The sequence below is a fragment of the Priestia aryabhattai genome (assembly GCF_023715685.1).
Classification (GTDB): Bacteria; Bacillota; Bacilli; order Bacillales; family Bacillaceae_H; genus Priestia; species Priestia aryabhattai_B.
The window spans coordinates 1-57,671 of sequence record NZ_JAMBOQ010000011.1 but is presented as its reverse complement, the minus strand read 5'-3'; the positions used below and the strand labels follow the sequence as shown (position 1 = coordinate 57,671).

Below are 57,671 nucleotides of genomic sequence, written 5' to 3'. Positions count from 1 at the left end.
GGTCTCCAAAACCGTCAGTGTGGGTTCAATTCCTACTGCCCCTGCCAATTTAGATACGTCTGGCGATTGTGGCGAAGTGGTTAACGCACCGGATTGTGGTTCCGGCATTCGTGGGTTCGATTCCCATCAGTCGCCCCATCTTAAGTAATGCGGGTGTAGTTTAGTGGTAAAACCTCAGCCTTCCAAGCTGATGTCGTGAGTTCGATTCTCATCACCCGCTCCAAATGAAGGGCCTATAGCTCAGCTGGTTAGAGCGCACGCCTGATAAGCGTGAGGTCGGTGGTTCGAGTCCACTTAGGCCCACCATATTCCACAGTAGCTCAGTGGTAGAGCTATCGGCTGTTAACCGATCGGTCGTAGGTTCGAGTCCTACCTGTGGAGCCATACTGGCCCGTTGGTCAAGCGGTTAAGACACCGCCCTTTCACGGCGGTAACACGGGTTCGAATCCCGTACGGGTCATCAAAAGAGCAGTTTGCATATGCAAACTGCTCTTTTATTTATGGTAGATAATTAACTGATTTTAATGGAATAAGGTATGGAGTTTTAATAGGAAAACTTTAAAATAATTGCAGCTGATTTTCTAATGTTGAACTTACTAATACTACTAATCTAAAAATGAAACTAACATCCCATGCTATAATAGATAAAAACTAAATACTAGGGGCAATGAATGATGGAAGAATTAAAACAAGAAGACCAATATGCAGGTAAACTGTATGAGAAAGGGTTTAAGTGGATGCGTTTTGTAAGCTTTTTTATGGTTGTTAACCTCATTTTCACCGTAGCTTCAGTAGCAGTTGCCTTAGTAGCCCCTCAAATTCAAGAAACTTTTCAATGGGTAGTATTTGGTGTATATGGGTTTACAGTACTTTATCTCATCTTTATGCGAGAAGTAGCCTTTAGAAAGACATATGGATCTTTGGTAGTTTGGATGCGAATGGTATGGGGGTTTAGCTTTATTGCTAGCGCATTTGGGGCAGTCACTATGTTCGTGGTTAATACTCACTGGACTTTATTTTAAAGGGATACCTGGTTATGTTGAAAGTAAAAATAAAGGAGGAATACATATGAATCCATACGAACAATTCCAATTAAATAAAGAACTCCAAGATAGAATCATCGAATTAGAAGAAGAAAGCCAAAAACTTAAGAAGAAGATTGAAGCTTTACAGGCTAACTTTTAAGCATTGGTATGCTCCCTTTACAGTAGACCAGTAAAAGAAAGCAACCTATTCCTACACAAAGGAATAGGTTCAATGAAGTAAGATGATATAGGTGTATATAACCATCTGAAATCAAATGCATTTCTATTATAATCTATATTGGAAAATAAAGCACTTACATTTTATGAAAAACATGAAAAAGTCCGTAACCACGAAGGGTAACGGACTCGTTGGAAGTTGATTTTAAGAACCAATATGCATCTATTAGTTTACCATATTATTCATCTTAATGAAAGCGATTACAAAAAACGTATACTAGGCACGGACTTATCTGCATAATTGTTGATATATGTAAGGTTTTGTAGATAACTAAGTTGCTCCCACATATTGAATATTTATCCTATATCGAGTACAATAAGTTGAATATAAGTTCAACTTAAAAAATGAGGTGTTTATAAATGAGAATTTCACGTTTTAATAAAGATTGCGGTAACTCTGTTGATATGAACATTATGGATGGATATCTATTTGATTTTCCAACTAATGTAGTTGAACTTCAAAAAGAAGCTGCAGACTCCTTTTTTACAGATGCTGTTACAGCTCCAGAAGAATTTAAGAAGCGCATTTTACTTTCTACAACCATTGAGGGGGAAGAGAAAGAGCATTATTTCTTAGTAGGTGAAATTGCAGCTAGTCAATTGCTTGCCAATAATCACATTAATAAATTACATAATAAAATTACAAGTCATATTCCATACATCACCTTTTTAGCTGCGATTGCGTATTATCATGCGTTGCATGCGAAAGATAAAAAAGACAATACAATTGAAATTGACTATTTTTCTACCATGTTACCAATCTGGCTACTTAAGAAAGAGAGCACATTTGGGGCAGCTCAAAAAGCCATGGCCAATCGCTTCTTAGGTGACCATACGTTTACCGTGCATACACCTGGTTTTGAAAATACTTTAAAGGTATTAGTAGAAGAAAGTGCCTGCTTAAAAGAGGGAGAAAGTGCACGTTTTGCGTTAAAAAAAGACTTAACGCTTCAAGATCGTGAAGATGCGAATGAGTATGTTGAATGTGAAACAGTCATGGTGGACATAGGCGGTGGTTCCATTGATGTGGTTATTCTACCCGAAGGGTTGAAAGCTGCTAATAGTCGTGAATCGTTCCAAAGCATTGAGGGTATTCCTTATTTAGCTCATATTGATAAATTGCGCAAAGAGAAATTTCTAGAATTATTTACAGACTTACGTGCCTTTGATCAATTTATTCTCGATAACTACAGCAAGCAAAAGTTTGTATTAAAAAACGAGAATACAGGTGAATCTATTGATTTAACAAGTACAATCAAATCTTCACTACGAGAATATGTGGAAATCTTATTGGCTAAATTAAATGATGTCGCACCACCACCAGCGAATAAACTACGTAAGTATGTATACTGCGGTGGAGTAGCTCCTACTTTAGAAGTAGCTATCATGAATAGTATGCGTGAAAAAATTGGAGAAGAACGTACGGAGAAGTATCATAAGGTTCCCCAAGATAGCCGCCATTTAAATTTATTTGGCTTAGAGATTCGTAGTATTGGTTACATTCAAAAGAAGCAAGCAGCAGAGAAGAAAGCCGTTAAATCCTAACAACGTAGGTGATAGGGATGTCAGATCGTCAAAATGCGTTTACCATTAAGACAAATCAATTGAGTGATGAAGTTTATAATAAACTAGCTAAATATGCTAAATCGCGTAAGTTAGGGGATTATATTTCCTCCTTAATTCTACGTGATCTAGATGATTCATCTACCGAAAGAAAAGCAATTGAAGACAAAAAAACCTACGAAATGCTTGAACATATAAAGAATGAATTAGCTGATTTAAAAACATTAGCAAAAACAACAGGTTTTGTAGGAAACGATTCCTTCAAAGAAGAAGAGCCTTCTTCAAAGGTTCTACAACTAAAAGAAGGAAAGATTGCAGATTTAGAAAATATATCTGGCTCATTAGACGATGACGACTTAGAAGAATATAACGATTTTTAAAAAGTAAAACCACTAGAATCCATCCTAGTGGTTTTTTCGGTTTTACATATCACTACTCATAAGGTGGTAATTCATTCATCTTAGGTAGTTTGCTCAATTAAGATATAAACCATCTATATAAATATTTCTCTAGCTATGAAACATTTATGTAGCAACAGGCTTAAACCTGCTACTACTTTGGCGAGTTCCTTTATTTATCACAAATAATTATAGAATATTTATCAGTCGGAAAATAGATCACTTTACTTATCATAGGAAGTAGTACTTTCTTGTGATGAAGAGAATAAATCCTTTAAGTCAATGTTTTCTATGTCAGTCACATAAGCTACAATCAAAAAAATAAAAATAATCCAGTATATGATTTTTTTCAATCCCCCCAACTCCTTCACTAAAAACAGTATTATGAGAAACGCTCAGAATTGCAATATATGGACATTTAACTGCGAAATAAAGGATATTTTTTTCTGGTAGCCTCTCAGTAACAACATTTCAACACTTTTGCACCAGAATCCCCTTAACTGTGTATAGTTAATTTATGATTGAAATTGTCCAATATAGATAGTCCCAAAAGGTACATCTATTTAGACGTTTAGAGGCAATAATATTTTACGTGACAAACGAAGAGTACAGATACAGTGATAAGGCTATTACAAGGAAGTAACGCCCTTATTCCTTTTCATTTTGTTGAACATGCTAGCAAAATAAGTGATATTTTCCAATTGAGTTTTATTAACTACAGTTAATAAATTAAAGGTTAAAAACTTTCTAAAAAAGCCACTCTTTTAGAGTGGCTTAACTGAATTTTTATAGAATGTGCAAAGGTACGGGTTTTTCAATACAACGGGCATAATTTAGTGTTATATCACGGATATGACATCTTGTGTTTTTGTTAGTTTTAAAAGATAGCGTACTGCATAAGCAAATCCATCTTCATCATTTGTTTTGGTTATTAAATCAGCTTTTTGTTGAATGTCTAGAGGAGCATTTCCCATAGCAACTGAAGTAGTTGCTACTTCGAATTGGGCAAGATCGTTGCCTCCATCTCCGAAAGCAAAAATCTCTTCAAAATTCAGATTCATCATCTGTTGGTAACGCAATATAGCCTTTCCTTTATGAGCTTCGCTTGAAGTGATTTCTACATTATTAGGAAAAGAAGAAGCCATCGAAATATCAAATTGATTAGCTAATGCCCTTTTTACTTCTTCAATTTTTTCTAATTGCTCGTACTGTACCAAAGCAATTAGTTTATAGATTTTAAGGTTGTCTTTGTTTAGAAGTTCATCGTAATTATATTCTTGAAAAAGAGTAGCGAGCTCTTCCTTACTTTTATTATGTAATGGAGGCAAAGTTGAAGGAAAGCCACCATAATTAGTGTATACAAGAATCCCTACACCAATTTCATTTAGAATGGAAAATATTTTTTTATATGTAGAAACAGATATAGTTGCCTCATACAGCAACTCTCTTGTTTTCGAGTATAAAACAGAACCATTGATACAAAAAATAGGAACTTCCATATTTTGTACCGCCTTCAGTTTAATTACGTCTGCATAGGCTCGGCCTGTATTCAAAATAATGCTATGTCCTTGCTCGTGCAATTCTTTTAAGGTTTTTACATTTTCCTCAGATATTTCATGTTGAGAGTTTAATAACGTACCATCTAAATCAATTGAAATACATTTCATCGTTTGATCTTAATTCCTTCCTCTCTTTAGTCCCTTGTAGGAACTAAAGTTACCTTATTTTTATTATTATCTAGGATAGCTCTATTAAATCATACCTTCTCTAATTATGAAAATTCGGCGTAAAACGTTTAATCCCTGCTTCGGGATCTGATACAAATGAATGAGGATATGTACATTGGTATCTTCGTTATCTTAATAGGTCTTTTCTTATTTTTATTACCGCAGAGAAATTATAAAAAACAACAGAAACAAGCTATCTAGAATTAGATAGCTTGTTTTACTTATCTTGTAGTCAAGATAATTCTGTTAGTTAATATAAGGCTTCTATTACTGTATAAAGTATTTCTATAATCTATCTCATAAAATAAAACCTAAAATTAAGAAAAAGAATCCATTTACAGAAAGCGTTTTACTTTATAATCGTGGTAATTTTAGATAGAATAAAAGAGGCTCGTCAGCTATCTTGAAGCTTGGGAAAGTATAGATTTCATACATATAACTCTATTGTAAAGAAAAAATACATTTTGATTTTCAAACTATTGGAGGAAAGAAATCATGAAATTTTTTATTGATACTGCAAACCTTGAAGACATTAAGAAAGCATACAAAGTGGGAGTTTTATCTGGTGTTACAACCAATCCATCTCTAGTAGCAAAAGAAGGCGTAAGATTTGAAGATCGTATTGAAGAAATTCTTCAAATGGTGCCAGAAGTTGAATCTGTTTCAGCAGAGGTAACACCTGATGCAATTACAGCTGAAGATATGATTGCTCAAGCTGAAGAATTAATTAAAATTAATGATGGCGATAAAAATATTACGATTAAACTTCCTATGACATTAGCTGGATTAGAAGCCACTCGTTATCTTTCTAAAAAAGGTGTAAAAACAAATGTAACACTTATTTTCACAGTGAATCAAGCTCTCTTAGCTGCTCGTGCTGGTGCAACCTACGTTTCTCCTTTTTTAGGGCGATTAGATGATATCTCTGAGGATGGTGTACACTTAGTATCCAGAATTGCAGAACTATTCCGTGTTCAAAATATCGATTCTCAAATCATTGCTGCATCTGTAAGGCATCCAGATCATGTAACTCGTGTAGCAATGGCAGGTGCTCATATTGCAACAATTCCTTACTCTGTTATTGAGCAATTAGTAAAACATCCTTTAACTGAACAAGGAATTGAAAAATTTGCAACTGATTGGGAAAAAGCTGTTAAAAACTAAAACAATTTGAATTTTAACATCAAGTGTAAAAGCTGATTAAGTTTAATGTTGTAGATATATTTTATTTTTTGTCATATGGATGCCTGCGGGCATCCTTTTTTATTTCTCTTTTCTTGCCCAGAGTAGAACAATAATATGAATTTTCTCGATATATCTAATTAGGAATTTCTTTAAAACAACTATAGTGAAAATAGTAGTAGTTGATATAACTTAATTAATAAATATTTTTTATGAAGAATAGAATTAACATTATTACTAATCCAATAAAGAACAGATAAATTTACATCATAAATTAAGGTATTTGATAAAACGTTTTTGTTAAAATTATTTTAACTATTACTCTTTTTGTAGAAAAATGATCCATTTTTCGCTTCTTTATATCTTCCTCAAGTATTTGCCCTAGAACCTAGAAACATTTGATCGGAACATAGATGCTTAAAAGGTTGCCATATCGTAAACTTATATATAAATTAATTATAAAAAAGCAGCTTGGAAAGTAATAAGCTTATACCTTAAATAAGTCACCTTTGACTCGATGGAGTAAAAAATCAGAAAAAAGAAGCTATGTAATCTATTATTCACGTTCATTCTAATATTAAAAACCTTCCTAACCATTAGGAAAAAGTATAGGTTTGGTAAATGTAAAGCGTTTACATTAATATAAAAGTGAGGAGGAAATACTAATGAAAAAACGTTACATTAAAATATTAGAATATTTAGAACAATCGGATAACGATTTTGTGAATGGAAGAGAGCTTGCTAGTCTATTTAATGTAACGACTAGAACAATTAGAAATGACATTAGGGAAATAAATGAAAGTTATTTAGAAAAATTGTTAATTATTGGTAATAATCAAAAAGGATATAAATTAGTTGGGGATTTATCAAATATTCATCAAAATGAAGATGATTACGAAGAACGAGCTTTTCACATAATAAAAACACTTTTATCTGAAACTGATTTTATAACTTATGATGAATTGGCAAAAAAACTTTATTTTTCCACTCAAACAATTAGGAAAGACGTACAAAAATTATTTCAAATAATAAAAGCCGAAAAACGGAATATTGAGATGGAAGCAATTATTTTCCAAGGGATAAGGCTTAAGGGAAGTGAAGTAGAAAAACGGCTATTACTAAAAAAATTAGTAACAACAAATTGTTTAAAGAGAATGTCTCTTGATGAAGCGCTGCAATACTATTTCGATGATTGGTTTAGTCAGTCCTCAATTCAGTTAGTATGTTCTTGTATTGAAGAAGAAGTCACTAAGTATAATTTATTACTAAGCTCTCAAGAACTATTCTCAATATGTGTGAACATAATTATTAGTTTAAAACGAGTAGGCCTTAATCAAAAAATTGCTGAAAAAGACATGAGGTTAGATAATACTAGCTTTGAAGAATTAAAAATAGCGAAGTTAATCCTTACTCGTTTAGCTAGGGAAATGAATGTACAGTTTGATGAGTATGAATATCAGTATTTATGCTACTTATTAATTGTTTTGCAAATATTACCAAAGAAAAATGAAATAATTGAGCAAGAAAACTCAGATGAAATAAAGGAAAAAGTAAAATCGGTTATAGAAAAAGTTTGGGTCCGATATGGTTTTTCAAATCGAAAAAATAAAAAGTTATTTAATGGCTTATTGGTACATATTACAAAGTCATTATATCCATTAAAATATTACTTTCCTGTAGAGAATCCATTTATTTCTCAAATAAAGTCGGAATACATGAATGCTTATAATATTGCAGTGGTTTTAGCTAAAGAATTACAATTTTGCTTAAATATAAAGATACCAGAAAATGAAATTGGTTACTTAACACTACATATCATGAATATTATCGAAAATTCGCAAGAAACAAGGAAAAGAATTGCAATAATTTATGGGAAAAATCCTTTAGTAGGTAAGCTATTAGAAAGAAAAATAAATTTATACTTTCCAAATATTAAGATTGATGGTTTATTTGCAAATTATGAAATCCATTTACTTCCTGAAGGGATAGAAACTATAGTAACTACTAGTGAAATCTTTGATGAGCAGCACCTAAACGTGAAAAATTGTATTCGTGTTAGTGAAATGATTACAAACGAAGATATGAAGACTATTTCTATTCAATTAAATCGTGGTTTACTGAAATACTATTTATCACCGGATGATCTTTATTTCTTAGATGAAGAGACTCAAAAAGGTTTATTAAAAACACTTACAAATAATGGAGGGATTCAACATCTGTATACAAGCATTAATGAAAGAGAAAAGATGTCGAGTACTAATATTGGAAATTTAGTTGCGATGCCGCATCCATTTGATTGTGGAAATAACGAAAAATTACGAGTGTTAGTAGCAATAAATAAACAAAAAATTTTGTGGGGAGATAAGATGGCTCAAATTATCTTTCTATTTATCCCTCCAAAAAATCAAAGGGTAAATAATACAAAGTTCTTTGAAGAGATTCATGATGTATTTAAACAAACAAATATGACAGAAAAATTATTGAATGTTGCTAATTATGATGAATTTTTGGAAGTTTGGTCTTCCAAATAATATTAGGAGGAATAGAAATGTTAGTTAATATGAGAGATTTACTTCAAGTAGCTTACGAGAATAAATTTGCAGTTGGATCATTTAATGTGGCAAATAGCGAATTTGTAAAAGTTGTAGTAAGTGCTGCAGAGGAGCAAAAATCCCCAGCTATACTTCAAATTCACCCGAATGAAATTAATCTAGTAACGGATGAATTTGTGGCATATGTACGAGAGGCTGCGTCAAAGTCTAAAGTTCCTTTTGTAATTCATTTGGATCACGGGGCAACAATTGAAGATATTACTCGATCTATTAGAAATGGCTATACGTCTGTGATGATGGATGCGTCACATTTACCGTTTGAAGAAAATATGACATTAACAAAAAAAGCAGTAGAACTTGCTCATATAGTAGGTGTGTCTGTAGAAGGTGAACTAGGTACTATTGGAAGTAATGAGGGTAGTTCAGAAGGCGGAACAGACGAGATTTTATATACGGATCCTGATGAAGCAGCTATTTTCGTTGAAAAAACAGGAATTGATACCCTTGCTGTTGCTGTTGGAACTTCACATGGCTTATATCCAAAAACGAAGGATCACTCTATTAAAATTGATCGATTAATGAAGATTCATGAAAGAGTAAAGATTCCTTTAGTTCTTCACGGTGGATCCGACAACCCAGATGAGGAAATAAGAGAAGCTGTGAAACATGGGATTGCTAAAATTAATTTATCAACGGATATGAAGAGAGCTTTTTATAACCAATTAAGAGCTACTCTGTATGAAAATCCCGATGCTTATGAACCAGATCTATTAATGCCTGAAGCAACGAAGGCAACTATTGAATTAGTAAAGAAAAAAATGGATCTATTTGGTTCAACTGGTAAAGCATCACTCTATAAATTAGGAGAAATTTAAAAGGAGGGATTATATATGAAGACTTCTAGTGTCTTAAGGCCAGAAAACATAATATTAGATCTAGTTGCTGAAACGAAAGAGGACTTAATTAATGAGCTTGCAGAAAAATTAAATAAAAACGGTTATTTACATGATCTTAAACAATTTAAACAGGATATTTGGGCTCGTGAAGATCAGGTTCCAACAGAAGTAGGGTTTGGTATTGCTATTCCACATGCAAAATCTGCTGGGGTTAAATCGCCTGCAATTATTATGGGAAGGTCCTTAAGTGGAATTAAGTATAGTTCAGAAAAATGTAATTTATTTTTCATGATAGCAGCCAGTAAAGATTCTTCAACTGAGCACTTAAAGACCTTATCTAAAATCTCCACTTTTCTAATGGAAGAAACTTTTAGAGCTAAGCTTATTCTTGCCAAAAATAGTCATGAAGTTGTCCAACTATTTGCAAATGCTGAAGAAAAAATGATTCAAGTAGATACGAATAATAAGAAGTATTTTGGCAAGAAATTGGTCGGAGTTACTGGATGTCCTACTGGAATAGCGCATACATTTATGGCTGCAGAAGCATTAAAAAATGCTGCTGAGGAGCTTGGTGTTCAAATAAAAGTTCAAACCAATGGATCGACGGGTATGCAGAACAGATTAAATCAGGAAGATATTGATGAAGCAGATGGCATAATTGTTGCTGCAGATGTTAAAGTGGATATGGATGTCTTCGGTAATCGAAAGGTTATAAAAACGTCTGTTAAAAATGGGATACATCATGCAAAGGATTTAATTGAAGATGCTATTTCTGGAAAAGGGACGGCTTTAAATCAGGGAGACACCAATTTAAAGGAAGCAAAAGAAAAAACACGATTAAAACAACCTAAAATATACAGCCATATAATGAATGGAGTATCTTTTATGATTCCGTTTGTTGTCGCTGGCGGTATATTAATAGCAATCTCCTTTATGTTTGGCATTCATGCTTCTGACCCGAAAAGCTCTGAATATAATGCATTTGCTGCTTTTCTAGGTACAGCAGGTGGTAGTGCGGCCTTCGCGCTAATGGTTCCAGTACTAGCAGGATATATTGCATATAGCGTTGCGGATCGTCCAGGTTTAGCACCAGGTATGATTGGTGGTATGATGGCAACCCTTGGTGGTTCAGGATTTTTAGGTGGTATGATTGCTGGTTTTATTGCTGGTTATACAATCTTAGGATTGAAAAAATTATCAAAAGGCATTCCAGATTCATTACAAAGTCTTTCACCGGTACTTATACTTCCTCTATTAGGTACGTTTGCAACAGCCTTTATTATGCACTTTGTAATTAATAGTCCTATGGCGTGGATTAATGAGTCTTTACAAGGTTGGTTAAATGGTTTAACTGGTTCGAATGCAATTTTATTAGGGGCGCTTTTGGCAGGAATGATGGCGTCTGATATGGGCGGACCTATCAATAAGACAGCATCAGCGTTTGGCTTAGCAATGTTTGCAAATCATATTTACGAACCATCTGCTGCACTAATGGTTGGAGGGATGGTCCCTCCATTAGGGATTGCATTAGCAACAACACTATTTAAAAATAAATTCTCACTTGAAGAACGTAACGCAGGAAAAGCAGCTTATATTATGGGGGCATCTTTTATTACTGAAGCAGCAATTCCGTTTGCTGCAAGTGATCCATTAAGAATAATTCCAGCAAATATTGTTGGTTCAGCGATTGGTGGAGGGATTTGTATGGCATTAGGAATTTCTTTACAGGCTCCCCATGGTGGAATCTTTGTAATTCCTATTGCTGCAAGCAGTCCATTGCTATACATTGCATGTATTTTAATTGGTTCGATTATTACAGCTTGTATAATTGGAGTGTTAAAAAAACCAGTTTACAGAACACAAGGTAATACTAGCGAGAAGTCAGGAAATAAAACAGTAGCAATTGAAGCAGTATAATTTATACGAGCGAAATATGAAATCGGTACTATACGGAGCTACTGAAAAGTCCCTACACAAAACTAATGGTAGATCCCTTGAAAATTCTCAAGGGATACTACCTTATTTTGTTATACAGGGGGGGATAACAGCTGACTAGAGAGTATTATAACAGCCGCAACTACTCGCTTGATGTGATACGCATCTGACTTATTTCCAGTATCAATCAAACTATTTTCCTCCGTAGGTGCCTTGATATAGATGGCATCAGCATTACCTTGGCGAATATTAATGTTATGGACGGCTAGTTTGTTTGTTGCTGCATGAGTCGAATGCCATTTGGGCCCAAACTTCCAGTAGTGTAATAGGGTGGAAACTAGGCAAGCTTCATCCTTCACAAGGAGTTTAGTATTTGTACAATCGAGACAAATCATCAGGCTACTCAATTTCAAGGAGAAGTGGGATTACAAAGGTATTTTAGAGAAATTTTGGCTTTCTGAGTGCTGTGATTATGTAACTAAATTTGTATATCATATACAGCCTAAAAAGAGAAAAAACACCCCATTGGCAAGCGAGGTAGCCTTTAATCATGGTTCATATGTATCCAAATATGAAAAATAAACACAATTGAATATCATCACGTTTTTATGGATAATATTGTGATATGCAGTAAATTTGTTAGGAATTATTGTGGATAGGCTACACTTAGTTGGACAGAATTTTTAAGGTCAAGTAGACTACAGATAACCTATTAAAGGAGCATCTACAATGACCAGAAGAGAACGTCGAACATTTACAGAGGAATTTAAACAACAGATGGTGCAGCTATATCAGAGTGGAAAGCCGAGAAAAGAGATTATTCGTGAATATGACTTGACTCCTTCCTCTTTAGATAAGTGGGTGGAGCAAAGTCAAACGTCTGGTTCGTTTAAAGAAAAAGATAATCTGACCGAGGAACAACAAGAATTGATGGAGCTTCGCAAACGAAATAAACAATTAGAAATGGAGAATGATATTTTAAAGCAAGCCGCGCTGATACTAGGACGAAAGTAAAAGTGATCAAGAATAATCAGCACAAATACTCGATATCAGCAATGTGCAAAGTCCTACAACTCTCAAGAAGTACGTATTATTATGAAGCGAAGGAGCGTCCGACAGAAGATGACGTTACCACTGCAATCATAGACATTTTCCATGCCAATCGTCAGATTTATGGGACACGCAAGGTTAAGCATGAGCTAAAGAAACAAGGAAAAGTCGTCTCAAGACGCCGCATTGGTCGTATCATGAAAGAACAAGGGTTAGTTTCTATCTACACAGTAGCTCAGTTTAAACCACGCTCTACTGAACCAAATGAATCAGAACATAAAAACGAATTGAACCGACGGTTCAAGCAAGAGAGAGCGTTGTCCGTTGTCGTCAGTGATCTCACATATGTAAGAGTGGATAAAAAATGGTCTTACATATATGTATTTGTCGATCTCTTTAATCGAGAAATTATCGGTTATAGCGTAGGGCCTAATAAGGATGCCTTATTAGTTTACCGAGCATTTGCATCAATAAAAGCGAATCTTCATCAAATCCGGCTCTTCCATACGGACCGAGGAAATGAGTTTAAAAACAAGCTCATAGATAAAGCACTAGAGGCATTTACGATCGGACGATCGTTAAGCATGAAAGGTTGTCCATATGACAACGCGGTCGCTGAAGCAACCTTTAAAATCATTAAAACGGAATTTGTGAACGGACGGAATTTTACTAGTTTAGAAGGATTAACAAGGGAGTTACAGGACTATGTCTATTGGTTTAATCACGTGCGTATCCATGGGACACTTGATTATATGAGTCCGATTCAATACAAAATGAAACACCTTAAAAAAACTGTCTAGTTTAGTGTTGACATACCACTGTATGAATTTCTATATATATATTATGTGAGCTTTATCCAAATCGTGAAATGACCATGGCAGTAAAACAACAGAAGCACCCCTACATTGAAAAGTAAGGATGCTCCTGTTATTTATTTCTATATCATAATACTATTAATTTATTTTCAGCTTAAGTAGCTAATTAAAAGAGTTTGAAGCTTTTACATCTAATTTATATTTCCTATTGTTTAAATCGTTTAATAACTTTGCGTGACTCATTTAAATCATTCACAATTCGATAGGGTTTACTAATCACACGAATAGGAAGCTTATATAAAAAACCACTTAAATCTTCTTTATATTCTTTTGTAATTCTTGATGGCTTTGTGGAGATACGGTCGTAAACTTCTTTATAAAATTCCTTCATAATATTTCTTTGTATTTTCATTACACGTTCACAGTCTTCACATTTAACACTTTCGAGTTTGCTATTAACGTAAGTGATAATGTGAGGAGTTTCTTCATTACAAGTAATACAGTATAAATCAGATTCCATTTCAGAACTTTTCATGTTGTTCCTCTCCTTAACATCGATCGTTCTAAGCCTAATCATCTAGTTTGTATTCAATAAAGTTGACCAAAGATTTGATTACTTGTTGTTCGTCCGGCCCTTCGGCTTCTATTCTAATGGTTGATCCTTTTGAAATTGCTAGACTCATGAGGCCCATAATGCTTTTACCATTAACCTTTCTTTCACCTTTTATGACTGAAACTTCAGATTGAAAATTATTTGATATTTTCACAAACTGTGTTGCTGGCCTTGCATGTAAACCAGTTTCATTCATAATACTTATTTCAACAGAATTCATAAAAAGTCCTCCAGCTTCCTTTTAAAGTATTTTCTTCATTTCTTCCTACTTATCTAAAAAAGGCATGCTTAGTAATGTGAAATAATAGCTTTTTTTATCTTTTGCTAACCTAAGATAATCTTTTTAAAGGTCCTAATCTATAGTTTTACTGCAATAAATATCTATGTTTCTAAGGTAATTGTCTAAAAATAAGTTGAGTCGAAGTAGAAATTTTAGGGATATCTTTTTCTTCTACACAAATCATTCCAGGCATTTCAGCTTCTGAAGAACCATCAAAAGTTACAGTTGAATGTCCTAAATCCCTCATTGTTTCATTCGCTTTATTTCCAACAAAAGTAACTTTAAAAGACTTGTTATCTATTACTAATTCATCGCCTACTTTAATATCTTCTTCTAATGAGCAACGTTTATGCACTATGGAAACATCTCGTAAATCTGAAGGGGCAGATTCATTAAATAAAATCATCATCTTTTCTTGTAAAAATAGCTCGACTTGTGAACCAATCTCTATAACAGTAGAATCATAAATCTTTTTCATAATAATCATCCTCCAATTAGTTGTTATTCGTATAGTCCAAAACTAAATACATAGGCAATTGCTACAGCTAGTGGACCTGTAATTAGCCTTGACATTAGTACCGCAGGCACACCCACTTCGACTGTTTCGGGCTCAGCTTCACCAAGAGTTAAGCCTACTGGAACAAAGTCACATCCTGCTTGAGGATTAATTGCAAATAAGGCTGGTAAAGCTAAGTTTGGTGGAATGTTTCCTCTACCAATTTCTACTCCTATTAATACACCAACCACCTGAGCGATAACGGCTCCAGGACCTAATAGTGGTGATAAGAGAGGAATTGCACAGATGACCGATAGGAGTAGAAGCCCTAAAATATTTCCAGCTAGTGGAGATACAAATTTAGCAATTAGATCTCCAATCCCTGTATACAAAATAATCCCAATGATTGTACTAACTAAAGCCATGAAAGGTAATATATTTTTAATGACCTGTTCAACTGTTTCACGTGCTGCTTGATAGAAGATTCCAACTACGCCACCCATACTTCGTCCAATTTTTTCAATGAGTGATACCTTAGCTGGATCCTTTGAGGCATATTGAGCAGCTTTTTTCTTTGCTTCTTCTTTTAATTGTTGTGGCGTTAGAGAAGCAGTTTGTTGCTTTGATTTAGGCTGAATACTCTCTTCAAATTCTTCGGAGACAGATTCAATATTTTCTTCTTTTACACCAGATACAAAGTTATGCTCTTTAATAAAGTTCATTAGGGGGCCTGAAGGAGATGTGGGTGTTAAATTTATTGTCATTACTCCCATTTTTGGATAAACACCACAGCGTGCAGTTCCACCACAATCGATGATGACACAGGCCATCTGATTACTCTCAATAGATGTCTTAAATCCGTCTATCGCTATTCCACCCGTTAAGTCAGCAATTTTTTGCGCTATAGGGTGTATGCCTCCTCCAGTAACTGATACAATATATTTCCGATTTTCATTTGGTTCAATAACCAATGGTCCTCCCCATCCACTGCTTCCTTTAGAAATTTTAACTGACTTGAATGAAGATAGAACAGCTTGACTTTGGCTCATTAATATTCCCCCTCTCTTTAGAGTAGATTAGTTAGACGCTGCTTTTAATTCTCTATTTTTCATCATTTTAATAGTAATCTTTTCTGTTATGACTCCTCTAATTAAAATTACAATAATCCCTACGATAAAGAAGCGAATTGCTAATGGTCCAAGGGATAAGTGTAGTTGAGTAATGCCTGCGGATATTCCTGTATAGACAAATAGTTCAGCTGCGTTTGCGTGTGGAAAAAGTCCTGTTATTGGATGTACTAATGAAACAGCCGAATCATAGAACGCAGGCTTTTGTCTTTCAGGTAAAAACTTTCCGAAAGTATAAGCCATTGGATTTGTTAAGAAAAACACAGCTAATATGGGGAAGACAGTGTATCGTAAAATAATATTTTTAGTGCATTTTTGTGCAAACCTTTGAATCTTTTCTTCTCCAACCAATTTAATAATGGCATTAACAGCTGTAATTAAACAGATCAGAGTGGGAACAATTCCTGTTAACATTCCAACAAAGGTTTCTCCACCTTTTTGAAACATGCCTATAAAACCTTCTGCTAACTTTACAATCCAATCCATCATTTTCACTCCTTTTTTATAGAACAGAAACCATTTTGTTCATTTGTAAATGTATTTTCTCAATTGCCATCTTTAAAGATACTTGATACTTGTTTTCGTACTTGGAAACGTTTAAATCTAGAATATCAAGATTATTAAAACGCTTACATTTTTTGAACTTTGCAAAGACTGTGACACCGGACATAATCCTACAATCAACAACAGTTCCTTTCACATCGGTTACCATTATTAAAACAGTTCCAATTCCAAATCTTTTCTTATCAACTCCTATACCTAGGTAACCAGAGGAGTGATTGCTCATTTCTTTAACGGTTTGATGATAATGCTTTAATTGTTTTTTTGTCAACAAAAATTGTAATAGCCAAAGCACTATAAAAATAGCGATAAATACTCCCCACATCTTTACACCCCTTAACAAAAGTTCTCTAAACTTACTTTTGTTAAGAGTATAAATTCTTCTTGTTAAGATTGTCAATAACATTAGTCTGAAAAATTAAAAATATTTAAATAACCCAATAATATGGGATTAATTTAGGGTTATTATTTGTTATGTTAAAAAAAATTTTTTCTACTTGACGAATTATCTGAAAGTAAATATGATATTAACAAAGGTAACAATAAAGAACAAATGTAAACAAGGAGGAAATGCTATGCTCAGTACAATGAAACTACCTTCTCATATAACAGAGAAGAAACTTAAAAGTCTTTATAAAGAAATGTGGCTCATTCGCTACTTCGATGAAAAAGTGGATCAATTTTTTGCAAAGGGAATGATTCATGGAACTACTCACCTTTGCGTTGGACAAGAAGCATCAGCATCTGGATCAATCGGAGTACTGCAAGCTAAGGATAAAATTATAAGTACACATCGAGGCCATGGTCATTGTATTGCAAAAGAAGGTGACGTCAACAAAATGATGGCTGAATTGTTTGGAAGAGTAACAGGTTATTGTAAAGGAAAAGGCGGTTCAATGCACATTGCGGATGTTGAAAAAGGTAATCTTGGAGCTAATGGAATTGTAGGTGGAGGAATTCCACTTGCTGTAGGTGCTGCTTTAACTTCTAAAATGAAAAACCAAGGATATGTCGTATTATGCTTTTTCGGGGATGGTGCTTCTAATGAAGGAAGCTTCCATGAAGCTTTAAACTTAGCAGCTATTTGGGATTTACCAGTTGTGTTCATTTGTGAAAACAATCAATACGGAATGTCAGGACCAGTAAAAGAAATGACAAGAATTGAAAATATCGCAGAACGTGCGAGCGCTTACGGTATTCCTGGAAAAGTAGTAGATGGGAATGACATGATTGAAATCATGAATACCGTACATGAAGCAGTAGAGAAAGCTCGGGAGGGTAATGGACCGGCTTTAATTGAAATGAAAACTTACCGTTGGAAAGGTCATTCTAAAAGTGATGCGAAAAAATATCGTACACGTGAAGAAGAAACAGAGTGGAGAAAGAAAGATGGTATCAAGCGATTTAAGGATTTGTTAATAGAAGAAAAAATATTGAGTGAAGAAGAAGCAAATAAACTACAAGAAGAGGCGAAAAAAGAAATTGAGGAAGCTGTGAAGTTTGCTGAAAACAGTCCAGAACCACCATTAGAGAGTCTTTTAGAAGATGTTTATGCTTAAAGTTGGGAGGAATTAATATGACGGAGATTAAAATAAGGGAAATTACGTACTTAGAAGCAGTTAGAGAAGCTATGAGTCAAGAGATGCGTCAGAATGAAGACGTATTCATTCTAGGTGAAGATATTGGGGTATATGGCGGGGCATTTGGTGTGACACGCGGAATGATTGAGGAATTTGGACCAGAACGTGTTCGTAACACACCTATTTCAGAAGCAGCAATCGCAGGTGGGGCAGTTGGAGCTGCTCTTACCGGTATGAGACCGATTTTAGAATTGCAATTTTCTGATTTTATTACAATTGCAATGGATCAACTAGTGAACCAGGCAGCTAAAACTCGTTATATGTTCGGTGGTAAGGGAAAGGTTCCAATGGTTGTAAGAACACCTGCTGGTTCAGGTACAGGAGCAGCAGCTCAACACTCACAAAGTTTAGAAGCTTGGATGGCCCACATCCCTGGTTTAAAAGTAGTTCAGCCATCTAATGCCTATGATGCTAAAGGTCTATTAAAAGCAGCGATGGACGATGATAACCCTGTTATTTTTTATGAGCATAAATTATTATACCGAACACAGTGCAATGTACCAGAAGAACAATACTCTATTCCATTAGGAAAAGCAGATATTAAACGTGAAGGAAAAGATGTCACCATTGTAGCGACCGCAATTATGGTACATAAGACATTAGAAGCAGCAACAGAATTGGAGAAAGAAGGAATTGATGTAGAAATTATTGATCCGCGTACAATTGTTCCTTTAGACGAGGAAGCTATTATAGAGTCTGTGAAAAAGACTGGTCGTCTTATCGTAGTACATGAAGCAGTTAAACGCGGCGGATTTGGTGGCGAGATTGCTAGTATGATAGCTGAAAGTGAAGCATTTGATTATTTAGATTCTCCAATCAAAAGGTTAGGCGGATTAGCAGTTCCAATTCCTTATAACCCAACATTAGAGAAAGCCGTTGTTCCTCAAGTTCCGGATATTATTGAAGCAGTCAAAGAAACAGTTCGTTTTAAATAAGGAGAGTGAAAACATGGCAAAAGAGATTTTTATGCCAAAACTAAGTAGTACGATGGAAACTGGCACCCTCCTTGAGTGGTTTAAAGAAGAGGGAGATACGGTTGAAATAGGAGAACCACTTTTTGAAATCTTAACAGATAAAATTAACATTGAAGTTGAAGCATATGACGACGGTATTTTATTAAAGAGGTATTTCGATACTGACGACCAAGTCCCAGTTAACCATGTAATTGGTTATATCGGTCAAGCAAATGAACAAGTACCTGCAGAATCGCCAGGCGAGTCGGGTGAATCAAATGAATCAAATGAGCAAGCACTTCAAGAAGAAACAGTAGCCGAGGAGGCTGAAAGACCATTAGTAGCTGTCTCAGTTATTTCTGGAGAAAAACCACGTGCAACCCCAGCAGCAAGAAGAATGGCAAAAACGAATCAAGTGGAGTTAACAGCCATAGCTGGAAGTGGTCCAAATGGAAGAGTTCATGTAAAAGACGTCAATGAATACGTTAATGAAGATCAAGCACATTCAAAAATCACACCACTAGCTAACAAAATAGCTAAACATGAGAACGTAGATATAACTACAATTTCAGGAAGTGGTCTAAATGGCAAAATTGTTAAACAAGATATATCTGCAGCTATTCAAGAAAAGAGCACAAAAGCACCAGCCTCTTCACAGAAAAGAAGAAAAATTGGTGGCATGCGTAAGGTGATTTCAGATCGAATGTCTCAAAGTGCTTTCACAGCACCTCATGTTACATTAACAAGTGAGATTGATACGACAAAGGTAAAAGAGTTACGTGTTCAACTTTTACCTATTGTTGAAAAACAAACAGGCATGCGATTATCTTATACAGAAGTAATTATAAAAGCAGTAGGACTAGTATTGTCACGTTTTCCAGCAGTCAATGCATCTTTTATAAATGATGAAATTATATACAATGATGCTGTTCATATTGGTTTGGCGGTCGCTGTTCCGGACGGATTAATGGTACCCGTTCTTAAAGATGTAAACCAGAAAGGCTTAGCAGATTTAACGATGGAAGCAAAAGAGATTGGTAAACGTGCAAGAGAACAAAAATTATTACCTGATCAATTAAAAGGTTCAACATTTACAATTAGTAACCTTGGGATGTATGCAATAGACGCATTTACACCAATTATTAATCAACCAGAAACAGCTATTTTAGGAGTAGGTAGAATGCTAGAGAAACCTGTAGTTATAAAGGGTGAGATTGAAGTCCGTCCAATGATGACATTAAGCCTGTCATTTGATCATCGTGTAATTGATGGAGCTCCAGCAGCAGAATTTTTAACAGAACTCAAACGTGTTCTCGAAAATCCGTTTGAATTGCTAGTATAAGAGGTGGAAAATATGATAAATGCTTATGAAATTGTAGTAATAGGTGGAGGACCAGGTGGATACGTAGCCGCATTACATGCGGCAGAGCTTGGAAAAAAAGTTGCCTTAATTGAGGCCGATTTTTTAGGTGGAACCTGCTTAAATAGAGGTTGTATTCCTTCTAAAACATTGTTGAAGCACGCTGAGGTAATTGAGTCTATTGAAAAAGCGCAATCGTGGGGAATTGAAACAGGAGAACTTTCTTTCTCGTTAGACAAAATGAAAAAGCGCAAAGATGATGTCATTCATCGTTTACGACAAGGAATTTCTTATTTGCTAAGCCAAGGGAAAATAGATGTTTATGAGGGTTTTGGCAAGATTGAAGAAGGAAAAGTGATTAGAATTGAATCAAATGGAAAAGAAGAAAGAATTCAAGCTGAACGTATTATTATAGCTACAGGATCGACTCCTATTATTCCACCAATAGAAGGTTTAGCCTCTGTTGACTTTGATACAAGCGATACGATTTTTGATATTCAAGATATTCCTAAATCAGTTGTTATTATTGGTGGGGGTGTCATTGGAGTAGAATTTGCCTGTATCTTTGCTAGTTTAAAAGCAGAAGTAACGGTGATTGAAGCAGCAGATCGCATTATTCCAAGTGAAGATATAGATGCTTCCAAGATGTTAAACAAACTTCTTAAGAAAAAAGGTATTCAGTTTCATACAAGTACGAAGGTCACAAAAGTTCAAGAGCGAAACATGCAAAAAGTTGTGACATGTGTAGATTCAAAAGGAAAAGAGCGTCTTTTTGAAACAGAGACCCTCATCTTGAGTGTGGGACGAAAACCGAATCTTTCAGCTGTTCAAAACACAGAACTTGCAATGGAAGGACCATTCATCAAAGTAAATGAAAAAATGGAAACAAGTATTCCTGCAATTTATGCAGTTGGTGACGTAGTTGGGGGTTACCAATTAGCCCATGTTGCTAGTGCAGAGGGGATTGTAGCTGCTAAAAATGCAGGTGGAGTTAACGATGAAATCGATTATAAAGTAGTGCCTCGTTGTATTTATACATTACCTGAGGTAGCTAGTGTAGGAATTACAGAAGCAGAAGCAAAAAAACAAGGAATGTCTGTTCGAGTTGAGCGCTTTGATCATGCTGGAAATGGAAAAGCCCTCGCTTCAGGGGAATCAGAAGGTTTTGTGAAAATAGTATATGAGGAAAAATATGGAGAAATAATTGGTGTAACAATGGTTGGTTCGCATGTTACCGAGATGATTTCTGAAGCTTCTGCTTTTATATACTTAGAGGGAACGGTCGAGGAAGTTTCAAAGATGATACATCCTCACCCAACTGTTTCTGAATCATTTTACGAAGCAGCTATCAATAGTATAAACTCTATGAGAAAGAAAGGTGTTCTCGTCTAATAAAGAATACATCTTTGTTAGGTGATAGATTTAGCTAAAAAGAGGCGATGGCATGGTAGTAGGTTGGGAAGAAAGAAGGCAACTGGTAAAAGTGGCTAATTTATATTATATGGATGGGTGGACGCAAGAGCAGATTGCTAAGAAAGTAGGCGTGTCTCGACCTATTATTTCGAGAATTTTGCAGAAGGCAAGAGATTCAAAAGTGGTAGAAGTTTATATTAAGGACGAAAATATTCATACAGTGGAATTGGAACAACAGCTAGAAAAGCGATATGGATTGAAGGATGTAATTGTTGTATCTACTGTAGGGTTAACACCTGATATGGTTAAAAAAGCAGTAGGTCAAGCAAGTGCCTATTATCTTTCTAAATATTTAAAGAAAAGAAATGTAAGCCAACTTGGTATTTCATGGGGTTCTACTTTAGCTGAATTAGTAAAAGAATATCCGTTTGAACGAAAAGAGCAGATGAACATTGTACCTCTTGTAGGAGGTATGGGAACACAACATGTAGAAATTCATGCAAATCAACTAGCTTATGAGTTAGCTAAAAAAATGAGTTGTACGTGTTCTTACTTATATGCTCCTGCAATTGTAGAAACAAAAGAATTGAAGGAACGTCTAGTAAGTATGAGGGAAATTTCGTCTGTCCTTGAGGAAGGAAAAAAAGTAGACGTGGCCCTTATTGGATTAGGAAATCCTTATAAAGGTTCTATGCGGAAGCTTGGTTATCTAAAAGATAAAGACCTAAAGCAATTACGAAAAATAGGCGTTGTAGGTGACATTGGATCTCGCTTCTTTGATGAATCAGGAGTTGTTGTTAGCCACCCATTAAATGATAAAGTAATTGCTCTGCCATTAGAGCAACTAAAAAGAGTAAAAGAAGTAATAGGAGTAGTTGAAGGGACTCATAAGGTAGAAAGTGCCCAAGCTGCTCTAAAAGCAAACTATTTAGATGTACTTATTATAGATGAACAAACTGCATTAGCGCTTTTAGAGGCGAAATAATAGAGCTGACTCAAAGGTTATTTTATTAAATTCCTTTGACGTCAGCTCCTTTATGTACACATTAATAAATTTAAACAATTTTTATATGCATTAAAATTAAATAATTCTGATTTTTTATCCTTATATTAAAAGAAGAGAGGGAAGAAGAGTATGCCGAGGTTCTTAGAAAGGTTAGGCATGGACCCCAAAATGGCTTTAGGTTACTTAGGGGTTATACTTTTTATGATGGGTGATGGACTTGAGCAGGGGTGGTTATCTTCTTATTTAACTGATAATGGTTTGAGTATTCAACAGTCAGCTTTATTATTTAGTGTATATGGAGTTGCAGTTGCACTTGCTTCTTGGTTTTCAGGAGTATTGGCTGAAATTCTAGGAACTAGAAAGGCTATGACATTAGGAATAACATTATTTTTGATAGGGACAATTGTTTTTTTAACTATTGGTTTACCATCTATGAATCTTTGGATCATGATACCGACATACTCTCTTAGAGGATTAGGGTATCCCCTATTTGCTTATTCTTTTTTAGTTTGGCTTACATACTATACGCCAAGCAATAAACTCGGAACAGCTGTAGGATGGTTTTGGTTCTCATTTGCAGCTGGCTTAAATGTATTGGGGGCTTATTATTCAAGTTTTATCCTTCCTATTTTAGGTGAAATCAACACTTTATGGAGTGCTGTGATCTTCACGGGTGTAGGAGCCTTAATTGCAATTATGACAAATAAGGATGATTCAAGCAGTGGGAAAACCTTTGAAACCAGGCAAGACATGGCCAAGTATTTATTAAAAGGTATTACAATTGCATTTGAAAAGCCTAAAATTGGTTTAGGTGGTATTGTAAGAACAATTAATACAACTGGTGCATATGGTTTTGTGGTTTTTATGCCTGCTTATATGATGGAAATCGGCTTTACAAGAACAGAATGGTTACAAATCTATGGATTACTTTGGACCAGTAATATTTTCTTTAATTTAATATTTGGGATTGTTGGGGATAAGCTAGGTTGGCGTAATACAGTTATGTGGTTTGGAGGGGTAGGATGTGCTATTTTCACCGCAGCATTTTACTATGTTCCAACCCTTCTAGGACCAAATTATTTCTTTACAATCCTTACAGCGTGTGGCTTTGGCGCTTGTTTAGCTGCATATGCACCATTGTCTGCATTAATCCCTTCATTAGCAGGAAATAATAAAGGAGCTGCTATGTCCGTACTTAATCTTGGGGCAGGTCTAAGTACATTTCTTGGGCCAGCAATTGTTGGCGCTTTCATCGGAAGTGTAGGTACATTGGGAATTATATGGATATATACTATTTTATATCTCCTTAGTGCATTCTTGATGAAATTTATTCAGCTTCCTAAGAAGGAAGAAGAAAACCCTTCTGATGATCTTACTAATTTAAAAGATGTGGTAGGTTCTTCAAATTAAATAGTCATTCCTAAATAATAATGAATCATAAGAATAAGGACGTCTCTCATAGAGCGTTCTTTTTTTATAACCACCGATTTTTTGCATATAAAAGGAACTTAATTCTCGTGAACGGTTTTACTGTTACCGAGATTTCTTATTTAATCAAAATGTACTTTTATGTAAGAGTAAGATGTTCTCATTTCATATAGTTATTGCTATACTAAAAAGCATACGAACAGATAAAGAGGCGATTGTATGTTAAATTGGGAAGAAAGAAAGCAGATGGTGAAATTAGCTAATCTGTATTATATAGAGGGATGGACACAACAACAGATTGCTAAGAAAGTAGGGGTATCAAGGCCTATTATTTCTAAACTCCTACAAAGAGCAAAAGAGCTTGGAATAATAGAGGTTTATATTAAAGACGAGAGTGTCCATACTGTCGATCTAGAACTGAAACTTGAAAAAAAATATGACTTACAAGATGCCATTGTTATATCTATAGTTGGATTAACTCCAGAAATGACTAAAAGAGCAGTGGGCCAGGCCGGTGCTTATTATCTCTCTAAGTATTTAAAGAGAATGGATGCAAAAAAACTTGGTATTTCATGGGGGTCTACTTTAGCTGAATTGGTGAAAGAATATCCATTTGAGAGAAAAGAAGAAATGAATATTGTGCCTCTCGTAGGTGGTATGGGGACACAACATGTAGAAATTCACGCTAATCAATTAGCTTATGAATTAGCTAAAAAAATGGGTTGTACATGTTCCTACTTATATGCTCCTGCCATTGTAGAAACAAAGGAACTAAAAGAGCATCTAGTAGCTATGAAAGAAATTTCTTCTGTTCTTGAAGAGGTTAAGGAAGTAGATTTAGCTCTTGTAGGTATAGGAAACCCTCACAAAGGTTCTACTATGAAGGAACTTAATTATTTAAAAGAAGATGATTTGCAAAATCTTCGTAAGATGGGTGCTGTTGGTGATATTGCCTCTCGTTTTTTTGAAGCGTCAGGAGAATCGGTTGACCATCCGTTAAACGATAAAGTAATTGGCTTATCACTAGAAGATTTAAGGCAGATTAAAAAGGTCATTGGAGTAGTTGAGGGAACTCACAAGCTAGAGAGTGTTGAGGCTGCTCTAAGAGGAAATTATTTAGATGTGCTAATAATTGACGAACAAACAGCCTCGGCTCTTTTAAGAGGAGAATAACAAGTTATTAAATCAGATACTTTAGATTTCATTTTATTTATGCAATTTAACCCCACTGAAACTAGTTATGTAGTCTTTAAAAGAAGGTGTCCCAAAAACCAAGTATTTTTACTTTAATTTTAGGACACCTTTTAATACGTTTTGCTGTGTGAAAAACCTTTTTTATCTAATTCTATGAGAAGTAATCTATCTATTATGTTCTTTCCTTTTAAAACGCATTCTGCCTGATTTAGCATAACTACTAAATAGATTGTACACTTGATCTTAACAATGCCAAAATAGTTAATAAATCTTCCTGCTAGCCACTTAACCCTCCAGTATGATATTAATATCTCTATGTTCACATGCTATATTTTCAGTAGAAACAAGTGTGTTCGTTAATACATGTTTACCTTCTCCATTTATTACTCCTTTAAAATCTTTTACAATTTAAAACCGCAATACTACATCTATAATATTTTTAATATGTAATTTAAGTAATGTTAATAAGAAAGTTGTATATACTCCCTTGTTTAATCTTCCTTTAGATTGGGTTCAATGAATAACTGCTATACCAGTTATTCATTGAACCCATTTTTAAGTTTAGGGAGTTGGGAAAACCTTAAAAGTGAATACATTTGTTCTTTTTATAAACTTTTGTAAAAAACCGAAAATAGTCTTTAATAAAAATTAACCTAATAAATAAGATTTAAAGTGTCTAAATAATTGTTTTATAGGCATTTTTAATAATTTTCTAAAAAATTTCATTGACAAAATATACAATTGAATTTTATAATTTTAACAAAGGTAACTTATAAGAACTTTTGTAAATGTTTAACTAACCTTCATCCTTTTTGCTGCTTTGTAGTTGAGCTATTTTAATGATAATTATTGTAAACGTTTCCTTATTTGTCTGTAATTAAGGTTAAGCTTTAGTTTTTCTACATCTAAAATGTTCACATTACTCTTGTTATGTGAAGACCAAAAATTCTTATATGATGTTTCATCATAAATTAATTTACATATTTTATTAGGAGGTTTGAAACATGTTGGGATTAAACTATAAATTAAGAGAATTAGAGAAAATGGGCAGAGAAATACGTGTTGGTTTAATTGGTTGTGGACAAATGGGAAGAGGCATGATTTCTCAAATTGAAGGTATGAAAGGTATGCGAGTCGTTGCTACAGCCGATCTCCATACTTCTTTGATTCAACAAGCCTATTTAAAAGCTGGTATCAATGAACAGGAAATTGTTTTAACAGGTCAGATTGAAGAGGCAGAACAAGCTATTGAGCAAGGAAAAGTCGTAGGTACAGTTTATAGTGAGTTGGTTACAAGTTTACCAAGCGTTGATGTTGTTGTAGACGCCACTGGTGTTCCAAATTTGGGAGCTGAAATTGCTTGGAAATCTATTTTAAATAAAAAGCATATCGTCATGCTAAATGTAGAGGCAGATGTTACAGTTGGACCTCTTTTAAAACAGATGGCAGATGCAAGTGGCGTTGTATATACGGGATCAGCAGGTGATGAACCAGGAGCAGTGATGGAACTATATGATTTTGCAGATGCAATTGGTTTTGAGATTATTGCATTAGGAAAGGGAAAAAATAACCCTTTAAACCACGAAGCTAATCCTTCCTCTGCAGAGGCAGAGGCTAAAGCGAAAGGTGCTAGCCCTAAAATGATTGCTTCATTTCAAGATGGAACAAAAACTATGGTTGAAATGAATGCAGTTGCAAATGCAACTGGATTTTCACCAGATAAACCAGGCATGCATGGTCCTTCTGGTACTGTCAATGAGTTACCCTCTTTGTTTCAGCAAAAAGAAAAAGGTGGAATTTTATCAGGTAAGGGAATTGTTGACTACGTAAATGGGGTAGCCCCAGGTGTATTTGCAATTATTTCTTCAGATAAAGAAGAAGTTCATCACGAAATGAATTATTTAAAAATGGGTGATGGGCCAAATTATGTGTTATACCGTCCTTATCATTTAACAAGTCTTGAAACGCCACTTTCGGTTGCTCGTGCTTATTTTCATAAGGAGGCAACTATTGCTCCGTGGCATGGTCTCCAAGCTGAAACAGTAGCTGTAGCAAAGAAAGACTTGAAACCAGGAGATCGCCTTGATGGTATTGGAGGATATACAGTATACGGTAAATTACTAACCCATAGTGAAGCTTCTGCAGTAAATGCTCTTCCAATTGGATTAGTGGATCCAAATGTTGTAGTAACTCGTTCGATAAAACAAGGGGAAATCATTACGTACGGAGATATTGAACAAGAGAAAGAATCAATGATTTGGAAGTTACGTTCGTTGCAAACACAGAGTATAAATAAGGCATCTGTTGAAAATAAATTAGTAAAATTAAACCCTATTTTAGTTTAAGAAGAAGGTTTATAATAACTGTACAGTATTTAAATAAATGAAAGTAATCAGGTCAAAATATATTTATTTTGATCTGATTTTTCTCTATCATTTATAAAAATCAAAAAATTTAGTTAATAGATTAGTCTTAGTTTATATTGTCGTTTATGCTTATTATTTAATGTAATGGAAATTACATATTACCTCAATATTAAGAACAAATATAGGAACTAAATTTTATTGTCATACCTGCAGTTAGAAACTTTTAAGAAGATAAGTTACAACTTAGATAGTTTAACTTTGGGAAGAGGGGAATGTAGAATGAAAAAGGAGCTAGTCATTGGAATAGATGCGGGAACAGAGAGTGTTAGAGTAGTGATATATGACTTATACGGAAATCAGGTAGGATTAGGTGTTACTGGATACCAAACATATCATCCCCATCCCGGTTGGGCAGAGCAAGATCCAAGTGAATGGTGGTCTGGTTTAGTCAGTAGTATAAGAAAAGCAATGGATCAATCCGGGGTTACTAAAGAGCAAATTATTGGTTTAAGTCTAGACACAACCTGTGCTACTATTATTCCTTGCAAAAGTGACGGAACACCATTGAGACGTGCTCTTTTATGGATGGATGTTCGATCTCACGAGGAAGCTCAATTTATTTCGTCTGCTAGACATGAAGCTTTAAAATACAACGGTTACGGAAAAGTTTCTCCGGAGTGGATGGTGTGTAAAGCTTTATGGCTAAAAAGAAATGAACCTCGCATTTACAAGAGCGCAAATAAGCTCATGGACTTTTCTGATTGGTATACGTACAGGCTTACTGGTAGATATACTGGGAGTATTAGTACGACTACTTATAGATGGCATTATAATCAAAAAGAAGGAGGCGTTCCTCAGCATTTTTATGAATCAGTTGGTTTGGGTGATATTTTCGAAAAACTTCCGCAGGATATATGTAAATTGGGTGAACATATTGGGGGACTTACTAAAGAAGCAGCAGAAGAATTAGGATTAAGAGAAGGTACCCCTGTGGCCCAGGGAGGCGTAGATGCTCTTAATGGTATAATTGGTTTAGGAGTGGCTCAACCAGGAAAACTAGCTCTTATTACGGGATCCTCACATAATATTTATACGTTAACAACCAAACCAGTTCATGCAAAAGAAATATTAGGTGCCTTTCCTGATGCAGTAGTTCCAGGTTTAAACCTAGTAGAGGCAGGACAGTCTTCTTCTGGTTCTACTATCAAATGGTTGAGAACAAATTTTTGTAAGGATTTAGAGATTATAGCTAACAATAAAAATGTAAGTGTCTATGACTTACTAACTAAAGAAGCAATTAACATTCCCCCAGGTTCTGAAGGTCTTATTGTATTAGATTATTGGCAAGGAAATCGATCACCACATGTTGATCCAAATGTTAGAGGGCTAATCTCTGGGTTGTCTTTGAAACATGGGAGAGCTCATATTTATCGCGCTATTATGGAAGCGATTTCTTACGGAACAGATTGTAATATTCGTAACTTTAGAAGCAATGGAATTGATGTCGACGAAGTATATGCGGCTGGAGGAGCAACAAATAGTGAGTTGTTTTTACAAATTCATGCTGATGTAAGTAACATCTCTATAAATGTGCCTGAAGATAATCAAGTAGCTTGTTTAGGATCTGCAATCTTAGCTAGTGTTGCTGGAGGAGCTTATAAAGATATCGAAGAAGCTGCAACCAATATGGTACGTTTTAAACAAAAGAAAATAGAGCCTAATAGAGAAAATCATGAAAGATATCAACTATATGCTGAACAGTACAGAAAAGCATATCCACAATTCCACAATTGGATGTGGGAAAACACGAAGATTAACCAGGATCAATCAATTAATGTTCAAAAGGAAATTCTAGTTTAATTAAAAACAAAGTAAAACAATTTATCTATACTTTTCTACTTAAAAATTAATCACTGGCTAATTCAGTGGAAAACGTGAAATGGCCTATACAAATAAATATAAGAAGATATTAGTAGTAATTAATTTTATATAAAATAACCTTAGAAAAACCCATACCTACTATGTTTGCTTATATCCTTATAACAAAGAAACTCATCAAAAAATTCTTTACCCCACTAAAAAATAGGATTTTTTGATGAGTTTTTTCTAATATACACTGTTCTTTTTCATTAGGGAGTGAATTCCAGATGCTCTGTTTAATGTAAAAAAGCTTCTTTATAAAAAGTAACGCTTATTTTAATTAACTCTCTTGAAGTTCGGGCACTTCTCAGTCCATTTCATAATTTTTGTACCGCATATAGTAACAGTTCCTCAATGTTTCTTTTGCCTAATTCTTTGGCTTCTTCTTCATGTTTTTCTGTAACCGCCATAATCGGATCTTCTACGGAGATGATACGGGCAAACTGCTCTTTTTCTTCGTCTTTCTTCACAAAAAGCTGAAATAACGCAATGTTTTCTCAGCGTGATAAAAATGACGCTTACTTGGCTTTCTCCTTACCTCATGTGTGCGCTTAAACGCTTCTAACTCTTCTTTATGGACAAAATAACAATTGATTCCCCGGTATTCTTCTTGAAACGCAGGTAAGAGTTCTTGCTTAATATACTTATTCACCGTTGTGACCGGGATATCAAGTTGCTGTGCCACTTCTTTTGTCATAAGTCCTGGCTTTTTTAATTCTTTTTGTAAACGAACGACATCTTCGATATGCCAATCATCTTTATTAATAGGATTTAATTTTCCTTGTTGGATATATGTATAAATGGTTTTCTTTGATGAAACAGATAACATGTCTATTATATCTTCAATGGTAATGATTTTGGTATTATTATCAATCATAAAGAACACTTTTCTTATTCCTAGATTAATCAATAATTTCTTATAACATATTAAAACAGGGTTAAATGTTAAAGGTTTTAACAACGTATATGTAAATGATAAAACAACTTATAAAAATAACTTTTATTATTTGTACATTTTGTAGAAAAATGTTCGATTTGTCGTCACTTAGAGTAAATGATAAAACATAAATTTTTATAAGTTAGTTTTACCCTTTACTTCTATATATAAAATACTTTGTTTTTGTACTTTATGTAAAATTCTCATTATTGAAAGCATATTAACATTAAATACTTATTCATTTTCTTTTTGGTTAACATGAATACAACAATTTCTTAAAGGGGAAGTACAAGATAGAGTGGTATATAATGAAAAGTAAAAATCGCCATTTGTCGTCAACAAGTGTAATTAGTAAAACATTGACCTTCAAAAGTTAGTTTTATCTTTTCTCTAATAAATAAAATAAATGATTAATCACTATCATTTCTCTTTGATCGATTAGTTATTAATTATGTAGTGATATCTTTTTTTATCTAATTGAAGGCATATGAAAAATATCTAAAAGGAAATAGGAGCGTAATCATGCATATTACATATCATTCTATGTCTCATTTCATCTATCAACCTTGCATAAAAAGAGTGCAAAAGGGAATACTGTTTGCAAAAGAGATAAGATAAAGGGGTTGACGTTTTATGGAAAATAATGTGTCTAATGAAATAAATCGAGTTGAAATAAATGTATCAGATGAGGTAATGGCTGAAATGTTTTTAAATCAAGCTATAAAGGATTTCAAAAAAGGTAAGATTATTGAGAAAATTGACCAATCATTAAAAAATAAAGATAAAGAAACTTTTTTACGTTTAACTGAGGAACTTAAATCTGTATCTTAAAAAAAAGAGCAATATATTATAGAAGAAACTCGTCAAATTATCTTATTTGGATACTTACTGATAGCTCTTGTTCTTTAAGTTTTTCATTAATGCAACCTAAGATAGATTCTTATTGCTTGTCATAATACAAAGAAGAGAAATAGAAAAAGGCTACAAAAATTCCTTTGAGAATTACTTTGCAGTCTTTTTCTGCTTATATTAAAATCAATGATAGTTCCTTTTAGCTAAAGCTTCAACTTGGGGATTGTTAGAAACTTAGCGTTTGTTTTAATGCATCAATAGAGGTTCTAACACCTGCTTCAGGGGACATAGTTAGATCTTCCATTTCTAAAGAAACTTCTTCATCATAACCCATCATCTTAACAACAGAGAAAAATTCCTTCCACCACTGTAAGTCTTGTCCACAACCTACAGCTACATAATTCCAAGCTCTATTAGCTACGTCAGTAATTTCTTTTGTTTCCATTACACCGTTAACACCTGATAAGTGTCTTTCAAGTCTTACGTCTTTTCCATGAACGTGATGAATGGCTGCTCCTAATTCTCTAGCAGCCAAAATTGGATCTGCTCCCATCCATATTAGATGACTTGGGTCTAAATTTAATCCTACGGTAGGTCCAACCGCATTACGTAATTTAAATAAAGTAGCAGGATTATATACCAATTGCGAGCTGAAATTCTCAAGGGCAATTTTTTCAACACCGCACGCTTTAGCTTTTTTAACTAATTCTTTCCAATATGGAATTGCTACTTCGTTCCATTGGTAATCTAAAATATCTTTTAAGACTGGTGGCCAACTTACTGTATATGTAATCCAGTTAGGAATTTTATCTTCTGGACTTCCTGCCGGTAGTCCACTCATCATAATTACTTTCTTTACTCCTAACAGCTTCGCTAATTCAAATGTTTTATCTGTAACTTCTCGATGCTCTTTTCCAATTTCTCCTGGATCTAAAGGGTTTCCAGAACAATTTAAAGCACATAGTTTAATATTGCGTTTTTCTAACGCATTTAAAAATTCACTTCTTTTATACTCACTTTCTAATAGCTCATCTAATTTCAAATGAGGAGCTGGAGACCATCCTCCAGTTGTCATTTCAATCGTATTAATTCCCATCTCTGTAATAACGTCCAACATTTCCTCAAAAGGTAAGTGTCCTAAGCTATCTGTTACATAGGATAATTTCATTATTTTGTCCTCCTCAAAATTCAAATGATGTAGTTAGAAATCTATCCAAAAATTAATCATTTACAATTGCAATTACAAGAAAAACTTTAATGATTAGTGTCTTATGAAGACATTTATTTAAGGGTATATTATGATTGCAAACGCTATTATTTTTTGGAATTGAATTAATATTTACTCACTTATACCTGTAAGTATAGAACAATATATAATAACCGTCTTTACATTATAAGGACCTATTTTTATCTTTTTAGGACATATTTAGATGAATAAAACAAAAAAGCCTCTACTTTCAATGTATAACATTAAGTAGAGGACTTTTATTACTCTATATATTTAGTTGTTTTTATTTTCGTATAAAGTGAGCGAAAGCGCCCAGGTGAACTACGCATTGTAGAAGTAAAAACACGAGTAAAATAGTGCACGTTTGAGAAACCTGTTTCTTCAACAATATCCTTAATAGATAAATCTGTTTTTTTGAGCAATATAGCAGCCCTCTGTATCCTCTCATTTTGCACATATTCTGAGTAACTTACGCCTAATTCCGTTCCAAATAATCGAGAGAGATGACGACTCGATATATGGAGATGACTAGCTATATCAGTAATTTTCAAAGGGCTCGATAAATTATCTTTAATATATAATTTCGCTTGGGCAAGGACTCCAGAAGATTTTTTATGAACGAGATTATCGTTGTTGTGATTTAAATAAGGGACAAAAGTTTGCAATAACGAATGAATAAGAGAATATGCCAAGCATGTTAATAGCTCCTGGGACAGAGTATATTTATTGTTTGAAGCTTGAAGAAGGAGGGATTTCCAAATTAACGGAGCGATTGTATCATCTTTTATATCCTTAACTACTTTAGAACAGTTCTTAGCTTCTCTCATTATGCCTATCCACTCTTCATTTGACTCCGACTCTATTAATTCAAATCCCACATATATAATAAAAAGTCCAGTCTCACTTTTTATTTGGTGTAAAACATCCGGCCTTGAAAGAAGCATTGTATTCTTTTGTATTGAATATGTACAGTCATCGTCTATATAAATTCCTTGCCCCTCAAGTATATAACACACTTCAAAGAAAGAATGTTTATGGGGTAGATTATCATAATGTTCTGGCATAACGCCCCAGTAATGAACACGAAAAGATGCATCATTCTGCACTATATGATGAACAAGTTCATTCAAAGAGATTTTTGCTGCTACAAATTCTTTTAACAAAAAAATTCCTCCCTATCTTAAAAATTCAGAAATCTGATTTAAGTCACAATTAATAAAACTATAAGTTAAATAAAAAAAATTGTCTATATAGACAACAGATCATATAATCAATAACTAATTAACTGTAATTTAACTGAGGGTACATACATATCTTCATTAAAAATTATAATTACCAAGTAAAGCCCTATAAATAAAGGTTTCATCAGTATTTTCGTTCTGATATATCAAAAAATTCAAAAAATTATATTGACTGAAATCGTTTTAATAATTATTATTATAACCAGACATCACCATAACGTTATCATCATATAATCACCATGTCAGAAAAAGGTTAACAGAATATAAGGTTTTAAGAAAGTGAATCAAACTAAAATATAATGAAAGGGCTTTCAAATGGCGTGAAAGATGGTTATAAGATAGGGACGTTATCTTGCTGTTATCAAGTTTTCCGTATTCCCGTATAATAAACTGTTTAAAATTATCTATTCTAAAAAAATTTAAGGAGAAATTGGGATGAATAAACAGGTAAATCAAAATGCGTTCTTGGGTACCATTGTTCTAGTTTCAACATTCGGTGGGCTACTTTTTGGATATGATACAGGTGTTATCAATGGTGCCTTACCATATATGGCTAAAGCACTTAACCTCAACTCATACACTGAAGGTCTCATTGCAAGCGCTCTTCTTTTTGGTGCTGCACTAGGCGCCGTATTCGGCGGTCGACTATCAGATTATATGGGGCGTCGTAAAAATATTCTTTATCTTGCTGTGTTATTCTTCATTTCCACGCTAGGATGCACCCTTGCTCCAAATATTCCGGTTATGATTAGTTTTCGATTTTTGCTAGGGCTTGCTGTAGGGGGAGCATCCGTAGCAGTTCCAACCTATTTAGCAGAAATATCACCGGCCGAACGACGTGGCCGCATGGTTACTCGGAATGAACTAATGATTGTGGGCGGGCAACTATTGGCATTTGTTTTCAACGCTATCCTTGGTAACACAATGGGTGACAGCTCACATGTTTGGAGATATATGTTGGCGATTGCTGCACTTCCAGCAATTATTTTGTTCTTCGGTATGATTAAAGTACCAGAAAGTCCACGTTGGCTTGTATCAAAAGGAAAAAAAGAGGAAGCCTTGCGAGTTCTACGAAAGATACGCGATGAAAAACAGGCTAAATTAGAACTCAGTGAAATTGAAGCCAATTTAGCTGAGGAATCAGGGATGAAAAGAGCTACTTTTAAAGATCTTAATGTGCCATGGATACGACGCATTGTGTTTATCGGAATTGGAGTGGGCATAGTTTCGCAGGCTACAGGTGTTAACTCAATTATGTACTATGGTACCGAAATTCTCAGAGATGCTGGATTCGAAACATCGGCCGCATTGATTGGTAATATTTCCAACGGTGCAATCTCAGTATTGGCAACCTTATTAGGCATCTGGCTTCTTGGCAAAATTGGTCGTCGACCAATGATGCTGACTGGTCTAGCAGGAACAACAACGGTTCTTTTACTTATTGGGGTATTTTCTCTTACACTTGAAAGATCAACTGCTCTTCCATATGTGATGCTTACCTTGACAGTCACATTTTTAGCTTTTATGCAGGGAGCGATTGGACCTGTATTATGGGTCACACTCTCAGAGATATTCCCATTACGCTTACGGGGACTCGGAATGGGAATAAGTGTATTCTTCCTATGGATAACAAACTTTATTATTGGATTAATTTTCCCTATATTATTGGATAAAACGGGCTTATCTATAACGTTTTTCATATTCGCTGTTCTGGGCTTTATATCCATCGTATTTGTAAAAAAATACTTACCAGAAACTAAAGGACGCACACTTGAGGAGTTAGAACATTACTTCCGTACCAATGACGATCAAGATACCAAAGAGTATATAAATGATTCAGCATACCGTGAAATTTAGTTTTTAATTAGAAATCTGGATAGCAACATAAAAAACATATAATAAACAAATACAATCCTTCTACAGAACTCTTTTTTAATATTTCAAAGGGGGAGCTATTTCTTTTCTTATAATTCCGAATGATTTGAGTATAAATGCAAAAAAACATTTACAAAATACACTGAACATTATAAAATGTCTCCATACATCAGAAACACCACTAATCTACGTAAATGGAATCGATTTCATTCAACTCTCAAAATTTGGGTGATTATAATATTGGTATTTTTTATCTTAACTTTTCCAGAGTTATATTAGAATTTTAAAATTCAACTATATACTCAACATCTCATATTGCTTAACCTGTGTAAAATCTAACTTTGTGTAAAGTAAAGAGACAGAAAACATGCAAGATTCATAACTTGTAATGCAACTATAATCATTTTTATTTGCTCTTCGAATGAAATCGATTTCATCCTTTTTGATTGTAAGCTAGTTTGAACTAATAAATATTGATCCTTTAGTTAATTTATGGGAGGAACTGAATTATGGTTTTAAAAATAGGTGTTATTGGTACAGGTGCAATTGGTCAAGATCATATCCGAAGAATTACGAATGCATTAACAGGTGGAAAGGTTGTTGCTGTTACAGATGTTAACAAAGAACAAGCAAAGACTATTGTAAACAATCTAAGTCTTGATGCGAAGGTTTATGATGATGGTCATGAGTTAATTCAAGCAGAAGAAGTTGAGGCAGTTGTTGTCACCTCTTGGGGACCTACCCACGAAGAATTTGTATTAGCATCTATTGCAGAAGGCAAACCAGTATTCTGTGAAAAACCACTTGCTACAACTGCAGAGGGTTGCAAGCGAATTGTGGATGCTGAGATTGCATATGGTAAGCCATTAGTTCAAGTTGGCTATATGCGCCGTTATGATAAGGGCTATCGGGCACTTAAAAATGTAATTGATAGTGGGAAAATTGGAGAAGCATTAATGGTTCATTGTGCGCACAGAAACCCAAGCGTTCCTGACAATTATATAGGTGATATGGCGATTACTGATTCTTTTGTTCATGAAATAGATGTTTTACGTTGGTTACTTAATGATGATTATGTTTCTGTTCAGGTCATCTTACCTCGAAATACACGTCTTGCAGCTCAAGGATTACAAGATCCACATATAATTTTACTGGAAACTGCCCAGGGAATTCGAATTGACGTTGAAGTATTTGTTAACTGTCAATACGGATATGATATTCAATGTCAAGTTGTTGGAGAAACAGGTATTGCTAATTTACCTGAACCTTCCAACGTAGTTCTACGTAGTGATGCAAAATTATCTACTGAAATTCTCGTAGATTGGAAAGAACGTTTTATTGATTCTTACGATGTAGAACTACAAGAATGGATTAACTCTACATTAAAAGGTGAGGTAAATGGACCAACAGCTTGGGACGGCTATGTTGCGGCTATGACATCAGATGCTTGTGTTGAAGCGAAAAAAACGGGAAATATTATTCCAATCTCCATGGGGGAGCACCCTAAATTTTATACTAAAAGATCAGCTGTTATAGAAGTAATATAATTATAAAAATCATACAATCTCCAGATATACAGTCATCTTTCTATTCCAAAAATGCAGCTATTATTGATTTTGAATTATCTTTAGAAGATATGGAGAAAATTGATGGATTAAATCAGAATAGCCGTGTCGGATTACATCCGGTTGCAATGAGCGCAGGCTTTTAAAACCAATGAGAACTATTAAAGAGAAAGTATCTCACTTATGGATTTCGGGAATGTTTGGTCCCTATTTTTCCTTTTTCTATTTATCATAATTCACGTTGCCACTTTTACTCCTATTGGATTAAAGATCGCTTTTAGTCAAAAATAGAAGATACATTGTTATTTTATAAATTAAAGAACGTTGCTTATCTACTGCTCACACGACAATTATACGTTTGGTATATCATCAATATGGTCTGAATTAGATAAAAGAGTATGGAGGTATGTTCGGACCGTATATGATTATAGAAGAAACTCGTTAAGAAGGGGATGTTTTGATACACCAAGCAAAGTTTTCTTTTTAATAAGTTTTCAACAGAAGATAATAACTCCATGTAATTAAATTATGCTATTGCCGACATTTATAAAAGCTCCTTTACTTATAAAAAGTAAAGGAGCTTTTATATGCCTAAATTTCCTATATAGAATCAATATTGCGCAAAAAAAATTGCGTTAACCTGCCAAAAAATTAAAAAATGACAATTTTTTTTGCAGGTTTTTTATCCTTAAATGTTTCTAATGAATAGAAGAATTATCATTTATATTTCGTGCTTTATTAATATTTAAGTCTTATCTTTAACAAAAAATTTAGGTTGTTCAAGATTGGCATAATATTTGCATTAAAAGAAATGAATACCTGTTGTATACTTAGATGTATACAACAGGTGGATTTTCATTTTCATAAAATATTTAATAGTTATACTGAACAAAATAACAAATTTAATCTAGATTACATTATTTTGTTTTAACTAACTATCTAATTACGAGTGGAGGAACAGCAATGTATAACCAAATTAAAAACATGCCAATGGAAGAGAGAATAGAAAAGATAACAAAAGCTCTGGTTCAGATCAGAAGCATTAATGGAACAACTGGAGAAGTGGAAGTAGCTACTTTTATTAAAGATACACTTCTAAGTTTTCCTTATTTTCAAAAGCATCCTTTCTACGTATGGGAACAAATAATTCCTAATGATCCACTTAATCGAAAAAATATCTTTTGTTTTATAAAAGGAAAAAGTGATATAAAAGAAACTATTCTCTATCATGCACACTTAGATACTGTAGGTATTGAAGACTTTGGACCTTTAAAAGAGAATGCATTAGATTCAGATAAATTAGTAGACTATTTCTCCGCGTATACATTTAATAAAGAGGTTCAAGAAGATGCTCAATCAGGTGAATGGATGTTTGGACGGGGATCAGTTGATATGCAAAGTGGTATAGCAGTACATTTAGCAAACGTTTTACATTTTTCTGAACATCTGGATGAGTTACCTGGCAATATATTATTTATGGCTAATCCTGATGAAGAAAGCCAGCACGCTGGCATCCTATCTGCTATATCAGAATTAAAGCTTTTGAAAGAGGAGCAACATTTAAATTATGTAGCAGCGATTAACACAGATTTTATTACACCTTTATATGATGGAGACTCCACTCGTTATATTTATACAGGAGCCGCAGGGAAGCTTCTTCCTTGTTTCTATATTTATGGTCGCGAGGTGCATGTAGGAGATACATTGGCAGGGATTGATCCAAATCTAATTGCATCTGAATTGACTAGAAGAATCCATAATAATATCAGCTTAGCTGAAAATATTGAGGGAGAATTAATTTTACCTCCATCTTGTTTGTATCAACGTGATAATAAAGAAGCTTATAATGTTCAAACAGCTGTGAGCAGTTACTTATACTTTAATTATTTTATTTATGAAAAAACAGCTAAAGAAGTAATGAATCAGCTAATTGATATTTCAGTATGCGCTTGTAAGGATGTAGAAAAGAAACTTTCTAATTATTATGAAGAGTTTTTAAATCGTACAGACTTACCTAGAAAAGACTTGTCATGGAATATTGAAGTCATTAGTCTAGAAAATTACATGAAGGAGCTAGTACTCAAAGGGATTGATCCTTCTAAATGTATAGAAGAAACCTTTCAACAATATAAACATCTCGAGTTACGAATCAGATGTTTTAAAGCTATAGAAGAATTGCAAAAATTAGATCCTCAACAACGAGCAAGGGTAATTGTTTTTTATGCTCCACCTTACTTGCCTCATAATTATTTAAAAGAAGATAGTTTACGTGATCAAGAGTTATTAGGCGTAGTGAAACAGGCAGTAGAAGAAGTGGCAATGACAACGGGAGAGACTTTTTCATTCAAGAAATTTTTCCCATATTTAGCCGATGGAAGCTTTTTATCGCTACACGAGACTGATCAAGAAATAGAAGCTTTTACTCGTAATTTTCCTGGTTGGGATACTATTGGAACAATTCCTTTTCAGGAAATACGTGAGCTAAATATTCCTTCTATTAATATGGGTGTCTACGGAAAAGATGGACATAAATGGACAGAACGAGTATATAAGCCTTATTCATTCAAAGTTTTACCTATGCTTATTCAGCAAACCACTGTTCATCTATTAAAAAGCTATTATTCAGCTTCAACAGATACACACTCTATGTGTTAATAGCTTAAAGTGAAGTTTAGTTACTATAAGGTTGTGGCAATGTTGTAGCTATTCCTGGTTACGAAGGATTAAGACAAGGAGGGGAATTTATGCACATAGATAATAAACAGAATGAATTACAGCGTACCATGAAAAGTAGACACCTTTTTATGATTGCATTGGGTGGGGTCATTGGAACAGGTCTATTTCTAGGTTCAGGTATTACAATTAGTCAAGCTGGACCTATGGGTGCTATTTTAGCCTATTTACTTGGTGGTTTTTTAATGTATTTGGTTATGTTATGTATGGGAGAACTTGCAGTTGCAATGCCTGTATCCGGATCATTCCAATCCTATGCAACAAAGTATTTAGGTCCTTCTACTGGGTTCATGATTGGCTGGTTGTATTGGTTTAGTTGGGCAAATACTGTAGGTTTAGAGTTTACTTCCGCAGGGCTTTTAATGCAAAGGTGGTTCCCTCATATTCCTATATGGGCGTGGTGTCTAATTTTCGGCGTCGTTACATTTTCAATAAACGCATTGTCTGCCCGGAGCTATGCTGAAACAGAATTTTGGTTTTCAAGTATTAAAGTAACGGCAATTGTGTTATTTATCGCAATAGGTGGAGCTGCTGTATTTGGCTTAATTGATCTACAAGGAAATCAACCAGCACCATTCTTTTCAAATTTCACGACAAGTGAAGGCTTGTTTCCAAATGGTATTCTCTCTGTTCTTTTTACTTTAGTTCTGGTTAATTTTTCATTTCAAGGAACAGAGCTTGTGGGCATAGCAGCAGGAGAAAGTGAGAACCCTGGTGAAACCCTTCCACGCTCCATTCGAAACGTTGTTTGGAGAACGTTATTTTTCTTTGTGCTAGCTATGTTCATACTAGTAGCTATTCTTCCTTATCAAACAGCTGGTGTTATCGAAAGTCCTTTCGTATCTGTATTGGATAAAATCGGAATTCCTTACGCTGCAGATATTATGAACTTTGTTATTCTAACAGCTATTTTATCTGTTGCTAATTCGGGTTTATATGCTGCGTCTAGGATGATGTGGTCACTTTCAAGAAGTGGTATGGGACCAGCACGCTTAACCAAGTTATCTAAAAAAGGGGTTCCTATTAATGCATTATTAGCTACTATAGTAATTTCAGGTGGTTCATTAATTACGAGTGTAGTAGCCGCAGAAACTGTATATTTATGGCTTATTTCTATCTCTGGAATGGTCACGATTGTTGTATGGATGTCTATTTGTGCCTCTCAATTTTTCTTTCGGAGAAAATTCATTGCTGAGGGAGGAGACTTAAAAGAGTTAAAATTTAAAACGCCGTTATATCCTATTGTTCCAATATTAGGGTTTGGTTTATACGGGATTATTTTGATTAGCTTAATCTTTATTCCTAACCAACGTATTGGTCTTTATTGTGGTGTGCCACTTATCGTGTTTTGTTATGTGTATTATCATTTTATTGTGAAAAAGAATCTTAAGAACAAAACTACTGATAACAGCATAATCGACAAAGCACAATAATACATAAAAAAGTATTTTCCATTAATTGATTTAAGAAGGAATTGAAAGAAATCATTGAAGGTATTTGAACGGCGGAAAAACTAAATTATCAAGATGAATAAGCTTACGTATGCTTTATTTATAAAACATACGTAAGCTTATTAAATTTAAAAAATAACCAGAATTTATTATAAATCTAAAAGGATTCTTCTTCCTTTTTCTAAATGTTCTTCCATATAGTGAACAGCTGATTCCACATTACCTTTTTCTAATTCTGTTAAGATCAAAAGGTGCTCTTCATAAGTTTGTAGGAGTCTGTCTATTTTTTTAGTTAATACTTTTTGTCCATAAAAACTAAGCTTTGCTTCAATGCCCTTGAACATCTCATACATTTCTTTGTTTTCTGCTAATTCCATAATTTTAAGATGGAATTCTGTATCATATTTTAAGGATAAATAAATGTCTTGCTTTTGAATTTCTTCAAATTGGAGCTTTAATATATCTTGTAATTCCTGTATTTGAAGCTGTTTAATATCCTGGGAAAGTTTTTGTATTGCAAATGTCTCTAATACAGATCTAGCTTCGTAAATTTCATTTACTTGTTGTATGGAAATATCACAAATATATATTCCTTGTTTAGGATGAATTCGAACGATCCCCTCATGTTCAAATCTTTGAATGGCAGATCGAATAGGAGTTCGGCTCATTCCTAATTCTTCACTTAAATATCCTTCAGAAAGAAATTCTCCGGGGGATAGTTCACCCCTTGTTAATAACTCTTTAATCTTATTATAAGCTTGATCTTTTAAAAATTCCTTTTTGGGTAGTGTTTTTTTCATTTTATCTATCCTTTAGGTTTTTAGTATTTAGATTCATTTAAGGTAGTTTTTATTTTAACATTTTAGGTTTTTATTTTAAAAGAGAAATAATATTCAGAATATATTGACTTTAGAATAAAATAGTTATTTAATATTGTTGTATACATGTTGTATACAACATGACGATGGAAATCTTTATTGTTAATTAAAGGAGCGAAAAGACATGGTGAAAATTAATTCAGTAATACAAAGACCGAATCCTGCAATGTTAAAAAAATTAGGCAGCGTATCACCAAGTGATTATGGACATCGTTTAAACTTCCAATTAATTCATTCCAGAAAAATTAAACCTCTTTTCCCATTTAAAGAAAATTTCGCGGGTCCAGCTATAACAGTTAGGATTCCACCAAATGACGGTTCATTAGTGTATAAGGCCCTTGAACTTGTTATGCCCGGTGATGTAGTAGTAGTTGACATGAATGAAGAAGAACGGTTTGCATGTTGGGGAGAAATTACCACAAGAGTTGCTATGGAAAAAGGAACATTAGCCGCCATAATAAACGGGCCAGTTACAGACACAAATATAATTAAAGATCTAGGGTTTAATATATTCTCATATGCTATATCACCTCTAACAACAAAAATGTACAATCTTGATGGTGATGTTAATGTACCAATATCAATTTCAGGATGTATTATAAAACCTGGAGATATTGTTATTGGAAGTATGGATGGCTTACTAGTGGTACCACAAGAGGACATTTCAACCTATTTAGAAATAGGTGAGGAGGAAGCAAAAGCTGATCAAGAACGACGTGAGGATTTAAAAAGATTAGGGGTAGAAACATATTTAAGTCGCTTTAATCCTTTATGGAACAACGTAGTGGAAAAAAATAAGTAAAAGATCCAACAAAAAGGAGTTATTAAACAATATTCTATACCTTTGAAAAGTTTATCTATTTTCTACCCTACAAAGGAAGTGAATGAACAATGGAAAAGTTAAACGCTGAAAAACAAGTAAAGATAGATACATCCCCACGAGTAAAAGAAAAAAGAATAGGACTACGTTGGGGACTTGCCGTAATTTTCTTTATTGTAGGCTTAGTGGCTTATATGGATCGAGCTAACATTTCTGTAGTAGCGCAACCCATGATGGAAGATTTACACATGAATAAAGTCGAATTTGGTCTTCTGTCATCGCTATTTTATTTAGGTTATTGTTTTTCTCAAATTCCTGGAGGAATTCTATCTGAAAAATTTGGGTCTAGAAAAATAATTACTCTTGCCGTTACATGGTGGTCTATATTTACTGCGATGACAGCTGCTGCAAGTTCTTACATTTTGTTATGTATTGTTAGATTTTTGTTTGGGATGGGGGAAGGCCCAATGTACCCAGGGAATGCAGTATTCAATTCATACTGGTTCCAAAAACATGAAAAAGGACGTGCAGCAAGTGCATTATTAGCTGGTTCTTTTTTTGGACCAATTGTTGCACCGGGTATTTCAGTTGCAATCATGGCGGTCTTCGGATGGCATGGAGTCTTTTATAGTTTTGCATTCATTGGTATTGTCATCGCTATTGCTTGGTATATTATAGGTCGAGATAAACCTGAACATCATCCCTGGATTTCTGAAAAGGAAAAACTTCTTATTATTGAAAATCGTAGCGTGGCCAGCACTGAAAGAAAATCTGCTCCATGGAAACAGTATTTAAGAAATGTTCAATTCTGGGCAGTTGGAATACAATATCTTGTTGTTATTTACATGAATACATTTTTCTTAACCTGGTTACCTACGTATTTAATGGAGGCACGGAATTTTTCTTTAAAAGAAATGGGATTTGCGGCTAGTTTCCCGTGGATAGCTATTTGCTTCAGCGTTTTAGCTGGAGGAGCCATTTCAGATGTAGTATTACAAAAAACAAATTCTCGTATGATGGCCCGTGGTACCTTGGCTATTCTAGGGTTCATCTTTTTTATAATAGGGCTATATTTCGCAGCTTATTCCACAAGTTCATGGTTAAACGTTCTATGGTTAACGGTAGCTCTAGGTGCACTTGGACTTCCTATCGTTGCTTCTTGGGCTATTGCTAATGACCTAGGTCAGGAATTTTCAGGTTCTGTAAGTGGTTGGATGAATTTGTGGGGAAGTATAGGAGGCATCACATCTCCTATTCTCTGTGGATGGTTTGCACAAGAACTCGGTTGGAATACTACACTTCTAATTAATATTATACCAATTGGACTTGCTATATTATTATGGTTCCTTATTAAACCAGACCGTCCATTGGTTTAATAAAATAAGAGACCTCAATTTAAGTAATTTAAATCTTTATAAAGGGGAATTAAAAATGCAAAAATTGATAAATAGAGAGGTTTCCGCCATTCAGGTTCCCAGCATAAGAAAATTTTCTAATATGGTTGTCAATTATCCTAATGCGATTAATCTCACTCTTGGCCAACCTGATTTTCCAACACCAGAACATATAAAAGAAGCTGCTATTTTAGCTATAAAGAGAAATCAGACCACTTATACGCATAATGCCGGGCTATTACCTCTTCGAAAAGCAGCTAGTAATTTTGTGCATGAAAAATATAACCTCTTTTACAACCCAGAGGATGAAGTTATTGTAACTAATGGAGCTACTGAAGCAATTGACATTGCTTTACGAACGATTTTGAAGAAAGGAGACGAGGTAATTCTTCCTGTACCTATCTACCCTGGATACGAGCCTCTCATACAATTATGTGGAGCTACTCCAGTGCACATTGATACTTCACATAATGAATTTAAAATTAATGCCCATATGATTAAGAAAAAACTAACTAAAAAAACACGTTGTATTATCCTTTGTTCACCATCTAACCCTGCTGGAAGCATGTTAAATAAAGAGGAGATAATTGAAATTGCTAAAGTGTTAAAGGATAAAAATATCTTTGTTATATCTGATGAGATATACAGTGAGTTAGCATATGAACAAAAGCACTACTCAATTGCCTCTGTTCAGGAGATGAGAAATAAAACGATTGTTGTTAATGGACTCGCTAAATCTCATTCAATGACAGGGTGGAGAATTGGCTTTACATTCGCTCCGAATTTTTTATCTAAAGAAATGCTTAAAGTCCACCTTTATAATTCAGTTTGTGCAACTACTATCAGTCAATATGCAGCAATTGAGGCTTTAACACAAGGTATTAATGATCCAGCTCTCATGATGCGCGAATATAGGAAAAGAAGAGATTACGTATGTAAAAGACTTAATAGTATGGGACTAGATGTAGTTAAACCTGATGGGGCTTTTTATGTATTTCCTTCAATTAAAAATACAAAAATGTCATCATTTGATTTTTCACTAAAATTGCTTCGGGAAAAAAGTGTCGCGGTTGTACCAGGTGATGCATTTTCGAAGTACGGGGAAGGATTTATAAGAATATCTTACGCAGCATCAATGGATTTAATAGAAGAGAGTTTGGATCGGATAGAACAGTTTCTTGATTGTACAGATCAACAACGACTTATTAGAATTTAATGATATTTATATAAACTTTGAAACTTAGCCTAAAAAGTGTTTAATTTTTCTTCCAATACTTCTGGAGAACTGTTAAAATACAACTTGTATACAACAATTTTATTTTTATTCATTTTTTCAAAGGAAGAGCGATATAACCTATTGCTCTTCCGGTTCTGGTGCAAAAATTTCAGGACAATTGCAAGTAATCTCTGAAACTTGAACATACTGATACTATTATTCTAAAAGAAGGACGTGATCAGTATGGAAAAGCAACCCTTATTTAAGTGGAAACATTATCAACCCGATATCATTTTGTTAACGGTAAGATGGTACCTACGGTACAATTTAAGTTTTCGTGACTTGGTAGAAATGATGGAGGAACGTGGATTATGTATGGCTCATACAACGATTATGCGTTGGGTTCATCAATATGGTCCTGAATTAGATGGGCGAGTACGGCGCCATCTTAAGCCAACAAACGATTCTTGGCGGGTTGATGAGACCTATGTAAAAGTAAAAGGACAATGGATGTATCTCTATCGTGCCGTTGATTCTGAAGGAAATACCATCGATTTTTATCTAAGTAAAACAAGAAATAAACAAGCAGCCAAGCGCTTTTTTAAGAAAGCCTTGGCTTTTTCGCACGTTTCTATACCTCGTACGATTACAGTAGATAAAAATCCTGCCTATCCCATTGCTATTCAAGAGTTAAAAGAAGAAAAAAAGATGCCTCAAGGCATCCAAGTAAGACAAAGTAAATATCTAAATAACATTGTAGAGCAGGATCATAGGTTTATTAAGAAGCGTCTGTCTACAATGTTAGGCTTAAAATCGTTTCGTACAGCAAAAGCCATTATTTCTGGAATAGAGGTCATGCATATGATAAAAAAGAAACAGGTTTACCAGGAGGTGAAGTCTGTCCCAAATCAAGTCAGGTTCATTCACCAACTATTTGGAATAGCTTCATAAGATTGAATACCAATAGGACACTATATACCTCTTTCAAGCAAATACAATCTTTGCACCAGGACCGAATTACAAAAAGAATATTTCACAGTAAAACAACAAATATGAGAATGTTTTTACATCAATAATTGTTAAAAATGTAACAGGAGAAGTTTAAAATGAAACATTATAAAATCTTCTAAGAAGATGAGATAGAAGAACACGATTTCTTGGATATTATTCAACGTATTTACCCCTTAGGATGTTACATATATGCTGTGGTAAACGAGGAACATTTACGGTATTTAATTTAACCATTTATCCAAATTTCTACGTTTAAGCAAGGAATATTTCGTTCTAAAAAGAAGGTTATTATATTCATACATGATTTATATTTTGAGAAGGTACGTTATTTTTATGAAATGTATCCCTTTATAAAGTGTGTATTTACTGATAAACAAATAGACGAAAGATATTTAAAAGATATAAAGCAAAAACACCAATTTTTAAGCTGTTTAAGAAAAAGGAAAGTGAGTCATTTGTCTATGGGTTCAAATGCTGAATGGATCAATTACTATCAGTGGTGAAAATTGTAGATTGTTTTAAGCAAAATCTATCCTTTTTTTCTAGGACCTAAAATTAATTTGATTGCTGTTCTTTCTTCATTATCGATTGAAAAGTTTTTGAATCCAGGAACAAAAACCAAATTACCATTACTGGGAGCTACAAATCCTCATGCAATCACAACAGCTTTAATCGTTTGATTTAAAGCACCTCTCCCATCACTTGAATTTCTTTCAAATAAATCTAATCTTTGCACCAGAAACAGTTTATGTTAAAGACTTATTTTGTCGTGTCTATAATCCCTGAGGAAGCAAAATATATGTTTGAGGAACAGATTGTAAAACGCAAAGAAAAATTAACGGATTTAAAAGAAAGAAAATGAATTATCTATTCCATTCATCAAAGAATCAAGTTATCTATGACAACCAGAAATAATTGACAAAAAGATATTGTTTACTCATAATTTTCCATATAAACATATACATATTGTTATTTTCGATGTAACTTAGAGAGGGGTATTGCACATGCAGTATTTTGAACGTTTAAATAAAAGTTTTATAAATGGTAAATGGGTTGAAGGAAAAAGCAGCCGTACTTATGATATTTTAGACCCTTATGATGATTCTGTTATTACTACTGTTTCATTAGCAACTGAAGAACAGCTTACTGAAACATTTAAAATTGCACAAAAAGCACAAAAAGAATGAGCAAAAACTTCACCTGAACAAAGAAAAAATGTTCTACAAAAAGCACTTGAATATTTAAAAAACAATCATGATGAAATCATAAATATGATTGTACGCGAAAGTGGTGGAACGATTCATAAAGCTAATGGCGAACTCATAGCTTCCTACGTCGAACTGGAAGAGTCCATTCAATTCGCAGATAAAATCTATAATATAGAAGAAATTTCAAGCTCAACTGAAGGAAAGGTCAATCATCTATACCGTCTTCCTTTAGGAGTGATATCTTCTATTACACCGTTTAATTTCCCGATGAATTTAGGGATGAGAACGATCGCGCCGGCTATTGCTTTAGGAAATAGCGTGGTACATAAACCGGACATTCAAACAGGATTAACAGGTGGTCAGATTATCGCAAAAGCTTTTGAATATGCAGGTCTTCCTCAAGGCGTTTTTAATTCTATTTTGACAGATTTAACTGAAATCGGAGACGGTATGATTACAAATCCGATTCCACGTTTAATTAGCTTTACCGGTTCAACAGCAGTCGGCAGACACATTGGTAAAATTGCTGGAGAAAATCTTAAACGAGTTGCATTAGAGCTCGGTGGAAATGCTCCATTTGTAGTGTTGAGCGATGCGGATGTAGACCGTGCTGTAGATGCTGCTATATACGGAAAGTTTTTACATTGTGGGCAAATTTGTATGATTGCAAACCGAATTATTGTACAAAAAAATCATTATGATGAGTTTGTCACTAAATTTACTGAAAGGGTAAAGAAATTAAAAACGGGAGATCCAAAAGATTCATCAACCGTTATTGGACCTGTGATTAATGGGCGTCAAGCCGATAAAATAATGGGTGTCATTGACCAAGCGAAAACAGATGGTTTGAGATTAGCTGTTGAAGGCAAACGCAAAGGAAACATTATCTCCCCTTATGTATTTGTTGATGTGCCAAATAACTCAACACTCGCCCAAACAGAGATTTTCGGTCCTGTTGCTCAAATTATTCCGGCAGAAACAGATGATCAAGCGATTGAGTTTGCAAATGACACCGAATATGGTTTATCTGCTGCTATATTTACCACTGACTTAGAAAAAGGCGAAAAGTTAGCACTTAACATTGATGCCGGTATGACTCATGTGAATGATCAAACAGTAAATGCACAAGCCAATGCCCCATTTGGAGGAAATAAAGCGAGTGGTTTAGGTAGATTTGGTAATCCTTGGATCATGGAAGAATTCACCACAACTAAATGGGTTTCTATCCAAGAAAAGTATCGAGACTTTCCTTTTTAATTAAGCATGTAAGCATCATTTTCTATGTAAAAAAGTTCTGATGCAAACCTCGAATTTGGTCAAAATATAATGTACATATTCATTTTAATTTTATTTAATGAGAAAAATACTCAATTCAATCACTTTTTTCCTTTCCAGTTACTCCGTTTATCCAGGTCTGCCAATTTGAACGTGGTGAATTTATTTATAAGGAAGGTTCCTATCCTCAATATATTTATTATCTTGTTGAGGGTAAGGCAAAACTCTATGTTACACACGAAAATGGGAAAGTGTCTCTAATCAATTTTTTACAGGTTCCAACATTTATGGGGGAAGTAGAATTATTAAATTCAGAACGTTATTCTAAAGCCATACAAACTGTCACAAAAACCATTTGTTTGGCTATTCCGATCAATACTTGTAAAAATAAGCTCTTAACAGATGTTACATTCCTAAGATATTTATGCAGCTTTTTAAGTGAGAAAGCAACTAGGATTTCAGCGAAGTATACGCAAAATCAAGCTTATCCCCTTGAAAACCGCCTAGCTGCCTTTATAATGTTATCAGCTGACGGTAACTTTTATAAAGAAAAACATACTGAAGTATGCGAATACTTGGGTGTATCATATTGTCATCTACTCCATGTACTAGCACAACTATGTAAAATAAATATTATTGAAAAGCAATCCCGAGGCTACATCATTCGAGATAAAGAAAGTCTTGAAAAACTAGCTAAATTAAAGATACTCGTAATAGTTTAATAAGAAAGATGACTATATGTATACCACATACAAATTTAGTTAACATAAATCAGGTTACCGAAAATCACATACAAAAAAGCCCTTATTTATGAAGTAAGGGCTTTTGTTTTTAATAAATTTCTTCTAATTCATTTAACATCATATCCAATACTTGACTTACCTTTATCGTGTTTTCACTTACAAGTCCTTCTTTTAAAGCTGTATGTATCAAAACTTCTCTAGTACGCTCTATTTTTTCTAATAGGACTTCCTGTTTTACATGTTTATTTTCCATTCAGATAATCACCTAATTAATTTCCATGTTAATTATTGATAAATTTTACATTAACTTTTTATAATGCATTTTTCAACACTCAAAATTTTACAATTTTTCACACTGTTGAAACCTGAATATTTGTAAATTTATCCTTTTGTTAAGGTGAAAACTATAATCTTTATAACGGTAAAGTAAGATGTAATAAATAATTAAATTTGATGATTTTACTTTCATAATATAAGTAATAGTTAACGTACTTTCGTAAAAATAGTTATAACAATTACTTATATAATAGAAAAACCAATTATTTGTCGTCAGATAAAGTAAATGATAAAACTATAATTTTTATAAGGTTGTTTATTTATTTACTTCTTTATATAAAAGAAGTTATTTTTGTATTTTTAGTTTAATTTATCTTTTTGAAAATATATTAATGCTAAACGCTTATAAATTTTATGTTGAAATAAAGTGAATAAAACAATTTCTTAAAAGGAAGGTAGAAGATAGGCTGTCATACCATAAGAAGTAAAATTGTAGCTGCTCTTCTTGGTAGTACTTCTGCATTAATTGTTCATAATTGGTTTTCAAAATGGAGAATTATTTCAACTTTCTTGTATAAAACCCTTTCACTATACAAAGCACTAGAACTACAGTTTTTACCTTTAAATAGAAAACGAGAAAATCAACCTATAAATAAAGCAAAGAAACTTTAAAGGTTTAGAAACTATAAGATCTTAAATTTACTTTCCACCTTATAGTTCGGTGATTTTAGACTTAATAAATAAGAGCGTTAAAGACTTTAGAATTAAACATAAAATCCTCATTTTGGTAATTTATAGCCATTTGAATTCAAATTTTAAAAGATACAACTCAAGGGTTTTAATAGTTGGTAAAATAAAACATATAGTATTACATTTTTTGTAATATAAGGATGTTTATAGGGATATTTCGAGTGATAATATGTATATTTATTAACCAAATGGAGGTACAATTTTGAGGATTTTACAAGGCACCACCACTCATTTTTCAGATTTACTAAAAAATGGTATTACAATTGTTCATTTCTTTTTACCTAATACACCGCATAGAAGAATTATGAAACAATTCTTTCATCAAGCAAGTAGAGAGTTTGAGCAAGAAGTAACTTTAATAGAAGTAGATGGAGAAAAAAATAAAGAAGATATTCTTCAGTTCAGTGTTGTTATTGCTCCTACTATTCTAGTATTCAAAGATGGAGAGGAAAGAGAACGATTAGTAGGTATTCACATGCCTTTTGAACTAATTAATTCGATTAATAAATACTGTTTATAATTTGATATTAAAAAATTCCTTCTGAATACATTTAGAAAAAACCACTTCCTATAATTCTAATTATAGGAAATAAAGCCTTTGGAATCACTAATTCCAAAGGCTTTTAAATGTATATATATTTAAAATTGTTCTTAAATGTTATTACAAATCAATCAAGATATACAGGTTCTTTAGGATTATATAAATGCTTAAAAATCATTTCAATTTGTGTTTGTGTATTTCTAGCTATTGATAAGGGTGGCAATTTATTTTCAGCAAAGAATTCCACAGCACTTGTTTCTACACCCTTCATCGGTTGTCCCCCAATGATTTCACATTGAATAAACATTTTATAAATATGAAAAGGTGAAGGAGGATGTGGATGACATTTCATATCCGTTACAGCTAACAATTTGACAGCTTTTACGTCAAATCCTGATTCTTCTTTTACCTCTTTAACTGCTACTTCGCTTGGAGTTAACCCAATATCAGCCCAGCCACCAGGTAGCGACCAACTACCATCTGAATTTTCTTTGACCATTAATATTTTGTTATCCTTAAAGATCACGGCTCTAATATCTACCTTAGGTGTTGCGTAACCAGTTTCACTTGCAAATAAGTCTTTTATGACTGTCATTTCCATACCTGTTTGTTGTGATAACATTTCAACGCTTATGTCTCTTATTAGTTCAAATCTCTCTACATCATAAATATCTTTTGAATAAGCTAACCCTGCCTGTGCAATAGATTGAAGTTGCTTCGCCCAATCAAGCCACTTATGTTCTATGATTATCACCGCCATCTTAGTAATAACCTAATATTACCACAAAGAAAGAATTAAGTGACTTTGTTATCATTTAATATGTTTATGTCATACAAAGTTAGTTAACATAATTTTGATAATATCAACTTAGTTATATAGATAATAATTAATGTATTTTCGTTAAAAAGTGTAATATAACACATCTAGTATAGAAAAAGTTCATATTTGTCGTCACTAAGTGTAAATATTAAAACTTCAATTTCGATAACATAATTTGTACATTTACTCCTTTAAATTATATAAGTTTAATATTTAATTCAATCAATAATTACTTTATCTAAAACTTACTAAATAGAAGTGTTGTGTGATTTATATCCAATCATTTTCTTTTTAAGAATTTATCTAAAAGTAAGAAGATACAATAGTGAGTTGTAAGGAGTAGAAATATTCGCTTTTAACCACAATGACTGTTTAGGTAAAACACAAATAGGTGACTTATTCCTTCTATTGAAAAAGATTAAGTCACCTACACTTTTTTTCATCCATCATTAGTAATCCTTTCAGCGTTTAAAATTTATTAATTTACATGTTCCTGTTTTAACTGATTTACTACATTATTCTAGCATTATTTTAGCGCTTTCCATTGATTGTACTTTAAGAAAGTAATAAGGCATGGTGCGATGTTTTACATACTTATTAGCGAAGCGATAGTATAATTGAAAGATCTTGTAAGTAAAATTCATGAACATTAAGGAGTATCTTATGAAAAAAGCAGGTAGCATCCTTCTTCTTTTCCTGTGTTGTATAAATCAAAGGGTTGAGGCTGCTACTCAACCTTTAGTAGAACCTATACATCATGAAATCTACGTCTCTCCTGCAGGAAGTGATGAAAATGCAGGTACTAAAAACAGTCCCTTTAAAACTTTGAAAAAGGCAGGTAAAGTAGCTAAACCTGGGACGACTGTTAATATTCGAGGCGGTGTCTATCACGAAAAGTTAATGATTAGTCGTTCAGGCAATAAACAAAATCCCATTATCTTCAGAAACTATAAAAATGAAAGGCCCATTATTAGTGGAAAGAATATAAAGAGTGGTTCTTCAGATGGAGGGCTAGTTACCATAAAAAACAAGAGCTATGTTACAATTCAAGGTCTAAATATAGGGCATTTTTCTACTTTGGAAGAACAAAATACACCATGTGGTATTTTAGTAGAGGGAAGAGGCAAAGGTCTTCGGATTATTAACAATCATATTTTTGATATTAAGACTGCACATAAAAACGGAAATGCACATGGAATAGCTTTTTATGGATCCGAAGCGCCACGTTCATTAAACAACATTGAAATATCGGGAAACTTACTCGAAAACTTAACTTTAGGTTTTAGTGAAGCGCTGACTCTAAATGGAAATGTTAAAAAGTTTGTAGTCCATGCAAATACGATTCGTAACGTTGATAATATAGGTATTGATGTAATTGGTTTCGAAAAGGTAGCTCCTGATAAAAAATTTGATCAAGCTCGTGAAGGAGTTATCAGTGAAAACTCTATTTACAACGTAAGCAGTTATTCCAACCCAGCCTACAGACATGAATATTCTGCTGGAGGAATCTATGTAGATGGAGGAAAGGATGTTGTTATTGAACATAATATTTCAAGTCATAACGATTTAGGAATAGAAATTGCAAGTGAACACCACGGTAAACAGACTACCAACATTCAAGTCGTACGAAACATGATTTATGAGAATCGTTTTACAGGAATTTCAATTGGGGGATATGATGAAAAGCGTGGGGGGACAATGAATACTTCTATTACGCAAAATATCTTATATGGGAACGATACAATAAAAATGGATGGCGGCCAGTTATTAATGCAATATTATGCGATCCATAACATCATCAATAATAACATTATGGTTTCAGTAAAATCTAACTTACTTCTAGCCAATCTTCATTATTCAAATAAATATAATGAGCTTAGCAATAACGTATATTTAAATAAAAGTAGAAACACAATGAATCGATGGATATGGAATGGTCAAGAAATAGAAAGTTCTACGTTCGAATCCCAAAGATTTTTTCAATAAACTTTTCTTTTAAAAAGATACTCTTGACTAAGCCTTTTGTTGAGGTTCTACCTCAGACTAGACAATTGTTTACTACATTATATGCTGAGCATACTTTTAACCTTTTAGAAAATTTAAATCATATTCTTTAAAGCACTGTAGCAGATTTTTTATTAGATTTTCTGTGAATAGAAAAAGCTTTGTTAACATAAAGTCTCCACCGGAACTTAAAAAAGAGCCCTTGGCAGGCAAGACTTCCAAATAGGATGTTTTCTTCTTTATGCAGATTTTTATATACCCTTGGTGTCATAAGGTTTCGCTTAGGAATGCAAGTCAAAAAAATGTATAAGAAGCGCACCTTTTATACATATGCACCCCCTCTAAAAATGGTGTTTTAAGAGATATATCACATTATTTACTTGTAGTTATATTTAGTACTTTATAATTGTGAATTCTGATAAAAAGCTATCTCGCTTGCCAATGCCAGTGGGATTTTTATTTTTGCTACAATTCTGAGAAAGGGGTATTTGATGTTAATAAAAACAATACTCACAGCAATTATAGGAGGTATTATTTTTTCTCTAACTAATGCTTACTAACAAATAACAGTACGAAAGGAGCAAGGGGCTCTTATAAATTATGAGGCATTGCCCTTATTTTGTAGAGATTCCCGCATAGATACCCGCATAGATACCCATACACTTACCTATTCGACAACTCTGCATTTACTAAATCATCATCTCCATCAAGGTATGGTATTATTATTTTGCGAAAACATTAAAAGGGGGCACCCAATGAATAAAACAGACCGTTTGTTAGCCATTGTACTGGAGCTGCAACGTAAAGAAGTTATACGGGCCGAAAATTTGGCGGCTCTATTTGAAACGAGCGTGCGGACTATCTACCGTGACATTCAGGCGCTGAGTGAGGCGGGCGTACCGATTATAGGAGCCCCCGGGAGAGGATACTCTCTGATGGAAGGTTATTTTCTGCCGCCAATCGGCTTCACCGTACCAGAAGCTGTGAGCTTGCTAATTGGAACGGACTTTATTGAACAACAATTTGATGATGATTATCGTGCCAGGGCTCAAGCTGCCCGCGGGAAAATTGAGGCCATTCTACCGAAGAACATTCTTAAAGAAACATCTCGTGTACGCAAGGCAATGCGTTTGCTCATTTCTGATAAACAGGTCAGGGAGTCAAAAGAAAAGAAATATCTAGAAAAGATTCGTGGAGCGATATTAAACGTGCAAAAGATCAGCATTCGTTATGCAAAAAAACTTGAAGATTCCGAAGGTAATCGTCATAGTGTTCGTACGGTTGCTCCCTATGGATTGGTGCTCATTCAAGGATCATGGATGCTCGTGGCTCGGTGTGATCTGCGCCAAGAAATTCGTCATTTTCGCTTATCCCGAATGACGGAACTTATTAGTCTTGAAGAACGATTCGAACCACCGACGCATTTTAACTTAAGCGAGTATGCCCCTCCGGATAATAGACACTTGCTAGTTCATCTTCAATTTAACCATGACATTGCGGATAAGGTGAAGGAATCCAATTATCATTACATAGAGAGTATGGAAGAGCATGAGGATGGATTGCATGTGATCTTACGTGTTCATCAACTGGACGAATTGTTGCAATGGGTACTTGGCTGGGGAGCGAGTGTGGTTGTGTTGGAGCCTGAATCACTCCAAAATCGAATTCGTGAAGAAGCAAAAAAAATGTTAGAACGCTACTGACATACAGTTGTCAGTAGCGTTCTTTTATAATTAGAGAAAGTAAACATAAAGGGTTGAAAGATACATGCGGAGTATGTCTTGCATCAATCGATTAATACACCCAATTAACATCCACGGAAATTAATTCATTTCACTTTGGATCAATGGAGCAGCAAGGCATGGAAGGATGATCATAGAACCAGCGAACGTCAGTTAATACCCAAAGTAGATTACTTGAAACTGAAAAAGTAAACCTTTAAATAGGCTGTTTAATTCTTGAGAAAAGGAAAAGGTTCTAAAATAATTGTCGTTGGAACTTTTGTAACCTATTTTCCACAACCACTTTTTCCCTTACTGAAGCTTCGCGGGTTCTAGCCCAAAATGATCTGATCTGATACGATATCGTATCATTTATTATAGGAAGGATGGTATTTTATGAATTTTGCTTCTGTACGCATTATTACCGACGATGTGGATCGTCTTGTCAAGTTCTATGAGAAAGTCTTAGGTGTTTCGGCGGAACGTCCCGTCCCTGTCTTTGCCGAACTTTTTGTGCCATCATGCACCTTGGCAATTGGCCACTCTAAGACAGTGCCACTGTTCGGCGCTGGTTCCGCAGTGGCGGCGGACAATCGCACTGTTATCATTGAGTTCCACGTCCACGATGTCGATGCTGAATACGAGCGCCTGAAACCGTTTGTCAATGAGTGGGTAAAGGAACCTACTTTAATGCCGTGGGGGAACCGTGCTATGTTGTTTCGCGATCCCGACGGCAACCTCGTTAACCTCTTCGAGCCGGTGACCGAAGAAGCAATTAAACGTTTCAACCGTAGAAATTGACAAACACTTAGACCTATTGAAAAGATGTAACCTAAGAAACATAATTGTTATTCAGCAAAAGGGCGTAATTCTACATCAAGAATTACGCTCTTTGTTTATGCATAGGGCATCTAATAGAGGTGAATTCTTAAAATAAATTTATTACTTAAAGGACTGAATTCACTACTTGTTCATAGGATACAGGTGCTCTCTCCACCATCGGTGTAGAAATGGAGTCATTTAGAGTAAGTAGGGAAATTATAATAATATATGAAGTACTTTAGTAGTTGCTTAATGAGGAGTAACGACACTTAGATGAAAAAGTTGACTTCTATCTAAATGGAATTGATTATACAATGTGCTTTTACATCTATATGTATCAGTATATCTCTTAGATAATTGGAGCAAAATGCAATTAGAATACCTTCCGACGTGGGTATTTGTCACACAATTTTCTAATCGTCTGTATGAGAAAAAACTACTGTCCTTTGAACTGAACCCAAAAAGTTAGACACGTTATTTAGGCAGCTAATGAGGATTGAATTCTGTATTCTACAGGGGTCAATCCTTTTAATTTTTCTTTTATTCGTAGATGGTTGTAATATAGGATATAGG

At 34.1% G+C, this 57,671-nt stretch carries 46 protein-coding genes, 6 tRNA genes and 2 pseudogenes (1 of these 54 running past the window's edge); 38 read left to right on the top strand and 16 right to left on the bottom strand.

Annotation, left to right across the window (positions count from 1 at the left end; translation table 11 throughout):
• The 9 genes from M3225_RS26110 to M3225_RS26070 form a co-directional block, all read left to right on the top strand.
• Positions 1–47 (top strand) — tRNA-Trp (locus M3225_RS26110); it begins 27 nt to the left of the window's first position.
• Positions 48–62: 15 nt separating this feature from the next.
• Positions 63–138, top strand: a tRNA-His gene (locus tag M3225_RS26105).
• 11 nt (positions 139–149) lie between these two features.
• Positions 150–223 (top strand) — tRNA-Gly (locus tag M3225_RS26100).
• A 6-nt stretch (positions 224–229) separates the two neighbouring features.
• A tRNA-Ile gene (locus M3225_RS26095) sits at positions 230–306 on the top strand.
• Positions 307–309: 3 nt separating this feature from the next.
• A tRNA-Asn gene (locus M3225_RS26090) sits at positions 310–384 on the top strand.
• A gap of 4 nt (positions 385–388) precedes the next feature.
• Positions 389–460: transfer RNA gene (locus tag M3225_RS26085), tRNA-Glu, on the top strand.
• Between the two features lie 211 nt (positions 461–671).
• Positions 672–1,022, top strand: coding sequence for a hypothetical protein (locus M3225_RS26080; RefSeq protein ID WP_251399785.1), 351 nt, complete (start codon positions 672–674; stop codon positions 1,020–1,022).
• Positions 1,023–1,622: 600 nt separating this feature from the next.
• Positions 1,623–2,807 (top strand): ParM/StbA family protein, encoded by a 1,185-nt coding sequence (locus tag M3225_RS26075; protein ID WP_251399782.1) that lies wholly within the window; start codon positions 1,623–1,625, stop codon positions 2,805–2,807.
• A gap of 17 nt (positions 2,808–2,824) precedes the next feature.
• The gene (locus M3225_RS26070) at positions 2,825–3,205 is read left to right on the top strand and encodes a hypothetical protein (protein WP_251399779.1); all 381 of its coding nucleotides are present in this window, start codon (positions 2,825–2,827) and stop codon (positions 3,203–3,205) included.
• Between the two features lie 857 nt (positions 3,206–4,062).
• Here M3225_RS26070 and M3225_RS26065 read toward each other — a convergent pair.
• On the bottom strand, positions 4,063–4,890 hold the full coding sequence (locus M3225_RS26065) for an HAD family hydrolase (RefSeq protein ID WP_251399776.1): 828 nt from the start codon (positions 4,888–4,890) through the stop codon (positions 4,063–4,065).
• A 555-nt stretch (positions 4,891–5,445) separates the two neighbouring features.
• On the opposite strand from M3225_RS26065, the gene fsa reads away from it, so the two are divergent.
• From fsa to M3225_RS26035, 5 genes are all read left to right on the top strand, one after another.
• Positions 5,446–6,114 carry a fructose-6-phosphate aldolase gene (gene fsa, locus M3225_RS26060; protein ID WP_057274208.1) on the top strand — a complete coding sequence of 223 codons (669 nt, stop codon included), beginning with the start codon at positions 5,446–5,448 and terminating at the stop codon, positions 6,112–6,114.
• Positions 6,115–6,797: 683 nt separating this feature from the next.
• Positions 6,798–8,663, top strand: coding sequence for a BglG family transcription antiterminator (locus M3225_RS26055; protein WP_251399773.1), 1,866 nt, complete (start codon positions 6,798–6,800; stop codon positions 8,661–8,663).
• Between the two features lie 17 nt (positions 8,664–8,680).
• Complete coding sequence (locus tag M3225_RS26050) at positions 8,681–9,559, top strand: ketose-bisphosphate aldolase (RefSeq protein WP_251399770.1); 879 nt, start codon at positions 8,681–8,683, stop codon at positions 9,557–9,559.
• Positions 9,560–9,574: 15 nt separating this feature from the next.
• The gene (locus tag M3225_RS26045) at positions 9,575–11,497 is read left to right on the top strand and encodes a PTS fructose transporter subunit IIABC (RefSeq protein ID WP_251399767.1); all 1,923 of its coding nucleotides are present in this window, start codon (positions 9,575–9,577) and stop codon (positions 11,495–11,497) included.
• A 747-nt stretch (positions 11,498–12,244) separates the two neighbouring features.
• Positions 12,245–13,365 (top strand): IS3 family transposase gene (locus M3225_RS26035; RefSeq protein WP_251399752.1). Its coding sequence is split into 2 segments (ribosomal slippage): positions 12,245–12,494 and positions 12,494–13,365, totalling 1,122 coding nucleotides; the frame shifts between segments, so codons are not numbered across the junction.
• Positions 13,366–13,585: 220 nt separating this feature from the next.
• Here M3225_RS26035 and M3225_RS26030 read toward each other — a convergent pair.
• The 6 genes from M3225_RS26030 to M3225_RS26005 all read right to left on the bottom strand — a co-directional run bounded on the left by M3225_RS26030 (position 13,586) and on the right by M3225_RS26005 (position 16,782).
• Entirely contained in the window at positions 13,586–13,915 is a 330-nt protein-coding gene (locus M3225_RS26030; protein WP_251399749.1) for a bh protein, read from the bottom strand.
• 34 nt (positions 13,916–13,949) lie between these two features.
• Entirely contained in the window at positions 13,950–14,213 is a 264-nt protein-coding gene (locus tag M3225_RS26025; RefSeq protein ID WP_251399746.1) for an HPr family phosphocarrier protein, read from the bottom strand.
• Positions 14,214–14,382: 169 nt separating this feature from the next.
• On the bottom strand, positions 14,383–14,751 hold the full coding sequence (locus M3225_RS26020) for a PTS glucitol/sorbitol transporter subunit IIA (RefSeq protein WP_251399743.1): 369 nt from the start codon (positions 14,749–14,751) through the stop codon (positions 14,383–14,385).
• Positions 14,752–14,774: 23 nt separating this feature from the next.
• Positions 14,775–15,818, bottom strand: coding sequence for a PTS glucitol/sorbitol transporter subunit IIB (gene srlE, locus M3225_RS26015; protein ID WP_251399740.1), 1,044 nt, complete (start codon positions 15,816–15,818; stop codon positions 14,775–14,777).
• Between the two features lie 27 nt (positions 15,819–15,845).
• Positions 15,846–16,382, bottom strand: coding sequence for a PTS glucitol/sorbitol transporter subunit IIC (gene srlA, locus M3225_RS26010; RefSeq protein ID WP_251399737.1), 537 nt, complete (start codon positions 16,380–16,382; stop codon positions 15,846–15,848).
• A gap of 16 nt (positions 16,383–16,398) precedes the next feature.
• Positions 16,399–16,782 carry a transcriptional regulator GutM gene (locus M3225_RS26005; RefSeq protein WP_251399734.1) on the bottom strand — a complete coding sequence of 128 codons (384 nt, stop codon included), beginning with the start codon at positions 16,780–16,782 and terminating at the stop codon, positions 16,399–16,401.
• Between the two features lie 250 nt (positions 16,783–17,032).
• On the opposite strand from M3225_RS26005, the gene pdhA reads away from it, so the two are divergent.
• The 9 genes from pdhA (at position 17,033) to M3225_RS25960 (ending at position 29,677) form a co-directional block, all read left to right on the top strand.
• On the top strand, positions 17,033–18,016 hold the full coding sequence (gene pdhA / locus M3225_RS26000; protein ID WP_251399731.1) for a pyruvate dehydrogenase (acetyl-transferring) E1 component subunit alpha: 984 nt from the start codon (positions 17,033–17,035) through the stop codon (positions 18,014–18,016).
• 17 nt (positions 18,017–18,033) lie between these two features.
• Complete coding sequence (locus M3225_RS25995) at positions 18,034–19,032, top strand: alpha-ketoacid dehydrogenase subunit beta (RefSeq protein ID WP_285886067.1); 999 nt, start codon at positions 18,034–18,036, stop codon at positions 19,030–19,032.
• Positions 19,033–19,045: 13 nt separating this feature from the next.
• Positions 19,046–20,392: a dihydrolipoamide acetyltransferase family protein gene (locus tag M3225_RS25990; protein ID WP_251399728.1), complete on the top strand. Its 1,347-nt coding sequence runs from the start codon at positions 19,046–19,048 to the stop codon at positions 20,390–20,392.
• Between the two features lie 12 nt (positions 20,393–20,404).
• Positions 20,405–21,802, top strand: coding sequence for a dihydrolipoyl dehydrogenase (lpdA, locus tag M3225_RS25985; protein WP_251399726.1), 1,398 nt, complete (start codon positions 20,405–20,407; stop codon positions 21,800–21,802).
• 52 nt (positions 21,803–21,854) lie between these two features.
• The gene (locus M3225_RS25980; protein WP_251399724.1) at positions 21,855–22,808 is read left to right on the top strand and encodes a sugar-binding transcriptional regulator; all 954 of its coding nucleotides are present in this window, start codon (positions 21,855–21,857) and stop codon (positions 22,806–22,808) included.
• 150 nt (positions 22,809–22,958) lie between these two features.
• Complete coding sequence (locus tag M3225_RS25975) at positions 22,959–24,239, top strand: MFS transporter (RefSeq protein ID WP_251399722.1); 1,281 nt, start codon at positions 22,959–22,961, stop codon at positions 24,237–24,239.
• 237 nt (positions 24,240–24,476) lie between these two features.
• Positions 24,477–25,430, top strand: coding sequence for a sugar-binding transcriptional regulator (locus tag M3225_RS25970; RefSeq protein WP_251399720.1), 954 nt, complete (start codon positions 24,477–24,479; stop codon positions 25,428–25,430).
• 1,025 nt (positions 25,431–26,455) lie between these two features.
• A complete protein-coding gene (locus tag M3225_RS25965; RefSeq protein ID WP_251399718.1) occupies positions 26,456–27,796 on the top strand; it encodes an NAD(P)H-dependent oxidoreductase in 1,341 nt (446 codons plus the stop codon).
• 279 nt (positions 27,797–28,075) lie between these two features.
• The gene (locus M3225_RS25960; RefSeq protein ID WP_251399715.1) at positions 28,076–29,677 is read left to right on the top strand and encodes an FGGY-family carbohydrate kinase; all 1,602 of its coding nucleotides are present in this window, start codon (positions 28,076–28,078) and stop codon (positions 29,675–29,677) included.
• A 377-nt stretch (positions 29,678–30,054) separates the two neighbouring features.
• On the opposite strand, the gene M3225_RS25955 is transcribed toward M3225_RS25960, so the two are convergent.
• Together M3225_RS25955 and M3225_RS25950 are read right to left on the bottom strand one after the other, a co-directional pair.
• Positions 30,055–30,207 carry a hypothetical protein gene (locus tag M3225_RS25955; RefSeq protein WP_251399698.1) on the bottom strand — a complete coding sequence of 51 codons (153 nt, stop codon included), beginning with the start codon at positions 30,205–30,207 and terminating at the stop codon, positions 30,055–30,057.
• Positions 30,204–30,614, bottom strand: coding sequence for a helix-turn-helix domain-containing protein (locus tag M3225_RS25950; RefSeq protein ID WP_251399696.1), 411 nt, complete (start codon positions 30,612–30,614; stop codon positions 30,204–30,206). The genes M3225_RS25955 and M3225_RS25950 overlap by 4 nt, the downstream gene beginning before the upstream one ends.
• Before the next feature lie 693 nt (positions 30,615–31,307).
• Between M3225_RS25950 and M3225_RS25945 the strand changes: the two genes are divergently transcribed.
• Positions 31,308–31,505 carry an IDEAL domain-containing protein gene (locus tag M3225_RS25945; RefSeq protein ID WP_251399693.1) on the top strand — a complete coding sequence of 66 codons (198 nt, stop codon included), beginning with the start codon at positions 31,308–31,310 and terminating at the stop codon, positions 31,503–31,505.
• Positions 31,506–31,752: 247 nt separating this feature from the next.
• Here the strand turns inward: M3225_RS25945 and M3225_RS25940 are convergent, their stop codons facing one another.
• Both M3225_RS25940 and M3225_RS25935 read right to left on the bottom strand, forming a co-directional pair.
• Positions 31,753–32,694 (bottom strand): sugar phosphate isomerase/epimerase family protein, encoded by a 942-nt coding sequence (locus tag M3225_RS25940; RefSeq protein WP_251399691.1) that lies wholly within the window; start codon positions 32,692–32,694, stop codon positions 31,753–31,755.
• A 320-nt stretch (positions 32,695–33,014) separates the two neighbouring features.
• Entirely contained in the window at positions 33,015–33,917 is a 903-nt protein-coding gene (locus M3225_RS25935) for a helix-turn-helix domain-containing protein (protein WP_251399688.1), read from the bottom strand.
• Positions 33,918–34,430: 513 nt separating this feature from the next.
• Here M3225_RS25935 and M3225_RS25930 point away from each other — a divergent pair.
• The 4 genes from M3225_RS25930 to M3225_RS25910 all read left to right on the top strand — a co-directional run bounded on the left by M3225_RS25930 (position 34,431) and on the right by M3225_RS25910 (position 41,601).
• Entirely contained in the window at positions 34,431–35,852 is a 1,422-nt protein-coding gene (locus M3225_RS25930) for a sugar porter family MFS transporter (protein WP_251399685.1), read from the top strand.
• Positions 35,853–36,379: 527 nt separating this feature from the next.
• Entirely contained in the window at positions 36,380–37,417 is a 1,038-nt protein-coding gene (locus tag M3225_RS25925) for a Gfo/Idh/MocA family protein (RefSeq protein WP_251399682.1), read from the top strand.
• Between the two features lie 981 nt (positions 37,418–38,398).
• On the top strand, positions 38,399–40,090 hold the full coding sequence (locus M3225_RS25915) for a M20/M25/M40 family metallo-hydrolase (protein WP_251399679.1): 1,692 nt from the start codon (positions 38,399–38,401) through the stop codon (positions 40,088–40,090).
• A gap of 95 nt (positions 40,091–40,185) precedes the next feature.
• The gene (locus M3225_RS25910; RefSeq protein WP_251399797.1) at positions 40,186–41,601 is read left to right on the top strand and encodes an amino acid permease; all 1,416 of its coding nucleotides are present in this window, start codon (positions 40,186–40,188) and stop codon (positions 41,599–41,601) included.
• A gap of 167 nt (positions 41,602–41,768) precedes the next feature.
• Here the strand turns inward: M3225_RS25910 and M3225_RS25905 are convergent, their stop codons facing one another.
• Complete coding sequence (locus tag M3225_RS25905; RefSeq protein ID WP_251399676.1) at positions 41,769–42,419, bottom strand: GntR family transcriptional regulator; 651 nt, start codon at positions 42,417–42,419, stop codon at positions 41,769–41,771.
• A gap of 202 nt (positions 42,420–42,621) precedes the next feature.
• Between M3225_RS25905 and M3225_RS25900 the strand changes: the two genes are divergently transcribed.
• From M3225_RS25900 to M3225_RS25885, 4 genes are all read left to right on the top strand, one after another.
• Positions 42,622–43,299, top strand: coding sequence for an RraA family protein (locus tag M3225_RS25900; protein ID WP_251399673.1), 678 nt, complete (start codon positions 42,622–42,624; stop codon positions 43,297–43,299).
• A gap of 89 nt (positions 43,300–43,388) precedes the next feature.
• The gene (locus tag M3225_RS25895; protein WP_251399671.1) at positions 43,389–44,693 is read left to right on the top strand and encodes an MFS transporter; all 1,305 of its coding nucleotides are present in this window, start codon (positions 43,389–43,391) and stop codon (positions 44,691–44,693) included.
• A gap of 55 nt (positions 44,694–44,748) precedes the next feature.
• On the top strand, positions 44,749–45,927 hold the full coding sequence (locus tag M3225_RS25890) for an aminotransferase A (protein WP_251399669.1): 1,179 nt from the start codon (positions 44,749–44,751) through the stop codon (positions 45,925–45,927).
• 243 nt (positions 45,928–46,170) lie between these two features.
• The gene (locus M3225_RS25885; protein ID WP_251399666.1) at positions 46,171–46,878 is read left to right on the top strand and encodes an IS6 family transposase; all 708 of its coding nucleotides are present in this window, start codon (positions 46,171–46,173) and stop codon (positions 46,876–46,878) included.
• Between the two features lie 589 nt (positions 46,879–47,467).
• Here the strand turns inward: M3225_RS25885 and M3225_RS25880 are convergent.
• Positions 47,468–47,683 (bottom strand): annotated as a pseudogene (locus tag M3225_RS25880) (stage V sporulation protein S).
• A gap of 259 nt (positions 47,684–47,942) precedes the next feature.
• Here M3225_RS25880 and M3225_RS25875 point away from each other — a divergent pair.
• Together M3225_RS25875 and yeiL are read left to right on the top strand one after the other, a co-directional pair.
• Positions 47,943–49,403, top strand: a pseudogene (locus M3225_RS25875) (aldehyde dehydrogenase family protein).
• A gap of 113 nt (positions 49,404–49,516) precedes the next feature.
• Complete coding sequence (yeiL, locus tag M3225_RS25870; RefSeq protein ID WP_251399794.1) at positions 49,517–50,143, top strand: transcriptional regulator YeiL; 627 nt, start codon at positions 49,517–49,519, stop codon at positions 50,141–50,143.
• A gap of 109 nt (positions 50,144–50,252) precedes the next feature.
• Here the strand turns inward: yeiL and M3225_RS25865 are convergent, their stop codons facing one another.
• Positions 50,253–50,417 (bottom strand): aspartyl-phosphate phosphatase Spo0E family protein, encoded by a 165-nt coding sequence (locus tag M3225_RS25865; protein ID WP_251399663.1) that lies wholly within the window; start codon positions 50,415–50,417, stop codon positions 50,253–50,255.
• A 975-nt stretch (positions 50,418–51,392) separates the two neighbouring features.
• Between M3225_RS25865 and M3225_RS25860 the strand changes: the two genes are divergently transcribed.
• The gene (locus tag M3225_RS25860; RefSeq protein WP_251399660.1) at positions 51,393–51,710 is read left to right on the top strand and encodes a thioredoxin family protein; all 318 of its coding nucleotides are present in this window, start codon (positions 51,393–51,395) and stop codon (positions 51,708–51,710) included.
• A 148-nt stretch (positions 51,711–51,858) separates the two neighbouring features.
• On the opposite strand, the gene M3225_RS25855 is transcribed toward M3225_RS25860, so the two are convergent.
• Positions 51,859–52,476, bottom strand: coding sequence for an NUDIX hydrolase (locus tag M3225_RS25855; protein ID WP_251399791.1), 618 nt, complete (start codon positions 52,474–52,476; stop codon positions 51,859–51,861).
• A gap of 738 nt (positions 52,477–53,214) precedes the next feature.
• Between M3225_RS25855 and M3225_RS25850 the strand changes: the two genes are divergently transcribed.
• The 3 genes from M3225_RS25850 (at position 53,215) to M3225_RS25840 (ending at position 57,077) form a co-directional block, all read left to right on the top strand.
• On the top strand, positions 53,215–54,537 hold the full coding sequence (locus M3225_RS25850) for a DUF1565 domain-containing protein (RefSeq protein WP_251399657.1): 1,323 nt from the start codon (positions 53,215–53,217) through the stop codon (positions 54,535–54,537).
• Positions 54,538–55,310: 773 nt separating this feature from the next.
• Entirely contained in the window at positions 55,311–56,258 is a 948-nt protein-coding gene (locus tag M3225_RS25845; protein WP_251399654.1) for a helix-turn-helix transcriptional regulator, read from the top strand.
• A gap of 414 nt (positions 56,259–56,672) precedes the next feature.
• The gene (locus M3225_RS25840) at positions 56,673–57,077 is read left to right on the top strand and encodes a VOC family protein (RefSeq protein WP_075422232.1); all 405 of its coding nucleotides are present in this window, start codon (positions 56,673–56,675) and stop codon (positions 57,075–57,077) included.
• A 499-nt stretch (positions 57,078–57,576) separates the two neighbouring features.
• Here the strand turns inward: M3225_RS25840 and M3225_RS25835 are convergent.
• Positions 57,577–57,671: IS3 family transposase (locus tag M3225_RS25835; protein ID WP_251399788.1), on the bottom strand; the 95-nt coding region annotated here is incomplete at its 5' end.

Coding starts and splice junctions, on each gene's coding strand:
- M3225_RS26080 (WP_251399785.1), top strand. CDS start 672: ATGATGGAAGAATTAAAACAAGAAGACCAATATGCAGGTAAACTGTAT.
- M3225_RS26075 (WP_251399782.1), top strand. CDS start 1,623: ATGAGAATTTCACGTTTTAATAAAGATTGCGGTAACTCTGTTGATATG.
- M3225_RS26070 (WP_251399779.1), top strand. CDS start 2,825: ATGTCAGATCGTCAAAATGCGTTTACCATTAAGACAAATCAATTGAGT.
- M3225_RS26065 (WP_251399776.1), bottom strand. CDS start 4,890: ATGAAATGTATTTCAATTGATTTAGATGGTACGTTATTAAACTCTCAA.
- fsa (WP_057274208.1), top strand. CDS start 5,446: ATGAAATTTTTTATTGATACTGCAAACCTTGAAGACATTAAGAAAGCA.
- M3225_RS26055 (WP_251399773.1), top strand. CDS start 6,798: ATGAAAAAACGTTACATTAAAATATTAGAATATTTAGAACAATCGGAT.
- M3225_RS26050 (WP_251399770.1), top strand. CDS start 8,681: ATGTTAGTTAATATGAGAGATTTACTTCAAGTAGCTTACGAGAATAAA.
- M3225_RS26045 (WP_251399767.1), top strand. CDS start 9,575: ATGAAGACTTCTAGTGTCTTAAGGCCAGAAAACATAATATTAGATCTA.
- M3225_RS26030 (WP_251399749.1), bottom strand. CDS start 13,915: ATGAAAAGTTCTGAAATGGAATCTGATTTATACTGTATTACTTGTAAT.
- M3225_RS26025 (WP_251399746.1), bottom strand. CDS start 14,213: ATGAATTCTGTTGAAATAAGTATTATGAATGAAACTGGTTTACATGCA.
- M3225_RS26020 (WP_251399743.1), bottom strand. CDS start 14,751: ATGAAAAAGATTTATGATTCTACTGTTATAGAGATTGGTTCACAAGTC.
- srlE (WP_251399740.1), bottom strand. CDS start 15,818: ATGAGCCAAAGTCAAGCTGTTCTATCTTCATTCAAGTCAGTTAAAATT.
- srlA (WP_251399737.1), bottom strand. CDS start 16,382: ATGGATTGGATTGTAAAGTTAGCAGAAGGTTTTATAGGCATGTTTCAA.
- M3225_RS26005 (WP_251399734.1), bottom strand. CDS start 16,782: ATGTGGGGAGTATTTATCGCTATTTTTATAGTGCTTTGGCTATTACAA.
- pdhA (WP_251399731.1), top strand. CDS start 17,033: ATGCTCAGTACAATGAAACTACCTTCTCATATAACAGAGAAGAAACTT.
- M3225_RS25995 (WP_285886067.1), top strand. CDS start 18,034: ATGACGGAGATTAAAATAAGGGAAATTACGTACTTAGAAGCAGTTAGA.
- M3225_RS25990 (WP_251399728.1), top strand. CDS start 19,046: ATGGCAAAAGAGATTTTTATGCCAAAACTAAGTAGTACGATGGAAACT.
- lpdA (WP_251399726.1), top strand. CDS start 20,405: ATGATAAATGCTTATGAAATTGTAGTAATAGGTGGAGGACCAGGTGGA.
- M3225_RS25980 (WP_251399724.1), top strand. CDS start 21,855: ATGGTAGTAGGTTGGGAAGAAAGAAGGCAACTGGTAAAAGTGGCTAAT.
- M3225_RS25975 (WP_251399722.1), top strand. CDS start 22,959: ATGCCGAGGTTCTTAGAAAGGTTAGGCATGGACCCCAAAATGGCTTTA.
- M3225_RS25970 (WP_251399720.1), top strand. CDS start 24,477: ATGTTAAATTGGGAAGAAAGAAAGCAGATGGTGAAATTAGCTAATCTG.
- M3225_RS25965 (WP_251399718.1), top strand. CDS start 26,456: ATGTTGGGATTAAACTATAAATTAAGAGAATTAGAGAAAATGGGCAGA.
- M3225_RS25950 (WP_251399696.1), bottom strand. CDS start 30,614: ATGATTGATAATAATACCAAAATCATTACCATTGAAGATATAATAGAC.
- M3225_RS25945 (WP_251399693.1), top strand. CDS start 31,308: ATGGAAAATAATGTGTCTAATGAAATAAATCGAGTTGAAATAAATGTA.
- M3225_RS25940 (WP_251399691.1), bottom strand. CDS start 32,694: ATGAAATTATCCTATGTAACAGATAGCTTAGGACACTTACCTTTTGAG.
- M3225_RS25930 (WP_251399685.1), top strand. CDS start 34,431: ATGAATAAACAGGTAAATCAAAATGCGTTCTTGGGTACCATTGTTCTA.
- M3225_RS25925 (WP_251399682.1), top strand. CDS start 36,380: ATGGTTTTAAAAATAGGTGTTATTGGTACAGGTGCAATTGGTCAAGAT.
- M3225_RS25915 (WP_251399679.1), top strand. CDS start 38,399: ATGTATAACCAAATTAAAAACATGCCAATGGAAGAGAGAATAGAAAAG.
- M3225_RS25905 (WP_251399676.1), bottom strand. CDS start 42,419: ATGAAAAAAACACTACCCAAAAAGGAATTTTTAAAAGATCAAGCTTAT.
- M3225_RS25900 (WP_251399673.1), top strand. CDS start 42,622: ATGGTGAAAATTAATTCAGTAATACAAAGACCGAATCCTGCAATGTTA.
- M3225_RS25895 (WP_251399671.1), top strand. CDS start 43,389: ATGGAAAAGTTAAACGCTGAAAAACAAGTAAAGATAGATACATCCCCA.
- M3225_RS25890 (WP_251399669.1), top strand. CDS start 44,749: ATGCAAAAATTGATAAATAGAGAGGTTTCCGCCATTCAGGTTCCCAGC.
- M3225_RS25885 (WP_251399666.1), top strand. CDS start 46,171: ATGGAAAAGCAACCCTTATTTAAGTGGAAACATTATCAACCCGATATC.
- M3225_RS25865 (WP_251399663.1), bottom strand. CDS start 50,417: ATGGAAAATAAACATGTAAAACAGGAAGTCCTATTAGAAAAAATAGAG.
- M3225_RS25850 (WP_251399657.1), top strand. CDS start 53,215: ATGAAAAAAGCAGGTAGCATCCTTCTTCTTTTCCTGTGTTGTATAAAT.
- M3225_RS25845 (WP_251399654.1), top strand. CDS start 55,311: ATGAATAAAACAGACCGTTTGTTAGCCATTGTACTGGAGCTGCAACGT.
- M3225_RS25840 (WP_075422232.1), top strand. CDS start 56,673: ATGAATTTTGCTTCTGTACGCATTATTACCGACGATGTGGATCGTCTT.